Here is a 57,671-nt window from a genome sequence, read left to right on the forward strand (position 1 = left end):
TTTCTTTGTCGCTTTGGACAAAGAAATGACGTGCCGCCACGCACAGTGGCTAATAGCGATAAAGAGAAAATCCGACTCTCGCAGACCACTAACGCCGAAAGCACCAACCCGGCATTGACTCAGAACCACTAACCCCAGAACCGACCACCCAGCACCTCCCCAGGCTAACCCTCCCCCAAATCCCGGATCGAGTGCGAACGGAACTCACTTCCTCACCTCCATCCCCTTCTCCGTAATCAACGAATCAAACTGATCCAGCTGAGAAAACCGCACCGCCTTGACCTTCCCCAACTTGCTGGCATCGACAACCAGATGCCTTTCAACCGCGCTCTCCATCGCCGCCTGCTTGATCGCGACTTCGTGGAAGTTCCAGCACGTCACGCCACGCGTCTGATCCACCCCGCCAGCCGAAATAAACGCCTTGTTAATCCCCATCCGCCGTAACGTCTCGATACTTTCATCGCTGGAAAACGAATCCGATGAAGGCGCATAAACGCCGCCCAATAAAATCATTCGCACGTTGGTCTTGCGCCGCAAAATCTCGGCCACGTTCAGCGAATAACACAGCACGGTTAAATGCATGTCGGCCGGAATGAGCCGCGCCAACGTGGTCAGCGTTGTCCCGCAATCGATGAAAATGGTCTCGTTGTCCGCAAGCAACCGCGCAGCCACCGCCGATGCCTCCGCCTTGGCCTGCGCAAAATGATCCTGCTCTTCGTCAATCGTATAACCCGCGCCGTTCGGCACATCCGAGGCGCGAACGATATAACCGCCAAGGTAAGTGAACGTCCCCGGACTCGACGCTATGTCGCGGCGAACCGTCATCTCCGATACATCGAGCAAGGTCGCCGCATCGCGAAGACGCATCACACTTTGCTCACGCAAAGCATCGGCAAGAACACGCAAGCGATCGCTTTTGGTCATTCGCAGAGGACGGTGGACGCAAGCTGCACGTCGTGAATGTGGTTGTTAGATTTTGTTCGCCAGATGAAATGATTATAACAAGCGACCCCGCGAAAGGTGATCGGGGAAAACGCTTTGCATTTGCAGGGCTGATGAAGCAGGCGGCACGCTCAAGGACTAACCACGACTAGCCGGCGGCGCGCGCCCGGATCAGCGCGGCGGCCGATGTAATCGATGTCTGTTCTATCGCAACTTTGGCGATACCCGGCAGCGCGTCTTCCGCGAGTTGCGTCAGCGTACTTCCCGGTGGCATTTCAACGAACACCCGTGCGCCGAGTTCGCCCAGCACAATAGTGGAGTCGTGCCAGCGAACGGGGTATCGGAGATTCGTCGCGAGGTCGGTACGGATAGCCTCAGCCTGGCGCAAAGGCCGTGCGCCGCGATTGCTGATATAGGGAATCGTCGGCGCACGGAACGCGATCTTGTTTGCGGCTTCGGTGAGTTCGCGAGCGGCATCGTCGAGTAGCACGCAGTGGGACGGCACGCTGACCGCCAACCGCTCGGTTTTGCGCGCGCCGGCTTCCAGCGCGCGTTTAGAAACGTGGTCGAGATCGGCATCGGCACCTGCCACCACGATCTGTCGCGGCGCGTTCAAATTTGCTATGTAAGCGGCCTGCGTATGAGCATTTGCGATGACGGCATCCAGTTCGCGCTCGCTTAAGCCGGATATCGCCAACATCCCGTAGCCGTGCGGAAAAGCGCTCTCCATCAATTGCGCGCGAAGGTGAAGTAGCTGCAAGGCATCGCTGAAAGATAGAGCATTGCACGCAACCGCAGCGCCATACGCGCCGACCGATAAACCCGCCACCGCATCCGCCACGATGCCTTCATCCTGCAACGCTCGCACAGTCGCGACGCCCGCAACGAGCAAGCTGAGTTGCACGGCGACGGTTGAGCTCAAAGCATCGGCGTGATCGAGCGAGAGCACGTCCATATGCAGTACGTCGGACGCTTCTTCGATGGTTTCACCAATGCGCGCGTGCGGCATCGTGCCTCCAAGCGTGCGCAAAAATCCCGCGAATTGCGAGCCTTGGCCAGGGAAAAGGAACGCGATCATGCCGCTTGACTCGTCTGCCACGGATCGGCGGCGAGCTTCGGACCATCGGCGCAACGCAGCATCACGCGTGCGCCAGGATGCACGTATTCGGCCAGCGAGAACGCGCCGTCGCGCGTCTGGATTTGCATATCAATGCGTGTGCCGTGGTCGAGCGCGGCCTGGGAGAGCGCATCGAATAATGGCTTCGCTGCGGTGCGATCGAGTCGATCTGGCGCGCGGAGCAGCAGGTCAAGATCACTCGTTTGCGTGACCGTTGGACATCCGCTTGCGAGTTCAAAGCCGACGCTGCCAGTAGGTCCCCACGTGCAGCCGGTTGCATCGCAGATTGGGGCGACCGCTTGCAGCAATGCAAACGCGGGCAACTTTGCGCGCGTTGTTGAGGGCTTTGAGTTTACGAGAAGGGTTTCGGGTTCCAGGACCTGTTCAACATAACGCGGATCAAGCCATGAGCCGAAACGTTCGCTGCGTATCGTGCCGCGAATACCGACCGCGATCAGCGCGTTCACCGACACCGCCCGTCGAACCACCACGAACGGCGCTTGCTTCAGCGATGCTGCAACCCACGCCGGGGCATCGGAGAAATCCGGCGTACCCGGTGCGAGCCGCAACAGGTCATGGGGACTCACGACGCGTCCCATTGCTCCGCCATGCGCTTGCGGACTTCTATTGACGCCGCGCGAATCCGCTTGGCATCCGCCGACTGCAACCGCGATGAGAGATCACGCGGACCTTTGCGCGTATCCTCAATGGCAGCGATCAACGACCCACGCACGCGCTCGATATCTTCGTGCCCGGGCGTATCCGCATTGATTCGGGCGATAAGCTCATGCAGCAGCCCAAGCTTCGCGTAAGCGCTTATCTTGTACGACATCGGCAACACGCGGTCGCCGAGTTCATCGAGTCCTTCAACGCTACGGCGCGTGACCCGCGCGGCCGCTTCCTTGCCCATTGCATGCACGGCGATGCCGTCCGCGTCCAGCGCGATGATCCGGTTCGCCTGATAACCATGCGCGAGAAAAGCGCCGGACATCGCCGGGCCGACAATCAACGCGATCACAGGATGACCGGCGAGCCGCGCGCTTGCATATGCATCGACGCCGGCGGCGCACGCGAGATGCACGCCAAGCAGTTCTTCGCGGCGCCCATAAGCCTGACTCTTCACATCGACGATAGCCACGATCGGGCGCTTCACCGGAGCATCGCGGTCCGCCTCCATCGCGTTGCGCACGGCGCGCGCGAGCAGCCAGCCTTGTTCGAGGCCGACCACGTTATCGGTCGCACGCGGAAAGCGGTTATGCGGATCGGGAACGACGGTGATGAAACGCGCGCTTGTGTCGCCAAGCGGTGCGTCGGCGCTGCGGATCGGGCCTTCGTTGCCTTCGTTGCCTTCATTGCCCGAAGCCGAGCGCTCGTTCGACGCGTTCGACGTCAGGGCGTCGAACCAGATTTGCCCACGTGATGCGCTCATCAAACCTCTCCTTGCCAAAGCGTCCGCAACACAGCGGGATCGATTGCCGATGGGTCCACGCGCGCAAGCCGTTCAAGTTGTGCATCGACCTGTTCTGTTCGATGGCTCGCCGGCACGCCGCTTGCGAACGCGCCGAGCACGGCGTCGCGAACCTGATCGGTATCGTCTTCCACGAGGGTATCGACCAGGCCCACGGCCGCGCGTTGCTCGCCGCCGATCATCGACCAGATGAGGCGCCGGTCGTGTGAATCGAGTTCTTCCACTCCAGCTTCCTGTTCGATGACTTCAGGCCCGTTCATCCCGAGCCGTGCCTGCCGCGTCATGATCAACCGCGTGCACAACGCCGCTGCCAGCGACATCCCGCCGAAGCAGCCGACCATGCCGCCGATCACGCCGACCACCGGCACATGCCGCCGCAATGCGACGATTCCCGCGTGAATCTCCGCGATCACCGCGAGACCGAGATTCGCTTCCTGCAGCCTGACGCCACCCGTTTCGAACAGGATCACTGGCAGGATCTTGCGGCCTGCTTCGAACTCGCGCACGGCCATTTCAAGCGCTGCCGCGATCTTCGTACCCGACACCTCGCCGATGCTGCCGCCCTGAAACGCAGGCTCAATCGCCGCGATGACCGCCGCTTCACCGCCAAGCGTACCGCGCGCGATGACCGCGCCGTCATCGGCCTGACAGACCACATTCTGCATGGCGAGCCACGGCGATTCGAGCCGGTCGAACGGCCCGATCAACTCGCGGAAGGTGCCGGCATCGAGCAATGCGCGGGCACGTTCACGCGCGGTCAGTTCGATAAAACTATGCTGGGCGATGAAGGTTTCGTGAACGCTCATGACACGTCTCCTTCGCTCGCTTCCACCGCTTCGGCGAGCCGCAGCATGACAACGCCGGGCGTTGCGCCGAAGTCATTGAGTTCGAGCCGCGCGGCGCCGTCGTAGCGCGAGAAGAAGCGGTCTAGCACGCTTTTCCACACGTGTTCATAACCGTCCACGCTCGTGCGGATCACGACTTCCGCGTGTTGACTCTCCGACGGCGACAGGAGGATCTCCAGGTCGCCCGAGCCGACCACGCCCACGTGCGCGCGTTGCGGCACGGGGCGGGTGGCGGGATATTCGTAGCGCAAGTTTTCCATGGCGTATTCTCCGCGTCAGCCGACGCGCGGCAGGGTATCGAGGAAGAGGGTGGCAGCCAGCAAATCCGCCGCGCCTCCGGGAGATGCGTTCAATTCGGTTAGACGTTGATCGAGGCGGGCGAGCGCGGCGCGGCCTTGCGGTTGTGCTGCGCCGCCTGCTTGCAGCGCGTCGCGGGCGCCTCTTTGCGCGGCCTCAAGCGCGACCTGGCCGCCGCGATGCAGCAGGCAGGTATCGTCGAGCGTCGCGATGATGGCAAGCAGTGCATCGAGCCTCGCTTCATCTTCGGTTGCGCCGTTCTGACGCGATCGATTCAGCGCGGGCAAGCCGACATCGAGCACGTGCGGAAAACCTTCCGCAGCCTGACCGCGTGCGCCGGCCACGCCGAAGCGCTGGACCACACGCGCACCGTTGCTCAGCGCAGTGGGCGCTGGCGCGAAACGGTCGTCGAAGCGAGCAATGCCCGCCGCTTGCGCGCAAAGTTCGAAGGGCTCTCCCAAAGGGCTCATTGCTGCGGCTGCGCATAACAAGCCGACAATCCAGATCGCCCCGCGATGCGCATTGCTGCCGTTCGTTGCGCGCAGCATCGCCACTTCACCTTCACGTCCGATACGCGCAAGTTGTTCGCGCAGCCGTTGCGAAGGTTCTTGATCAACGGCTGCGCGAGCCAGCGCGAGAAAAGTCGGCCGCAACGAGCGCGCCGAACGCAGCATGGTGTCGAGGTCGAGATCACGATGCGCGCCGCTGCCACGCCGGTCCACGAGCGCGGGTTTCGGCGTGAGGCACGCCTCATCGATCAACGCGATGACTGCCAGATCCGCGAGGGTCGACGGAGCGCAGGCAACGTCGATGAATACGGGTTGAGTGCAGGCCATCGCGTTTCACCAGCTACGGAATTGTGCCGGCGGCTGGTACAGCCCGCCCGACCACGCGACCAGGTCGTCAATACTCCGTGCCGCCAGCAACGAGCGTTTCGCCTCGCCGCGCCGGATGCCCAGGTCTTCCGGGTACGCAACAATGCCACGCCGCCGCAATTCCGCCGTCTTGGCGGGGTCGGCGCGCATGCCGATGGGTGTGACCCCCGCCACGGCGCGCAACGCCGCGCGGCGCTCTTCCACGCCTTCGGCCGCGTGTAGATACGCGATTCCTTCTTCCGTCACGACATGGCTTACGTCGTCGCCGTAGATCATGACCGGGGCTATCGGCATGTTGCTTTGCTTGCCGACGGCGATTGCATCGAGGGCATCGACAATAGTCGGCTCACCGCCCTTCTTGAAGGTCTCGGCAGTTTGCACGACGAGCTTGTGCCCGCGCCCGATATCGCTGTTCGGTCCATCGTTTTTCATCAGCGACAACCACGCCGCGCTCGAATGACGGCGCCCGCGCGGATCGTGTCCCATGTTCGGCGCACCGCCGAATCCGGCAAGGCGGCCGAGCGTGACGGTCGATGAATTCGCGTCGGCATCCATCTGCAACGTCGAGCCTATAAAAAGATCCACGCCATATTGACCCGCAAGCTGGCACAACACGCGGTTTGATCGAAGGCTGCCGTCGCGGCCGGTGAAAAACACATCCGAGCGCGCTTCGATGTAATCCTCCATGCCCACTTCGCTGCCGAAGCAATGCACGCTTTCCACCCAGCCGCTCTCGATCGCCGGGATCAGCGTGGGATGCGGATTGAGCGCCCAGTGCGTGCAGATCTTGCCCTTCAGCCCATGCGCTGCGCCATAGGTCGGCAGCAGCAATTCGATCGCGGCGGTGTCGAAGCCAATGCCGTGGTTCAGTGCGGTTACGCCATAACGCTCGTAGATGCCGCGTATGGTCATCATCGCCATCAGGATCTGCAATTCGCCGATATGACGTGGATCGCGCGTGAACAGCGGTTCGACGGCAAACGGCCGGTCGGCCTGCACGACGACGTCGACCCACGAGCCGGGGATATCGACGCGCGGCAGTTCATCGACGATCTCGTTCACCTGCGCCACCACGATCCCATGACGGAACGCGGTCGCCTCAACAATGGTCGGCGTGTCCTCGGTGTTCGGACCTGTATACAAATTGCCGTGGCGATCGGCCTGCACCGCGCAGACCAGCGCGACTTGCGGCGTCAGGTCGATGAACATGCGCGCATACAGTTCTATATACGTATAGATCGCACCAATCTCGAGCTGCCCGTCTTCAAGCAACTGCGCGACGCGCAGGCTCTGCGGTCCCGCAAACGAGAAGTCCACTTTGCGCGCAATGCCGCGTTCGAACAGCGTCAGATGCTCGGGCCGGCTGATGCTGGAAATCAGCAGATGAACGTCATGCACACGCGCTGGATCAAGCTTCGCGAATGCGCGCGAAAGAAAGTCGGCCTGCTTCTGGTTGTTGCCTTCCAGCGCGACGCGATCACCAGATTGAATCAGTGTTTCCAGGGCGTCGACAATGCGTTCGGCCTTGAGTACACCGTTGTCGAGCCAGCCTTCGATAGCCTTCAGGCGCCGGGCCTTTTCCAGCGCACGCGTGTTCCACTGGCGCGGTGCTGGGGTGGTGTCGGCTTGTGCGGGAGGATTCATGTGGCCTCGTATTGAGCAGGATCAGCGGAACGAAATCAGCGCTCAGGCTGACCGCGCAGTGGAAGGACGGCGACGCTTCTTTGGCTGCGTGGCTTGAGCCTGCACTTGAGCGTCGTGGAGAAAACGATAAACCAGTTCGCCGGTCGCGAGCAGATGGCGTGCGACCAGCGTTTGCGCCGCTTCGATATCGCGGGCATGCAGTGCGTCAAGAATGGCTTCGTGCTCGGCGTCGGACTGTCCCTTGAACGTGGGCATGCCGAACTTGAGCCGCAGATAACGCTCGCCCCGCCGATGCATCGTACCAATCAACTCCATCAAATGGGGGCGCTCAGCGGGCGCGTACAGGCTCATGTGGAATTGCTCATTACGTACTACATACAGCGCCTGATCCTGTTCGCTGGCGGCGGCCTCGAGCAATCGGCGCGCTTCGGCCAGTGTTGCGTCTGTATGACGCTCGATCGCAATGCCGATCGCCAGACTTTCCAGCGACGCGCGGATCTCATAGATCTCGCGGGCCTCATCGGGCGATTGCAGGCTGACCGACGCACCACGGTTCTGCTCGATGGTGACCCAGCCCTCGGTGTCCAGCTGCCTGAACGCCTCGCGCACAGGAATGGCGCTGACGGAGAACTGCCTGGCAATAGCGTCCTGACGCAACGGTTCGCCCGGCAGAAGCGTGCCTTCCACGATAGCCGAGCGCAACGCGTCCGCTATATAACGCGACGTGCTCTGGCGTGGCTCGAATTGCGCCTCGCGAAAAAGGGGATTCAGCTCGTTTTTCATGCTTTTTTCTACCGAAGCTAGGTACAAGTGCGGAGTGGTCAACAGCTCATTTTCAAATATTATATATGAAAATGCACTTTTGGGGCCTGAAAAGCAGACCCGGTGCTCAAGCGCAGACGTCCGGACTCGCAAACAGAGCGCGTCGTTCATATCAGACTCATTCAGGTTTACACCTACCAGGAAGACAGTCATGCCAAGCACGCTGGAACGTTCGATAGGCGCCAACCGGCGCATCCGTACGCCACTGAACCGGACACAGATCGTAGGCTTCTGGGGTGCCTGGGCCGGATGGACGCTCGATGGCATGGACTCCTTCATCTATGCGTTGGTGCTGGCGCCTGCGCTGACTGAACTGCTGCCGAAGTCCGGCTATGCAGCCACGCCCGCGAATGTCGGGCTGGCAGGCTCCATCCTGTTCGCGCTGTTCCTTGTGGGTTGGGGGCTGTCGTTCATCTGGGGGCCGCTCGCTGACCGCTTTGGACGCACCAAGGTGCTTGCCGCCACTATTTTCACCTTCGCGATCTTTACCGGACTCGCGGCGACTTCACATACCGTCTGGGAGCTGGGTATCTATCGTTTTCTTGCGGGCGTGGGTATTGGCGGGGAGTGGGCGCTGGCCGGGACCTATGTGGCGGAAGCGTGGCCGGAGGATCGCCGCAAGATGGGCGCGGGGTATCTCCAGACGGGGTATTACGCGGGCTTCTTCATGGCCGCCGCACTCAACTATACGATCGGCGCGACCTTCGGCTGGCGCGCGATGTTCCTTGTCGGTATCGTGCCGGTGGTGGTGTCCATTGTGGTGTTGCTGCGCGTGAAGGAAACCGACAAGTGGCAGAAGGTCGAGGCAACCGTGGTCAAGAAGGCGGGTTCGCTGCGATCGATTTTCTCGGCGCAATATCGGCAGCGCACGATCGTTGCGACTGTGTTGCTGACTGTTGCGATTATTGGACTGTGGGCGGGCGCGGTGTATGAACCGTCGGCGGTTATTCAGCTTGCGACCAAAGCTGGAATGACGAAGGCGGATGCATCCAGGACGGCGTCGATTGCGACGGGTTTGTTGTCCATCGGAACGATCATCGGCTGTCTCGCGTTGCCGCCGATGGCCGAACGTATTGGGCGGAAACTCACGCTCGCGGTGTACTTCGTGGGCATGGCGGTGTCGATCGCACTGGCGTTTGGTTGGGCGTTTTATCTAGAGAATGGACTCGTGCCGTTCATCGCGCTGTTGGTCGTGCTTGGTTTTTTTGGCGGCAATTTCGCGTTGTTCAGTTTGTGGTTGCCGGAGCAGTTCGAGACTCGCGTTCGAGCGACGGCGTTTGCGTTCTGCACTTCGATAGGGCGCTTCTTTGGGGCTATTGTGAATTTTGGGATCGGCGCGATGGTGTTGCACATGAAGACGCTCGGCATGCCTATTGCGCTGACCGCTATCGCGTTTGTGATCGGGTTGGCGGTGATTCCGTTCGCGCCGGAAACGAAGGGGCAGGATTTACCAGGTTAGGGGCGCTCGCGCTGGTGGACGGGGAGGGGATGTTGGTCGGGGGTGGTGGTTTGGGGGGTAGTAGTCGGGGTCTATGCCGGGGTGCTGCTTTCAGCGTTAGTGGTCAGGGGTCTATGCCGGGTTGCTGCTTTCGGCGTTAGCGGCTTGCATGAGTCGGATTTTCTCTTTATCACTATTAGCCACTGTGCGTGGCGGCACGTCATTTCTTTGTCCAAAGCGACAAAGAAACGAAGCAAAGAAAACGCTTTAACCGCTCTACCCTAAGTGTCCACAGCGTGCAGTTTTGATTCATAGGTGCCCCAAAAGCACGGTGCTCGCCAGAGCCACGGATGTGTGAACCCCTCTTTCTCCGAACACCGATACCCACACGCTTCGCCACCAGTGATTGAACCTGCCCAAGGAGCACCCCGCGCTATCCGCGGACAACCTCCCTCCAAATGTGTACGCGCCTCGAACCACGTCGCCAACCCTGCTGGAAATGAGGTCGCGAAGATGCGGGCGGCCGTAACCGACGAAATAGCTGTACAGAACGCGCAGCCAATTCACAAAAACTGAAGCGGTAACCACAAACACGCATCAAGCTGTGACCTATGAATACGGTCGCACAGACCAAGTAGCTAACCTGTCAAAAAACCGCAGCCGTAAATATCTGTAAGGCCGTGCGGGTTCATTGGCAATTGTGCTTGCCCGAGAGCGTACGGGGCGAAGCGTGTTCGTGTCAGGATTCGCGAGAAGGAGGGGTTCACACATCCGTGGCTCTGGCGAGCACCGTGCTTTTGGGGCACCCATGAATGAAAACTGCACGCTGTGGACACTTAGGGTAGCGTGTTTGAAAGCGTTTTCTTTGCTTCGTTTCTTTGTCGCTTTGGACAAAGAAATGACGTGCCGCCACGCACAGTGGCTAATAGTGATAAAGAGAAAATCCGACTCTCGCAGACCACTAACACTGAAAGCACCAACCCGGCATTGACCCTCGACCACTAACACTGAAAGCACCAACCCAGCATAGACCCCGACCACTAACACTGAAAGCACCAACCCGACATTTCCCCAGGCAGTTCGATTCTTCGGCAGCGCAGGCTTGATGATGACGAAGAGCGGGATGAGCAGGCAGACGGTGCATCCATATCGCAACGCCAGCAAGGTTAGCTGCGGTGCATATCCGACTGCCATCTTCGCTATCGGGAATCCTCCCGACCAGAGCAGCACAAAAGCCATCTTGGCGGCGGAAGTCTTAATGCTTGCACGGCGTCGAAACATCGGCTTGCAGCATTGTTGCTGACTCGAGTGTTCTGCTATCCCGCGTAGCGTTTTCTTTTCTTATCGGTGCTTCAAGCGCCCGCCGAAGCAGGCGTCTGGTCGGGAAGGCAAATTTCCAAATGCCTGGCGCAGGCGCAAGCGACGCGAAACCCGCGATGTTTCCGTCGTCGCCCGCATGTTGCCGGCGGCGCAGAGGCGCACCATTGCCGCCGACCGTCAAAAGATAGCGGTTAACCGTGCTGCTGCTGGTTGCCTCCACCGCCGTGGCCGCCTTGCCCCCCACCGCCGTGGCCACCACCATTGTTCCCTCCGCCGCCATGACTCGGCGGTGGTCCCTGAGGGCGCCCACCGCCGCCGGGCTGCCCTGGAGGGCGGCCGCCAGCGCCATGACCGGGCGGTGGTCCGGGAGGACGCCCACCTGCACCTTGACCCGGCGGTGGTCCGGGAGGACGTCCACCCGCACCTTGACCCGGTGGTGGTCCAGGAGGACGGCCGCCGCCATGACCGGGCTGCGGTCCCGGCGGAGGACGTCCGCCATAACCCGGCGGGCGGCCGGGACCGCGCCCAGGAGGCGGATGATTCGCCCAGCGTGATTGCTGGTTATACCAAGGGCGGCCGCGATAATAACTGCCCCAGTACGAACCGATGGAAAACGTCACAATAGGCAAACCGATCGTGGTTCCGTAAGTCAGGATCGGGACATTGCCACCTTGGTACGGATAGCTGAGACGCCCCGCGTAGACCCAGCCGCGCAAGTTGGGCACCACCACGTCGCACCAGGTGTAGCCACTGACGCAACCCATGACCGTGACGGGCACGCCGCCCGGCAATTGAGTCACGATCGGATAGTCGCTCGCCGGCCCGGCGCGCATGTTGACCGGGCTATTCGTGTACGCCTGCTGCTGCGCGAACGTCACACCCGGCAACGCCAGCAACCCCGCAAATCCAATACAACCCCATTGAAGCAATTGTTTTCGCATATGGCCTCTCATCGTGGGAGTGCGACTTCCGATGCTTATCGGGACCGTCCCCTTAATAGCAGTATTCGATCCCGACATCCCGAAAGCCGGACGGATTAAGCAAGTATGGAGTTCACTCTTCATGGCGTCTATGCGGGTGAAACCTCCCGAAACAGAAATTTGGATAAACTTGAATCCGTCCCTGATGATCCGCAGCGCTTGGGGTCCGCCCAAGCGTCGCCGCGGCGAATCCACCGTTGACGCAGAATGGCGACGACACCTGGCATGAGGATTACGAGGATCGCGGCGCTCCCGCCCGAGATGGAGACGCTCGAAGCGGCGTCATGGTCGCAACCAACATCAACCAGGGACACCGCATGCTTGTTGGAATACGCGAGGCCACGGTCGAAGACGCGCAGGCTATCGCCACGATTCACGTGGACTCATGGCAGGCGGCTTATCGGGGAATCCTGCCCGAGGCCTACCTGGCGAATCTGGCCGTGGCGCAACGAAGCGAGGCATGGCGCAAGTCGATCATCGCCGGAAGGCCCCGGGTGCTGATCGCTCATGCCGATGCCGATGCCGACGACGCGATTCTCGGTTGGGTCGCATTCGGGGACTCACGGGATGGGGACAAGGATCATCGCTGGGCCGAAGTGGAGACGCTTTACATCGCGCCGGCTTTCTGGCGTAAAGGCGTCGGCAAGCGACTGATCGATGCTGCCCGGCACGCGCTGCAGTCCGCGGGATATACCGATGTCGCCCTGTGGGTCTTGCTGGACAATCGTCGCGCGCGCGCCTTCTATAAACGAAGCGGCTTTGTCTGCGATAACTCGAGCAGAGGCGTTCAACTCGGCGGCAAGTGGCTGACCGAGCTTCGATACTGTTGCGCGCTCGGCGGGACCTGAGTAACTGCTAACCGCTTCATCGCAGGGCGAGCGCGGGCGGCAGTTCCCTGACAAACAGGAAAACAGCGTGGCACGCGATAGCTGTCGCTCAAGCAAGCCCCTTCTCCGCGAGACGTTGGTAAAAAAGCAGATCAAGTTCCGGCGCTCGTCCCGCTATACCGGTCAGCAGCGCATGCACCTGGCCACGGTGATGCGTCTGGTGATTGAACCAATGCGCGAGTGCAGGCGCGAGAGGTTGCGTGATCGCGTCCGGCGTGGAGACGCGCCGGTACGTGATCGTGCCTTCCAGCGAAGCATCATCAAGCCCTGTTACGTGCCGCACGATCCGTGCATCCTCCCTCTCACGCGCATGGCGCAGCGACTCAAGTTCCTCGAAGAGGATCGCGTCGAGCCTGTCAGGTGAATTCCCCTCGCCGGTGAAACGAAACATCCATACGCGGTCGGTCACGAGCAAGTGATTGAGCGTCCCGTGTACCGATCTGAAAAACGCGCCCCGGTCCGCTCGATAATCGGCGTCGCTGAGGAGCGCGGCGGCATCGAAGAGTCGTGTGTTCGCCCAGGCGTTGTAGCGCGCGAATGTGTCGAAGTGCTGTTTGAACAGGCTCTGCATGTCGTCCTCCTTGCGGCTTTAAATCGTTCGTCCTGCATGGATATTAATATTGATAGAGTTGACGTCAATCTTGATTCAATTCATCAATGTGAGATCCCCATGGCATGGATGACGGCGGCCGAGGCCTTGAGCGTATTGAACGTCCGCGCGCAGACGCTGTATGCGAACGTGAGTCGCGGAAAAATCCGCGCAAAGTCCGATAAGACAGACCCTCGCCGCAGCCTTTATCACCGCGACGATGTATTGCGGATGGCGGAGCGCCGTAGCGGACAGCGCAAGGTCGAGAAGGTCGCAGCGCAGACAATCGACTGGGGTGATCCCGTTTTGCTTTCCGCTATCTCGACGGTATCGAATGGCAAGCTTTGGTATCGCGGGCGGGATGCCGTCGAGCTCGCGAACGCGGCGTCGTTTGAGGAAGTCACCGGGCTGTTATGGGAGACCGATGCGGTCTTGATCAAACCGTCGGTTACGCGCAAGGCCGCCGGCGCCGACGATCCTTTGACCGCGAGTCTCGTCGCTTTGGCCAGGCGTAGCGCGCGTGATTTGCCATCGAGTGGACGCACGCCTGCTGTGCTGCGAGACGAGGCCGCCAGCGTGCTTTCGACGCTTGCACAGGCCATCCTTGGCGGTACAGCTTCTTCGCGCGCAGGACGCACGTTAAGCGAGCGCATGGCCGTATCGTGGGGACGCAGCGAGGCGGAAGACGCAATTCGGCGCGCCCTCGTTTTACTCGCCGATCATGAACTGAATGCATCGACCTTCGCGGCGCGCGTCACCGTGTCCACCGGCGCGTCGTTATCGGCTGGCGTGTTGGCTGGCCTCGCTACGCTCACTGGACCGTTGCATGGAGGGGCATCGTCGTCGGTTCGCGCGCTGATCGAGTTGGCAGCCGATATCGGCCCTGAAGCGGCCGTGCATAACTGGCTGGCGCAAGGCCGCGCGTTTCCGGCGTTCGGGCATCCGCTATATGCCGATGGGGACCCAAGGGCGAGCGCTCTGCTGAGCACAGTAAGCGTGCCGCCGCTTTACGCGGAACTTGCCACATGCGTGGAGAGGGCGGTTGGCGAGCGGCCGAACGTTGACTTCGCGCTGGCGGTTCTTGCCGCTGCGTTCGATCTGCCGACGCATGCGCCGCTGTCGCTGTTCGCGCTTGCGCGCTGTGCTGGCTGGCTCGCGCACGCGCTGGAGCAAGCGCAAACGGGCCGCCTGATCCGGCCTCGCGCACGTTATGTCGGGTTACAACCGAAGCCCGCGGAGTGAGTCTGCCCGAGCGGCAGACTCATTAGTTCAAGCATCCAGGTCGATGGCGATTTTCCGAAATGTGCTGTGCTTGCAAGGAAGCGGTAAGCATCGACGATTTGCTCGAAGCCGAATGCTCATAGATCACCGGCTTGATGCCAGTCGTGGCGATTGCGCGCGGCATCGGCGAGATTCGCTGTCGATCCCGTGTGACCGCCCTCAATAGGCTTCCAGGTCGCTACCCGTGCCTGCGCTTACCGCTCGTTCTCCAGACCTCCGCTCGTCCTTTCGCGATTCACGCTGCCGTTTGTGTCAGTGCGTTCGGCCGTGCGCGCTTGGCCAGATCCAGTAACAATCGTTTCACCCGGTGTTGTTGCACGGCCACAAGATCGCTCTCATTCATCAGGACCCGGAGCCGGCTTTCCCAGTACTCCTGGTCCATGCCGTGGACGGGTCCAGCCGAACTGACGCGCACGACGGACCTGACCATGCGTTCGATATGGTCAAGCTGGTGATCGGCTAAACTTGCGGGCATCAAGTTGCCGGGATTAAGCGACGGTGCTTTCTTTAAAGCGCTCATTTGCTGATATCTCGTCTGCTTCGCTGAGCTGCCTCAGGAAGGGTGCTGCAATCAATTCGTCCGGACATCGCTGATCAGGCTGCTCATTCTGCCAATACCCATACCCATGGCGATGAACGAGCGGGGCGGTTTTGTTTCCCGCTCCCGCCGCCTTTTGATGGAAAAGCCTGCGCTTCCCGCTTGCAATGCCGTAAACAAGGCATTTGCCTCTCATGATGCGGAATGGACAGCGAAGTTATTAATCTGAAGATAGCGCACAGTTTTTGGCAGGCTTTACCCTATGTCTCAGTTCTCGAAATAAATTGATCATCGCGACCCGGGCAGGATGGATCGGCTGTTTGGAGGCACTAACAGGTAATGAAAATGGCTTCGTATACCCGCCGCGACGGGCTCGCTCAGGCTGCCGCGCCGGACGCTGGCATCGTCCGCAGCAGTTTCAGCACGTACGCCTCGGAGGTGGACCAGCAGCTCCTCGCCTGGCGCGACCGGGTGGGGCATGTCGTTGATGTCCTGCCTTCAAAGGCGCAGATCGCGGGCGGCTTTAACGGCCGTATCGACCGGTATGCAGTGGGCGATTTCATCTTCACGGATGCCGTCACCGACGCCATGTCGCTTGAACGCTCGGTTGCGAGAGTGTCCGCCGACGTTCGGCGGGACTATGTTTTCCACATATTCGTCCAGGGCGAGGTCGACGCGGTAGTGGGCATGCAGAAGAAACGCAGCGCCCCGAATCCGATTCAGGGAATAGTCGTTTTCGACATGGACCAGCCGTTTCGCACCGAGCGGTCTGCGTGCCAGGTGTTGACCATGTTCGTGCCGAGAGCGGTCGTGGAGGCCGCGATTCCAGACGCGGATTCGATTCATGGGCGCGCGGTCGAGCACGGCGCGCCGTTGACCCAACTGGTGACGAATCACGCGTTGGCGCTGAGCCGCGACCTGGCCGGAATGAACGCGGCGCAGGCGGCGCGGGAAATGGATGCCGGCGCGCAACTGCTGCTCGCGGCTTTCCGCAAGCAGGCAAGGCTGACCGGCGACGCCCGCGCGGCGGTGCAGGCGGCCATGATGAGCCAGGTGCGGCGGTATGTCGAAGCGAATCTCAACCAGCCTGATCTTTCGCCAACCAGCGTGGTGGATGCGTTGCACTTGAAGCGCGCCACGATCTACCGCTGGTTCGAGCATGAGGGCGGACTGGGCGCGTATATCCGCAATCGCCGTTTGCGCGAGGCGGCTGACGAGCTGGTCCGCTTCCCCCACCTTCAGGTTGTCGATATTGCCTACGGGCTGGGGTTCAACAGCGCGTCGGATTTTACGCGCGCGTTTCGCCGCGCCTACGGCATGAGCCCGCAAGATGCGCGCGCTCGCGCGCTCGAGTTGCAGCGGGCAAGCAAGCTGGACCTGATGTCGTCGTACGGGCCGGGCGGCAGATAGCGCGATAACCCCGCGATAACCCGGCGCGCCAGCCCAATCAGTCGGGCGCCGTTTCGGGGAAGCGCTGCAGGGCAAAAAGCGTGATGCAGATGGCGGCGATCAGATACCACGCGGGTATCATCGGATTGCCGGTCGCGGCGATCAGCCACGTGACGATAAGCGGCGAGAAGCCGCCGAAAATCGCCACGCCGAAGCTGTACATGATGGAAAGCGCGGCGGCGCGATGTTGCGGCGCAAAGGCCTCCAGCATCATCACCGTGCTCGCGCCAGCATTGCTGAGCGCGACCGCCACATACCCAAGGATGATCAGCAGCGCGGTGACATTGCCTACGCCCATTCTCAAGGCGAAGAAGGCCGGGTAAGTCAGCACAAGACAGATCACGAGCGCCAGGTACTGGATTGGCTTGCGGCGCTTTTGGCCGTCGGCGATCCGGGCCACCAGCGGGTTCGCCACCAGGATCACGAGACCGGACAGGCTGGCGGTCAGCAGGCTGATGGCCGGGGGCCGATGCAATGTACGCACCAGATAGCTCGGCATATAGAACACCGTGATGTAGATACCGATCGACGGCGCGGCCATCATCAATGTTCCGTAGAACAGCGGGCGGGCGTGCTTTGAGAACAGAGTCGCGAGCCGGGGGCGCTTGGGTACCTCCATGACAACTGAAGGCATGCTCCGGCGCAGATACCAGCCGACGGGGCCGATCAACCCACCGAGCACAAACGGAATCCGCCATCCCCATTCGTGCATGTCGGCCGGCGAGAGCAGCTCGGTGGTAGTTGCGCCGACCATCGCGGCGGCAAATGCGGCCGCGCCCTGGCTCGCGCCACGCCAACTGGTGAGATAACAGCGGCGGTTGCGCGGGACCGACTCCATCAGCACGGCCGACGCCGGCCCGATCTCGCCTCCTGCCGCGAGCCCCTGCATGAGTCGCGCGAGAACCATCAACACCGTTGCAGCCGGGCCAATGGAAGCAACCGTGGGCAGGCAGGCGATCAGCCATGTGCCGAGTGTCATGAATGCGAGCGACCAGGTCATGCCGGCTTTGCGGCCCCGGCTGTTGGCGATCTGCCCGATGATGATTGCCCCGAGCGGGCGCATGACGAAGCCCGCACCGAAGGTCGCAAGCGAGAGCAGCAGTGAGGACAGCGGGTTGTGCGACGGGAAGAAGAGCTTGCCGATGATGACGGCGGAGAAGCTGTAGACCGTGAAGTCGTACGCGACAAACGCGTTACCAATAATGGTAGCCAGGACGACGCGGGCGGGTTTTGCTTTTGGGGGGTGGGTCAGGTGGTCTGCTGCGGGGTGCATAGGCGCGGTCTTGGGGGCGGCGGTGCCGATACGCATAAGTTACGCACGCGTTGCGCATGAGTTGCTATCTTTGGCTTGGGCGATGCGGGGCAATGATAAGGCAACGCGACTATTTGTGCTTGAGGCCGCATCGGCGCTGACCCCGACCCAGCCTTCAACATCTCCCACCGACCGCCAGCGCCCAAAACCTATCCAACCCCTATGGCAACTGCTCGGCCAACGCGTCAAATTCACCCGGCCATTGGGCTCGCCACGCGTCGCGCGTCGCGCCATCGACCCATGCTCCGTCGATGCCGTTGAGCATGAAACCCTTCAAATCGCCGATGCCAAAGCCGAAATGGCTGAACATCAGTTCCCACGCTTCACTCGGATTCACCTTGTGCAGCGCTGGGTCGTCGGTATTTGGATGAATCTTCAAACCAAGCCCGGGCATGCGGCGGATCGGATGCAACTCCGCCCATTTCTCCGGCGGCAAAATGCGCAAGTAATAAGAGTTGCTAGGCACGACCGTGAACACCAGGCCAGACGCGGCATATTTGGCGGCCAGCGCGGGATTATCGACGATCGTATAACCATGATCGACACGATCCACCTTCAGCAACTCAACCGCAGTCTCCACATTGCGCCAAGGCATGCCGAACTCGCCCGCATGCGCGGTAGTCTTGAAGCCCGCGTCCCGGGCATTGCGATAAGCCTTCCAGAACAATTCCGGCGGCCGGTCATTTTCACGATAATCCACGCCAATGCCGGCGACTTCATCGGCGCGATGGGCTTTCATCCACTCGACCAGGGTCACCGCTTCGTCGGGATCGGCCTCCCGGTCGATACTCGGAATCAGCAGCGCGGACATTCCAAAGTCCCGCGATGCATCGCGGATCGCCGCGACAATGCCGGCCTGCGCATCGCCGTACGCAATCTTCGATACCCGTACCGTGCCGGTGGGATTCCAGAAGAATTCTGCGTGGCGCACGTTATGCGCGGCGGCGTCCTCCAGATATTCGTACGTGATGCGGTGCAGGTCATCGGCGTTGGTGAGCAGGTATTCATCAAGCGCGCGCAGCACGCGCAACACGCCAACCGGCTTCTCGCCGCGCGTATAAAACGCATCGATCTCCGTCCGCTCGATCGGCGCATGGCTTTTTTCTGCCAACGCGATAAACGTCTGGTGCCGAACCGCGCCCAGCAAATGGCAGTGCAGTTCGACCTTCGGGATTGCCTTGAAAAATGCCCGATGCGCAGGCGTGATCTTGATGCCGGTGCGTGAAGCGGGCACATTGCCAAATGTCTCGTTCATATTCCAGGTACTTGCGGGAGTGCAGGATTAATGGTGTTTAACAACGGTCCAGAAGTAATAACCAAGCGGAATCGCCAGCACGACAAGACCCCAGGGGACTTCTTTAAAGCGGCCTGCGAGCAGCTTCACGATCACGAAACACAACAAGCCGCCCGCAATCCCTGTGCCGAAACTGTTCGACATCAGCGTGAGCAGGACCATGGAAAGGACCGGGAAAGCGTCCGTGAAATCGTCGAAATGCGCGTGGCGGATCGTGCTGAACATCGACAGGCCGATCAGGATCAGCGCTGGCGCGGTGGCTTCCTTCGGAATCGCGAGCGCGACCGGTACGAACAGCAGCATCAACGCGAACATGCCTGCCGCAGCCAGCGATGAGAGGCCGCTGCGCCCGCCCGCTTCCACGCCCGCCGCCGATTCGACCAGCGCCGTGAGCGCAGGAATACCGAACACGGGGCCGAGCGTGGCCGCGATCGAATCGACGAGGAACGGACGGTTGATATTCGGCAGGTTGGCGTTTTCATCGAGCAGGTTCGCTTTGGCGCCGACCGCGAGCGTCGTACCCAGTGTCGAGAAAAATTCGGCTGCGAAGAACACGAACAAATAAGGAATGGCAGCAACGGTCAGCGCGCCCGGAATATCGAGCTTGAACGCAACGGGCATGATGTCGTGCGGCAACGAGATCATGGCTTGCGGCAGATGCGTGACGCCCAGCGGTACGCCCGCCGCCGCCGCGATCAGGATTGCCCAGAGAATGGCGCCGGGAACGCGCCGCCCCTGCAACACCACGGCTGCGGCCAAACCAATCAACGCGACAATCGTGCCGGGCCGTGAAAAATCGCCGAGGGCCAGCGCATTGGTCTTTGCGTTTGCGATCACCATACCCGCGTTACGGAAGCCAAGCACCGCGATAAAGAGCCCGATGGACGCGCCCAGACCGAGCTTGATCTGAGCCGGGATCAGCCGCACGACCAGACTGCGTGCGCCGACCAGCGTGAGGATCAGAAACAGCACGCCGGAGATAAACGCAATGCCGAGACCGGTTTGCCAGGCGACGTGTTCGGTCGCCGCCAGCGTCACGCCAAGGATCACCGACCCGCCAATCCCAGGCCCGACGATAAACGGCAGATTCGTATAAAGCCCCATGAAAATGGTGCTCAAAACAAAAACGATGATGGTCGATGTGGTCGCCGCACCCCGATCCATGCCGCCCGTTGCGAGCAGCGACGGGATCACGACGAGCAGATACGCCGCCGCGAGAAACGAGGTAATGCCTGCAAGCGTCTCGATGCGCACGCTGGTATTGCGGGCGCTCAATGCAAAGCGGCGATCCAGCCAGCCGCTCGATGTTTTTGATGCGGCGAGCTCGGGAGAAGCCATCGAAGATTCCTTGTTCACTATTATTTCCTTTACCTGTGCCGACTTGGTCGCGCTTTATACTGCGGCGCATTGTCCCCAAGCGGTGGCGCTCAATGTCCGATCGTTCGTCCCTCTTACCCGCGCTGACGTTGCGGCAAGTGCAGTACTTCGTTGCGCTCGCGCATGCGCGCAGCTTCACACAAGCGGCGCAATCGCTCTCGCTGACACAACCCGCCCTGACCGCCGCGATCCGGCAGATCGAGTTCCTGCTCGGCGGTCCATTGTTCGCGCGTTCCGCTCACCGCCTCACGCTGACCGCTGCCGGCGCCAGCATACTGCCGCTCGCCGAACGCCTGCTCAACCATGCGCGCGGTACGTTCGACGACATGGCCAGCACCTTCGCCGAGCAACTGCAGACGGTGCGCATCGCGATGATTCCATCGGTGGCGGGGCGTCTGCTGCCGGTGCTGAACGCGTTCCGCGAACAACAGCCGTCGCTGCGCTTCACGCTCACCGACCTGCCCAATAGCGCGCTGATCGACGCTGTGCGCGATGGCGTCGCGGACATCGGCATTGGCGTGCATGAGCCGGAAGCGAACCACGAGGCCCTGCGTTTCAAAGACGTCTTCGAAGACGAGATCGTCGTGGTCCTGCGGCGCGACGACCCGCTCGCCAAACGCAAGACCCTGCCGTGGGCGAAGCTTGTCGGCCGCGATCTCGCCGTGTTCGTGCGCGGCAGTGTGAGCGACGCGCTGCATCGCACGAGTGGCGATGAAAAGCTGCGTCTCTCGGTGGCGTACCGGATGGAATACTCCGAGCCGCTCTACGCGCTGGCGCGCAATGGACTCGCGATTGCAGTGCTGCCGAGCCTTTACACATTGCATCTGCACGATCCCGAGCTCGTGGCGCTGCGCCTCGACAAACCGCGCGTCACGCGTGCCATTGCGTTGATCTCGCTGGTGGGCGAAGATCGCGGCCCGCACGCGAAAGCGTGCTGGGACTATATTGCCGCGCACATTTGAAGCATGGGTCACAACGTCGGCTCAAGGTAGCGTAGCGATGCTGGCCCGCAACGCGGCATAAAACGCGTCGGCATCGACGTCGGTGATCCAGGTCGCGTTCGGCGTACGGCCGCTATGTCCGCTCCAGTCGACCACGGTCTCGCCCAGCGTCCATTGCCCGGTTGTTTCCACCACCACATTGACCAGCCGGCCCTTGAACAAGCTCGGGTCAACGAGATAACCCGCTGCCGTGGGGTCGTACATGGGTGCTTCTTCCACGCCGCGCCGGCCCTTCTGATACTTCACTTCCGCCGCCATGATGTCCGCGACAATCGCGCCGCAACGGTTGCCGATAGCGCGGATGGGTGCGATGCGGGCGGGCGTGATGGGCGCCTTCACGGCGACATCGCGTGGCAGCACGACGATCGGCACGCCGCTCGCGAAGACAATGCTCGCCGCTTCCGGATCGACGTAGACGTTGAATTCGGCGGCCGGCGTGATGTTGCCGCGCTCGAAGAATGCGCCGCCCATCAGCACGATTTCGCGCAAGCCTTCGCGGATTTCGGGCGCTTCGGTGAGCGCAGTCGCCAGATTCGTCAGCGGTCCGATCGCGCAGATCGTCACGCTGTGGGGCGCGGCCGCTTTCAACGTTTCGATGAGATACGCCACCGCGTGTTGCGGCGCGACCGGCCCCAGCGGTTCGTGCAATTCCACGCCTTCAAGGCCGGTCTTGCCATGTACGTTCGCCGCGGTAATCAGCGGGTGCATCAGCGGACGCGGGCATCCCGCGTACACCGGCAAGGTCTTCGTCTGACCTGCCCAGTCACGCACGATGCGCGCGTTGCGCTCGGTCAGGTTCAGCGGCACGTTGCCCGCAACGGCGGTCAGTGCGCGCACGTCGAGCCGGTCGCGCGCACCGAGTGCGAAGAGGATGGCGATGGCATCGTCCTGACCCGGATCGCAGTCGATGATCACCGTGCGCCGCTCGTTGGCAGCCTGCGCGAGCGGGTTGAACAACGCACCGGCAGTCAGCGCGACCGATGCCTTGAGGAACGTGCGACGGGGGACGTTAAAAGTTTGGCTCATGGTCAGAATACGTGGCGCATGCCGATGGTCGCGACCAGTTGGCGCGTGGTGGTTGACTGCGCGAACGCGAAGATCTGCGCATGCTGCGCGTCGCCGGCGGCTAGCTGACCAATCACCGTCAACGCTACGTCGGTACGCTTCGAAAGAAAATAGTCTGCCTGCAAGTTCACCTGATGCCACTGCGGTTTCTGGTTGATGACGTCATACTTGCCGTCCGTGTAACCGTAGGCCGCGCCGAGGAACAGCGCCGGGGTCATGGTGTACACCACGTTCACGCCGAAGTTCTGCAAGTGCAGGTGGGAGTTGTCGAGGTAATCGTAGTGGACATCGGTGAAGAGTGCGGCGAATTGTGCTCGACCGATGGTGTAGAAACCGCCGGTGCCGGCAATGCGCTGTTTGCTCGCGAACACGGACGGGTTGGTCGCGCTCTTATCGAAGATCAGGATGGGTGATGCGTAGTCGTTGGAGATCGCGCCGTCCTGATTCGTGGGGCTGTACGGGTGGTTGTACTGCGCGTAGACCGCGCTCCACTTCAGCGGGCCGTTCTCGTAACCGACCCCGAAGCTGTACGCGTTGTTGTCGCCGAAGCCGGTCGAATTGCTGAAGCCATAGATGGCGGTGGCCTTCAGCCCACGATAATTCGGGCTCACGTACTTGACCGAATTCTGGACGCGGATGTCGTTATAACCGTTGTCGTTATCGCCGATATTCACGCCGTTGCTCGCGATGATCACCGGGCCGATGTAATCGTGGATCGTGTCGTACTGGCGGCCGAGGGTCAGCGTGCCGTAGGTTTTATCGGCGAGACCGACATACGCCAGCCGGCCGAATTCGCGGCCGTTCTGGGAGGCCGCGCCGCTCATGATGTTGAAACCGTTCTCAAGCTGGAACACCGCGCTCAAGCCACCGCCCAGGTCTTCCCGTCCTTTCAGGCCCCAGCGAGGATTCTGGTTCGTGCCGCTGAGCGCCTCATAAGCGTTGTGACCGCCCTGGTTGGTCGCGAAGCCGACACCTCCTGAAATCAGGCCGTAAAGGGTGACACTGCTCTGTGCATACGACGACACCGTGAAGGCGCCCAGCACCGCGAGAGGAGCAAGCTTGAGTAGTTTCATGATGGTCCGGTGGCGAGTAAATGTTCTTGTCGCGCTCGTTTTTCGTTGCATGGCGCGTTGTAAGTGCATCGGACTGTACAAAGCCGAAAACCATAAAAATAATTGTGATTTCTTATCAACCCATCAAATGGATTTATACAAGGGGCTTCAGGTGTGGAGAATGTGCGCGGGTTGAAGACCCGCTGACAGGCGCGTCCGACCGTTCAGGCGATGCCTTGCTCCAGCGTCGGCACGGTGCGTAAGCGCGCCACGTCCCGGCCTGGCGGCGCGCCGAACAGGCGGCTGTATTCGCGGCTGAACTGCGACGGGCTGTCGTAGCCCACCTCGAATCCGACCGCAGCGACGTCTCCCGATTCCGCCAGCAGCCGTGCACGCGCCTCCTGCAGGCGTATGCGCTTCTGATATTGAAGCGGGCTCATCGAAGTAACTGCGCGGAAGTGCCGGTGAAACGACGAAACGCTCATGCCGACGAGCCCGGCGAGCGCTTCAGTCGCGAGCGTCTCGGCGTAGTGGCCGCGAATCCAGCGGATGGCATAACTGATTTGCGATAAACGGCTGTCGGCGAGACCGATCTGCCGCACCATCGCACCCTGTTCGCCCGCTAGCAGCCGCCAGAGAATTTCGCGTTCGAGCATGGGCGCGAGCACGGGGATATCCTCAGGACGATCCAGCAGGCGAAGCAGGCGCACGATCGGATCGAGCAACTCCGGCGATGCATGGCTGATCGCCAGACCCAAAGGCTCGGCGACGCTCCTGTCGCCGGTCGCAGTCTCGAGCAGCAGGGTGGCGATGTTCGCCGGCTTCAGCACCAGCCCCATCGCGAGAAAAGGCTCGCGCTCGCTCGCCTTGACTACATGACCGGTAATCGGCAAATCGACGGACACTACCAGGTACTGCCCCGCGCGGTATTCGAATACCTTGTCGTTAAGCACTGTGCGTTTGGTGCCTTGGGCGATCACGGCAAGCGTGGGTTCGTACACATGGTAGATCGGCTCGGTGGTTGTGTCGGAAGCCATGACGGCGACGCCCGGGAGCGCTTCGACCATCATGTCGGCGCGGGCGTGGCGGGTGATCAGCGTGCGAAGTTCGGCGAGATGGTCCATCTCGCCACGGTAAGCGGCAGACGCGCCAACTGCAAGCACGGCAAGCAACGCACGCATGATCCGCTCAATATTGGCAGGATTGTGCAAGAGCTTGCGAGCATTGGTCTATCGCCGGGAAGGCGCGCGGTGGTTTTATTGACGTCAAGCCAACCCGTCAATTTTCAGGAGAAACATCATGTCGCTGGATTCGTACGTCACCCTCGGCCGCTCCGGCCTTCGCGTCAGTCCGTTTTGTCTCGGCACCATGACTTTCGGCGAAGACTGGGGCTGGGGATCGAGCCCCGCTGAAGCAGAAACCATCCTTGCGGAGTATCTCGACCGGGGCGGCAATTTCATCGATACCGCCAACATCTACACGGTGGGCCATTCCGAAAAGATCATCGGTGACTTCTTTGCGCGGCAAAAAGGCCGAAGGGATCGCACGGTCATTGCCACGAAGTTCTTCGGCAATCTGCATCGCGGAGATCCGAACGGTGGCGGGGCCGGGCGCAAGGCAATCGTCGAGCAATGCGAGGAATCGCTGCGCCGGTTGCAGACGGATTACATCGACCTGTACTGGATGCACAACTGGGACCGCACCGCGCCCATTGAAGAGACGATGCGCGCAATGGACGATCTCGTCAGCGCCGGCAAGGTGCGTTATCTGGGGTTCTCCGACGCGCCCGCCTGGAAGGTCGCGCAGGCGCAGATCATTGCGCAGTTCCGCGGGTGGACGCCGTTGATCGCGATGCAGATCGAATACTCCCTTTTGCAACGGACCGTGGAGGGAGAACTGACGCCGATGGCGCAAGAGCTTGGCATCGGCGTGATGCCTTGGAGTCCTCTCAAGAACGGCTGGCTGTCGGGCAAATACAGCCGTGAGAATGTGAGTACCGTTGCGTCGGATCGCGGGTCTCTGGTCGGTTTGCCGGGCGAGAAGGATTTTCTGGTTATCGATGCGCTGATGGCCGTTGCCAAGGAAGTGAACGCTACTCCGGCGGCGGTTGCGCTTGCGTGGGTACAAAACCGTCCGGGCGTGACATCGACAATCCTTGGTGCACGCCGGATTGACCAGCTTCGGGCGAATCTCGCCGCGCTCGACCTCAAGCTGACCGACGCGCAGATCGCGACCCTCGACGAGGTATCGAAGCCCGTGCTCAACTTCCCCGCCGATCTCAACAGGGATCTTTCGCCGAGCTTTGCATTTGCAGGCGCAACGGTCGACGGTCAGCGGACGACGGTCTTGCCCTTACTGTCCGAAAACGCGCCTCGATATTGAAGGTGCGCGATGAAGGTACGCGATGAAGGTACGCGAGTAAGGGCGCCGGGGACTTGTGGTTTCAAACCTCGGCGCAGTAGATAGCCTTCCTTAAACAACGGTGAGCGACGATTTCCGAGGGCGATTCAATTTCGCAGACGCTGTCTGCGAAATCTTGCTTAGCGCGCAGCAATTTAACCCGGCGGCAAGTCAGGCAGCGTGCCGCCTTCCGAGTGCGTGCGCAGCGTCGTCATGGTTCTCTCGGCCAGTACCGCATCGCGCTTGGCCAGCAAATGACCGCGCAGGATCGACGCCATGCGCTTGCCGTCGCGCGCTTCCAGCGCCTCGATCATCGCTTCGTGATCGCGGATCGCGCTGTCCCACTTCACCGTCTGGAAGTTGGACCGGAACCGTAATGCCTGCAGTCGCCGGTTCACCGATACATAGGTCTGCCGCAGCGCCGAATTACGCGCGGCGTCGTTGATCTTGTCGTGAATGGCCTGATTGCGGCTGTAATACCCCGACAGGTCGTTCTGTTCCCGGCACGCCAGCATGGCGTAATGCAGCGCCTTGATTATGCTCAGTTCGGTGGACGTTATCCGCTCGCACGCGAGTTCGCCCGAGAACGCTTCCAGCCCGCTCATCAGTTCGAAAGTTTCGCGAATCTCCGCCTCGCTCATCTGCGACACCGACGCGCCCCGGTTCGGCAGGATGTCGATCAGTCCTTCGGACGCCAGCACCTTCAGCGCCTCACGCAACGGCGTGCGTGAAATGCCCAGCGTCTCGCACAACGTGCGTTCGTTGAGCTTCACGCCCGGCGCGAGCAAGCCCTCGACGATGAAATTGCGCAGATGCTCAACCACCGTGTCGTGCAGCCGTTGCCGCTCGACCTTGGGGAGCGTGGTCGCGATCTGCGCAATCTGTGCAATTTGCAAATCCGCCAAATGTTCATTTTGCATTCAATACCTCTACCCATTCTGTTGGCGCGATTTTACCGTACGACGCCGGCAAATTTGGAGGGACGGGTTTTCACCTAATAAAAACAAGCATTTATCGCTTCCGATCGTCGCGACGGTGCGATAAAGTATTTTGCATGCAAAATTCAAAGGACGCATCATGTTAAAGCTGGATTTCCATCCCGCCGGTCGCCATTTCCTGCAAATTCCCGGCCCCAGCCCGGTCCCGGACCGCATTCTACGGGCAATGAGTTACCCGACGATCGATCATCGCGGGCCGGAATTCGGTGCGTTGGGCCTGAAGGTCCTGGACGGCATCAAGGCCATCTTCAAGACCGCGCAACCGGTCGTGATCTATCCGTCCTCGGGCACGGGCGCATGGGAAGCGGCGCTTTGCAACACGCTCAGCCCCGGCGACACCGTGCTGATGTTCGAGACCGGCCACTTCGCGACGCTCTGGAAAAAGATGGCCGAAAACCTCGGACTGAAACCGGAATTCCTGGGGCTGCCCGGCATCGAGGGATGGCGGCGCGGCGTGCAGGCGGACATGATCGAAGCGCGTTTGCGCGAAGACTCGCAGCACACGATCAAGGCGGTTTGCGTCGTGCATAACGAAACCTCGACGGGCGTTACATCGGACATTGCAGCCGTGCGGCGCGCGATCGATGCGGCGGGTCATCCGGCGCTGTTTCTCGTCGATACCATCTCGGGCCTCGCGTCCGCGGATTATCGGCATGACGAATGGGGTGTGGACGTCACCGTGTCGGGGTCGCAAAAAGGCTTGATGCTGCCGCCCGGGATCAGCTTCAACGCGGTTTCGCAGAAGGCGATCAAGGCAAGCAAGGACGCCAGGTTGCCGCGCGCGTTCTGGGCGTGGGACGAGATCATCGAGATGAACAAGAGCGGGTACTGGCCGTACACGCCGAACACCAATTTGTTGTACGGCTTGTCCGAAGCGCTCGAGATGCTCGGTGACGAAGGACTCGACCAGGTCTTTGCCCGGCATCAAAGACTCGCTGCCGCTTGCCGTGCCGCGGTCAACGCATGGGGACTCGAGATCCAGTGCGCCGACCCGGCCGTTTATTCACCGGTGCTGACAGGCGTGATGACGCCCGAAGGAGTCGACGCGGACGCGATCCGCAAGACGATCTACGAGCACTTCGATATGTCGCTCGGCACGGGCCTCGGCAAGCTGAAGGGCCGCATGTTCCGCATCGGGCATCTGGGTGATTGCAACGACCTCACGCTGATGGCCACGCTCGCAGGCTGTGAAATGGGCCTCAAGTTGTCCGGCGTGAAGCTTGCGGGCAGCGGCGTCCTGGCGGCAATGGACCACCTGACGAGCCACACCGCAGCACCGGCATTGAAGGCGGCGGCGTGACATCTTCAGGTAAGCATGAGTAATCCTTACTAAATCAACCGCGCGTAGACGCCGATGCTGACTAAATCCTCCGAAGCACTCGTCCAGCCGATCCACTTGATGCCGGCCTCGGCGAGCGCCACGCTGTCGCCGCTGGCCATGCGCCTGCGCCAGGAGTTGAAGGGCGATGTGCTGTTCGACCGGGCGGCGCGCGGACGCTACGCGACGGATGCATCGATCTATCAGATCATGCCGCTGGGCGCAGTCGTGCCGAAAGACCAGGCCGACTTGCTGCTCGCTTTGGAGATTGCACGCAACGCACGGGTTCCCGTGCTCGCACGCGGTGCCGGAACGAGCCAGTGCGGGCAAACGATTGGCGAAGCGCTGGTTATCGATACAAGCAAGTGGCTCAACAATATCGTCCACTTCGACCGTGAGGCGCGCACCGTAACGGTGGAGCCGGGCGTGGTGCTCGACCATCTGAACGCGTGGCTGAAACCGCACGGCTTGTGGTTTCCCGTCGATGTATCGACCAGCGCGCAATGCACGATCGGCGGCATGGCGGGCAACAACTCGTGCGGCTCGCGGTCGATGGAATACGGGATCATGGTGCACAACGTGGCGTCTATTGACGCCGTGCTGGCCGATGGTCATCAAGCTACGTTCGCGGCATTGCGTGCAATGTCATCCGACTCCCGCACGCGTTCGCTGGTCGAAGGCGTGCAGCGCATAGCGCAACGCGAACGCGATGAAATCCGCGAGCAGGTGCCGAAGGTATTGCGGCGCGTGGCGGGCTACAACATCGATCTCTTCGATTGCCAGAGCCCCTTGCCCTTCAGCGCCGACGGCGAGCCGAATCTCGCGCAGTTACTGGTGGGCTCCGAAGGCACGCTTGCGTTCAGCCGGCAACTCACGCTGAAACTGTGGCCGTTGCCCGAGCACAAGACGCTTGGTGTCGTGAACTTTCCCACGTTCTACGACGCAATGGACATGACGCAGCACATCGTCAAGCTGGGACCGGTCGCGGTGGAACTGGTCGACCGCACGATGATCGACCTGTCGATGTCCAATCCGGCGTTCCGTCCGGTGATCGAACGTGCACTGGTCGGCCAGCCGCAAGCCGTGTTACTGGTCGAATTCGCCGGTGCGGACAAGGCCGTGCAACTCGCGAAGCTTGCGCAACTCGTGGAACTGGTGGGCGATCTGGGCTTGCCGGGCTCGGTGGTCGAGATGCCCGACGCCACGCAACAAAAGGCCCTGTGGGAAGTACGCAAGGCCGGCCTGAACATCATGATGAGCATGAAGGGCGACGGCAAGCCGGTCTCGTTCATCGAAGATTGCGCGGTGCCGCTCGAACATCTCGCGCAGTACACCACGCGCCTCACCGAGGTTTTCCACAAGCACGACACCGAAGGCACCTGGTACGCGCACGCGAGCGTCGGGACGCTACATGTGCGGCCGATTCTTGATATGCGTCGCACCGGCGCGCAGAAGATGCGGGCGATTGCAGAGGAAGCATCGGCTTTGGTGCGCGAATACAAGGGCGCTTATTCAGGCGAACACGGCGACGGTTTGTGCCGCGGCGAATGGGTCGCGTGGCAATACGGACCGCGTCTCAACGAGGCATTCCGCGAGATCAAGACGCTCTTCGATCCCGAGAATCGCATGAGCCCGGATCGCATCGTAAATCCGCCGAAGATGGACGACGCGACGAACTTTCGTTTCACGCCGACGTACCGCGAACGTGAGATCGCGACGCAACTCGATTGGTCGCAATGGAACGTGACACGCGATCCGTTGACGGGTGTCGAGACCGGGCGGGGAACGGGCGACGATCGCACCGGCGGGCTCGCGAAGGCTGTCGAGATGTGCAACAACAACGGCCATTGCCGCAAGTTCGATGCAGGCACGATGTGCCCGAGCTATCGCATCACCAAGGACGAACAGCATGTCACGCGGGGCCGCGCGAACACGCTGCGGCTCGCAATCAGCGGGCAACTCGGTGAGGGCGGCCTTGCAAGCCAGGACGTGAAGGATGTGCTGGACCTGTGCGTATCGTGCAAGGGCTGCAAGCGTGATTGCCCGACGGGCGTTGACATGGCGAAGATCAAGATTGAAGCGCGCGCGGCGTGGACGTCGGCGAATGGACTGCGCATGCGTGACCGGCTGGTCGCCTTCCTGCCGCGTTATGCGCCGTATGCGAGCCGCATGCCGTCGTTGTTCGGATCGGTCGAGCGCTTGCCGCGTTTCGCCGGCTGGTTGAAGACGCGCCTTGGGCTTGCGCCGCAACGCTCGTTTCCGCATTTCACGAAGTCGTTTTTATCGACGGCGGTGCAACCCTTGCCACCCGCGCAGGGCGACAAGGAAGTGCTGCTTTTCGTCGATACCTTCAACAACTATATGGAACCCGACAACGCCCGTGCCGCGAAGCGTGTGCTCGAGGCGGCGGGCTACACGGTTCATCTGAACGTGAAGGCGGGAGAGCGGCCGCTGTGTTGCGGGCGCACGTTCCTGTCGGCTGGACGAGTCGACGAAGCGAAGGCTGAAGCGCGCCGCACGCTGGACACATTGCGGCCTTATATAGAACGCGGAGTGCCGGTTGTTGGCCTTGAACCATCGTGCCTGCTTTCTTTCCGCGATGAATTCCTCGACTACGGTTATGGCGATGAAGCGCGCAAGCTCTCGCAGTCATCGTTCTTGTTCGAGGAGTTCCTGGTCCGCGAGAAAGAGGCCGGACGCCTGCGGCTTTCGCTCAAACCCCTCGCTCAGCCGAAGGCACTGGTTCACGGTCACTGCCATCAGAAGGCCTTTGATGTGTTTCGTCCCGTGCAGGCTGTGCTCGGCTGGATTCCTCAGCTAGAGGTCTCGGTAGTCGAATCGTCGTGTTGCGGCATGGCCGGGAGTTTTGGTTACGAAGCGGAGCACTACGAAGCATCGAAGGCGATGGCGGAGTTGTCGCTGCTGCCGGCTGTGCGGAAGGCACGAAAGGCACAGGACGCGGTGATAGTCGCCGACGGCACCAGTTGCCGTCATCAGATAGCGGACGGCACGGATGCAAAGGCGCTGCATGTCGCGCAGGTATTGGCCGCTGCGCTCAGGGAATATTGACCCGCACGGGTTCACATAAACAGCGGACGGCGTCACGTTCCGCGACACTGGAGACCAGTATGGCACGACCGCGCAAACCCAGGATTCGGCAGATCGCTTTAACGTCCATTCAGTAAAGCCTTATCGAAGTTCCGGATGCAGTTCGCTTCGGGCGCCCATGAGCGCCGGGATGAAGCACGCACTACTCAAGGAGACGATGATGTTCCGTCGAGCTACGACGCGCGTTCTGTTGCTGCTGTGCGCAATGTATTTCATCACCTATGTCGACCGTGTCAACGTCAGTACCGCCGCCTCGCAGTTCGGCGCGGAACTGCACTTGTCGCATGTCGAGATCGGCTTTGTTTTTTCTGCATTTGCTTATCCGTATCTCGTGTTCCAGATTATTGGCGGATGGGTGGGGGACCGCTTCGGGCCGCGTCGGACGCTTGCCGTCTGCGCCGTGATCTGGGCGGGCGCCACGATCATGACCGGGCTGGCCGGCGGGTTTGTATCGCTGATCATTGCGCGCTTGTTGCTCGGACTGGGCGAGGGCGCCACGTTTCCTACCGCGACCCGCGCCATGTCGAACTGGATGCCCGCTGACAAACGCGGCTTCGCGCAAGGGACCACGCATGCCGCCTCGCGTATTGGCAATGCGGTGGCGCCGCCATTGATCGTCTGGTTGATGATCGCGACGAGCTGGCGCGGTGCTTTTATTGTGACGGGGATCATCAGTTTTCTGTGGGCGATTGTCTGGATCTTCTATTTCCGCGACAACCCCCGTGACCACAAGCGCATTACCGCCGATGAGTGCGCCACGCTGTCCTCGTTCTCCGGAGTCAAGCAGCGAGTACCGGTGCCATGGCGTGCGCTGCTGGGACGGATGGCGCCGGTTACCGCCGTGTACTTTTGCTACGGCTGGGTGTTGTGGCTTTTCCTCGGCTGGATTCCGCAGTACTTTCTCCACAACTATCACATGGAGTTGGGGAAGTCGGCGCTGTTCGCATCGGGCGTTTTCTTTGCCGGCGTGCTTGGCGACTGGCTCGGAGGCTCGGTCACGGACCGCATTCTGCGACGCAGCGGCAACCTGCGCATGGCTCGCAATGTGATGGTCGGCGTCTGCATGCTCCTGACGCTGCTGTCGCTCGCGCCCATCATGCTGGTGTCCAACATGTCGATCACGTTGGCCGCGGTTTGCCTGAGCGGCGGGTTCTTCTTCAACGAGATGACGATCGGACCCATGTGGGCCGTGCCGATGGACATCGCGCCGAAGCACGCCGGCACCGCGAGCGGCATCATGAATTCGGGTTCTGCGCTGGCCGCGATTATCAGTCCGGTGGTCGGCGGTTTCCTGATCGACAGGACCGGAAACTGGAACCTGCCTTTCACGGTTTCCATGATCCTCATGGGTCTCGGCATTGTGCTCTCGTTCACCATGCGGCCGGATCGGGTGCTGGACGTTGATGTTGCGGGCGCAGAAGGAAAGGAAGGCGCTGAGCCGGCGAGGAAATTTGTCTAGAAGCGCGCGCGGGCCGGACGCGGTTATTTTCTTTTTCCAGGAGACGATGTGGCTGAACCATCCATCTTGATCGAACGCGAGGCGGGCATCGCGACGGTTGTCATCGACCGGCCCGCGAAGCTCAACGCAATGACCAAGCCGCTCTGGCAGTCACTGGGCGAAACCATTGATGCGCTCTCCGCCGACGACACCATCCGCTGCATCATCCTTCGCGGCGCCGGCGAGAAAGCCTTCTCGCCGGGCAATGACATAGCCGAGTTCCGCACCGATCGCTCCAACGTCGAACAAGCCCGCACTTATGGGGCGATCATGCATCTCACGTTGAGAGCGCTGGGTGCATGCAGGCATCCGATTGTCGCGATGATTCACGGCATCTGCGTGGGGGGCGGACTCGAGATTGCGGCCATGTGCGATCTGCGTATCTGCGGAGAATCCAGCCGCTTTGGCGTGCCGATCAAGAACCTCGGCCTGGTGATGGCGCATGCGGAACTCGATGCCCTCGTACAACTCGCGGGTCCCGCCGTCGCGCTCGAAATCCTGCTGGAAGGGCGCATCTTTGGGGCGCAGGAGGCATTAGCCAAGGGGTTGGTTACGCGGGTCGTAACTGACGATCAGGTCACCGCCGAAACGCTTGCGACGGCGGTCCGGATTGCGGAGGGTGCGCCTTTGGTCGCGCGCTGGCACAAGCAGTTCGTGAAGCGTGCGATGAACCCGGCGCCGCTCACATCCGAGGAACGTGATGAAGGTTTCGCGTGCTTTGGCACGGAGGACTTTCGCACGGGTTATCAAGCTTTCCTCGACAAGGTCAAACCGGAATTCAAGGGGCGTTGAAATGCTCGACACAGAAACAGGCAGCAAAGGCCCGCTTAGCGGGATGCGCGTCATCGAACTGGCTCACATCATGTCCGGACCTATCTGCGGAATGATGCTCGCTGACATGGGCGCCGATGTCATCAAGGTCGAGAAGGTTCCCGGCGGCGACGACTGCCGCCGTTTCGCTCCCATCCTGGAAGGCGGGGAGTCGGCGTCGTTCATGATCGTGAACCGCAATAAACGCGGCGTCGCGATCAACCTGAAGACCGACGGCGGCCGTGAAGTACTGCGAAAAATGCTCGCCACCGCCGACGTAGTCACGGAGAACTACCGTCGCGGCACGATGGAAAAACTAGGCATGGGTTATGAAGCGCTCAAGGCGGAGAATCCCGGTTTGATCTATTGCGCCATCTCGGGTTTCGGCCGCAGCGGTCCCATGGCCGACAAGGGCGGTTTCGATCTGATCGCGCAGGGGATGAGCGGTCTCATGAGCATGACCGGCGAACCCGGTCAGGCACCGATCAAAGCGGGCTCGCCGGTCACCGATATCAACGCAGGCATTCTCGCCGCGCTCGGAATCTGCGCGGCCTACGCCGGCAAGCAAAAGACCGGGCTGGGCCAGATGGTCGACACCTCGCTATTCGAAGCCGGTTTGCAGCAGATGTACTGGGCCTTCGCCAACTACTTCGCCGACGGCACGGTGTTGCCCAAGGCGGGCTCGGCGAATCCGACCAGCGCACCGTATCAGGCGTTCCGAACCCGCGACGGCTGGGTGAATATCGGCGCAGCGAATCAGAGTAATTATGAGCGGCTGGTTGGCGCGCTGGATATTCCGGGGCTTGACGAAGATGAACGTTTCAGGAGCAACGCAGGGCGTTTGAAACATCGGGGAGTACTGGTCGACATTCTGACAGCGCGGCTCGTCGAGCGGACGACGAACGAATGGCTCGCGGCTTTCGATGCAATCGGCCTGCCGTCGGGGCCGGTGCTCGGCGTGCCCGAAGTGGTGGCGCATGAACAAGCGCTGGCGCGCGGAATGATTGTCGAGACGACGCATCCGGTAGCGGGGCGCATGCGCGGTCTGGGCCTGCCGATCCATTTCTCTGACGGGCGTACCGAGTCGCCCTTGGCCGCACCGCTGCTGGGGCAACATACAGTGGAAGTACTGCAGGAATATGGTTTCTCACAAGAACGTATTCATGCGCTAAAACAGGAAGGTGCCATTCTCGTCAGCGATGTAACGGTCTGAGTCCATGTTTTCAAAGGCTGAGACGTCCGGCGTGCCGGACGTCTCGCAGCTAAATCCGCTTGGACCGGACTTCACTCATAACGCTAAGCACATTCCCGTTCTAGAGAAATGCCTTAACCCGCCAGCAAGATGATTTAATCCGTCATCGTCCGAAAACACCGCGTCGCATTTGATCAATATCGTGAGCAAAAGCATCGCCTGACGCCCAGTCATCCGGTGATAAGCTACGCGATGTTCAGACAACTCGGTTCTCGCATCGGGTTCGCTCGACTCAGCGTTATCGCACGACGCTTGCGCGGGGACGCCGCGTTTCCTTCGGATCATGAATCACTATGCCTGCAACCATTGCCCAAAGCAGAGCGGTGCCGCTGCGCAGCATCACGCAAATCCTCGCCGCCATGTTTTGCTTTGCAGTGGTCGATGCCCTGGCAAAGTCGGTCAGCCTGAAATACCCCGCTAACGAGATCACGTTCTTTCGGATGATCTTCGGCTTGTTGCCCGCGTTCGCGATGTGCATGCAAGGCAAACCCTTGAGCGAGCGGCTAAGGACACTGGATTTTCGCGCGCAGACACTCCGCGCGATTACCTTGCTTTGCGCACTCGGACTGTTCTTTGCGGGGTTGCCTTACGTGCCTTTGAGCGAAGCGGTTGCTATCGTCTATTCGGAGACGATCTTCGTGATCGTGCTGGCGCCCTTGCTTCTCAAGGAAACGCTAAGACGTCGTGATGCCGGTGCGGCCGCGATCGGTTTTATCGGCGTGCTTTTAGTCGTGCGTCCAAGCAGCGATCAGACAAGTTGGCTCGGCCCCGTGCTCCTTGTAGCCAGCGCGATTTTCGGGGCGTTGTCGATTCTGCAAATCAAACGTATCCGCGCATCGAACGATTCGAGTGTCACCGTGCTTTACTTCACCTTCATTGGTGCGGTCGTCAGCGGGCTTTCGCTCTTTTTCGCGTGGCAAACGCCGACGCTGGATTTCGTGGCCGTAATGGGCTTGCTCGGCGTCCTGGCCGGCACTGGGCAACTGCTGTTGACCATGGCGTTCCGACAAGTCGATGCAAGCGCGCTCGCACCGTATAACTACACCAGCATTGTCTGGGCAGCGATCTTTGGGTATGCGGTCTGGGGAGAGACAGTCGGCATGGTGTCGCTGATCGGTATCTTGCTGATTGTCGGAAGCTCGATACTGGTTGCTATCAGGAGTAAGCAGGCCGATGGTCCGCTGGTTTAATCAAGCGAACCGAAGGCCGTCTTAATCAATCGACAACCTCAACGCAAACGCCAGCAAGGCAATCGAGAACGTCCAGCGTTGCACGACTTGAGCGCGTGGATGGCTGCGCAGCCAGCGCGATAACCGTATGGCGGAAAACGCGAGCGTTGTGTCGAAAATCGCGCCGACAGCAACCAGCACCACGCCCAACTCAAGAACCTGCGCCCAGACCGCGCCCGCTTCCGGATGGACGAATTGCGGCAGCAGGACCGAACAGAACAGCAGCGCTTTGGGATTGAGCAGATTGCCCAGCACGCCCTTCGACAAGGCGGCGCGCAAGGTTGGGCGCGTCTTCGATCTCGCGCGGCTGTCGTCGAGACCGAACGCCGGCGAGCGAAAAATCTGGATCGCCACGTACGCCAGATACAACGCTCCCGCAATACGCACACCGTCGTATAGCCACGGCGCGCTACGCAGCAACGCCGCGACGCCAAGCGCCGACAACGTAACGTGCAGACTGCGGGCAATCGCCAGACCGGCAGCGGTCGACAGTCCGTGCCTCAAGCCATGCGATGAACTCCCCTGCAGGATGAGCGCCATATCCGGACCAGGAAGCGCATACACGACCGCGAGGGCCCCGATAAAGACGAGCAGCAATTGCAGCGAGACCATGATCCAACCTCCATTTCGAAGGTTTGATATTGCCGCTGATCGATGAGCGTTTTCTGGCGTAGTTGTGTCTGTTTTGAGGCGCGCTTAGGGGAAAACGCCAAGCGTCCAGTCTTGATGTCAGACAGTCGCCTCCGGAATCTCCCCCGCGCTTCTATAAACCGGCAAGCCGAGTTCTTCAGCCAGGCGGACATCGGCATCGGCGCCCTGGGACGCGCCGTCGATTCGATACACCGCGTGACATTGCCTTATCAGGCGATTCGCGACCGGGTATAAGAACGTTTCGCTGATCGGATCGCCCACCGCTTTGGAGCCTGCCGCAGCCGCTAGCGGAAGCGCTGCCCACTCGCCGATCATGGGCATATGTCCGCGCCGGTAGACCTGCAACGCAGCCTCTTCAAGCCGATGAAGATTGCCGGCAATCAACGCGGCATTCCCTTTTGTGCCGCTGCGATACGGTCCCGCGATGAGTATCAGTCGAGGTCTCACCACGCGCTCCTTTCAAGCACCGGGTTTAATGCAGCGAATTGCAGCAGCATGATGGTTTTCGCATCGACGATCTCGCCGCGACGCACCGCATCCAGCGCATCGTCGAGCGTCAATTCGATCACTTCAAGATCCTCGCCCTCCGCCTCCACGCCGCCGCCGTGTCCCACGCGCGTCGAAGCGTCGTACTCGGCGATGAAGAAATGCAGCTTCTCCGTGACCGAACCGGGGCTCATGTACGCTTCAAAAACCTTCTGCACATTGTCCACCCGATACCCGGTTTCCTCTTCCGCTTCGGCGCGGATCCGCTCCTCAGGCGAGGCGTTGTCGAGCAACCCGGCGGCCGCCTCGATCATCATGCCGTCGTGGCCATTGACGAACGCGGGCAACCTGAACTGCCGGGTCAGCACGACGGTTCGCCGGTCGCGGTTGAACAACAGGATCGTCGCCCCGTTGCCCCGGTCGTAGGTCTCGCGGCTTTGACGCTGCCACGCCCCGTCGCGGCGCTGGAAGTCGAACGTCGTCTTCTTCAGCACGTACCAGTCGTTGGACAGAACCGTTGTGTCGACAATGCGAACCCTGTCTTTTGTAGCCACCATCTTGTCAGCTCCACATCGCGCAAAAGGAGCAGTCATGGTATCGTGCAGATTCGTGCAATATCAAGATATTTCGTGTAAACGCCATGCTGACATCTCAACGCAAGAAAGCGATCCTCAAGACCCTGGCGCGTGATGGACAAGTGCTCGCCAAACAACTCAGCGAGACGTTCGGGGTATCGGAGGACACGGTGCGGCGCGACCTGCGCGAGTTGGCCGCCGAGGGATTGCTGCAACGCGTTCACGGCGGCGCGCTGCCCGCTTCTACGGCCGTGGCGCCGTTCGCCGAGCGCCGGGGCCTGGAGTCGGCGGCCAAGCGCGCGATCGCCACAGCGGCGGCGGCCATGATCGAAACCGGGCAGGTGGTGATCATCGATGGCGGCACGACTTCCGCCGAACTCATCCGCCAGATCCCGCAGGATTTATCGGCCACGGTGGTGACGCATAGCCCGAGTGTCGCTGTCGGGCTGGTCGATCATCCGTTGATCGAGGTGATTGTCATCGGCGGCCGGCTTTTCAAGCATTCAATCGTGACGGTCGGCGCCGCCGCCGTTGAAGCGATGTCGCATATCCAGGCCGATATCTATTTCATGGGCGTGACCGGCGTGCATCCGACTGCGGGCTTGAGCACCGGCAATTTCGAGGAAGCGTTTGTAAAGCGCGCGCTTGCCGCTCACGCGGCGGAAACGGTTGTGCTGGCTTCATCCGACAAGATCAACGCTGCGTCGCAGTATGTGATCGGCGGCATCACGCTGGCTCAGACGATCATTGTCGAGCGGGAAACAGAGCTTGCACTGACCCAGCCGCTAGAGGACGCAGGTATGACGATAGTGCGGGCTTGATCGGGAACAAGCAGAGAACAAGGGGTCCTGTCGCATTTAGCGTTCTCACTCGTTCCGACTAGAACTGCCCGCTTGCAAGCATGGCGTCCAGGCACGCTTGCGGGCCGCCCACGACAATACGGGCAGTGCACGCCAGCATCAGATTCATGTTCAAGCCGAAGTCTTCGACCAGGAAACCATTTGCGCAATACGCGGCGGATTCGTCCGTCTTTACCGATACGCGCTCGAGCAGCGATCGGTCGTCGTCGATATACGCCCATATCGGCTTGCCGAGCGCAGCAGCAAAACCGACTTCGAACGCGGTTCCGCTGTCCGGCTCGCCCGCTCCGCGAAAGTCGTTGAGGTTGGCGAGGATGATGTCGGCGGAACGAATGGCGTCCATGTTTGCGCGGCAGATCCACTGCGCTTTTGCGCGGGGCTCAAGCTCGTCGGGAACCTGTCCGTCGAGCGGATAGAGACCGATCATCCCGCGGCCCTGGCAGAGCGCTTTCAGATGCTGGCCGTGACTGAGCGCGTCGCTGCGGAAAACGTCGAAGCCCGCGAGGTAGACGCGCGGGGTGGCCGCGGCGCGCTCGATGGGTAAAGGGGCGGGTGCAAAATGCCCTTCGCGCACTTTGCGTCGAACCCGGTTCAATTGCTTATGAACCGACGCCACCAGTTTTCCGGTGCGCATCGCAATTTCCTCGACGCTTAAGCCCTGGTCGACCAGTTCGATTAAAGTCAGTTGCTTCTTGGTTGGCCCGCGCATTGCTCTCCTCATATACCGCTTTCGGCAGACATTCCCCGACACGGGCGTAAGTAGAATAGCGAACGCGGGTCAAGTCAAGAACCCCGTTGTGTGCGCTCAAAACATAGGATACGACAGTGCCCGGAAAGTCTGCGACCTCGACGCAATCCGCTGTCGGTTGACGCCCTTTAGAGGGATAGCGAGGTCGAGCGTCGTGATTCAGGTAGCCGCCTTCCATGATCCAGCTCCCTGTCAAACCGTCCAGGTCCGGACAAAGGACACATCACGTTGCTGATACATTTGTGGCCGATGGCGGTGATGGAGATCCTGTTATTCTGTTTTTATCGCGCTGTGGCTACGCATGAGGGTGTGATGCACCCGTGACCACCAGCGCCGCTTTCGCGGGCTGGAATTTGCCGTCTTACTTCGTTGGGCACGTTTGGTGGAAACCTGCCTAACCCGTAGTGCGCCGATAAAGCCTCTCAATGCCGCGCACTATCAGCCCAAGGCGGCCTCGGGGCGAACTTCCTGTTGATTTCCCCCGGAAACTGACCCACTTTTAGTCTAAGCGGGTCTGTTTTGCGTGGCCATCAACAGCCGGGATATGAAGCTCCCGCGCGTCCGGATGGCTAGCAGTTGGCAATCACGGCACATTCACGAATCCCGATCAGCGACGAAGCCACGACAAGGCGTGTCCGTTGTCGGCTTATGATGGAATCTACGCTTTCCCAGCGTGCTGTCGGTATGGAAGGCATCGGGACACTCCGCCTTCAATTTTTCGATCGTCATGTCAATATGCTCAATGCCGATCTTTGATGCGTTAATCAATTCTGTTCGATGAGGATAGCTGATCATTATGGTCTCTCACTTACCGGGAAGGTTTGCTACGCAATGGAACTTGTCAAAGGTTGTTCGCTGCAAGTGCCAGTGCGCATTGACTGGATACATCGTATAGGCAGTCATTTAGGGAAAATTGCGTCGCGGCCATCGAACGCATACGGTGGACTTCGTGCCTGTATTCCGACTGTCGGGTCACCGACGCACCGCGGTACAAGGCGGTTCGACTACTTAGACCGCGCGAAGACCAGGCGGCGAACTGCGGATGGAATAGCAAGGCCTTGGGGCATGGGTCGTCAGTACTACCAGTCGCCGAAAGGCTGCGGATAGCCATAGACGACCGGCGCAGGCGCAAGGACAGGCGGCGGTGCGTACATTGGCGCGGTCGCAAAGCCGACCGCCTGTGTGATTTGATTTCCCTTGGACGCCATGCATTGCGAATAAGCGGCGTCGTAGCGGGCTTGCAGACTGGCCGAGGTGGCTTGAGCCCCGTTGGCGCCCGCAGCGCTGCCAAGCAGCAAGCCAGCGCCAGCGCCAATCGCCGCGCCGATACCGGCATCGCCCGCTGCCGCGCCGAATAGCGCGCCTGCCGCCGCGCCGCCTACGGTGCCGATCGCCCCGCTGCGTAGACCGTCGTTGGCCGCCGCCGATGGTTGCGAGGCATTGTCAGAGCGGAACGCATAATCCCTGCACGCGTAATCTTCCTGCTGGAATTTGCTCAGCGGCTCTCCTTTCGGCGGCAACGCGACCACGGTCGGGCCGGTGGGAGGAATGACGGCGCACCCGGCCAAGGTGAGGGCGATCAAGCATAGAGGTGTTGCCGCGCTCGCGAGTCGTAGACGTTTCATGATGTCGATATCCAATAGTGAGTACATGGATGACACTGTGACGTCGAAGAATTAGCGTTGAATTACCTCACGGCGAGTGAGGATCCTCTTGCCAGGCCCAATGACGGGTCTTCTGCCATTGCCGTCGGTCGCTCGGCGACGGCAGAGCGACCGCTGTGGTGGACGCCAATTCGATGGGGCGGAGCTAGACAGTGCCTGGCTACTCGAGACACCGGATAGGCCGGCCTTGCTGGTTCTCAAGCGCGGCGAGATTCATTGCGAGCAGTATTGGCTGACCGGGGACCGGATGTGCAGTGGATCTCATGGCCGGTCGCGACGCGCTTCATTTCCATGCTCGAAATCGAACCTGGAAAGCATCTCGGAGACCGCCGCTGTCGCAGAAGCCAAACCCCGTCGGGCACCCCGTTCGTCAATTTTCACGTCGAACGGGAATGCTAGCCGTATGGCGACGGTGGCAGGTGCGGCGTGTCGAGAATGGATCCCGAGCCGCCTAGCCGCCCGCCCCGATTACCGTCGGACGGCCGTTGTGCAAACCAATGATTTGCAGCGGCATATGGGAATGGTTGTGATCGTCCATTACGTAAGTACCGCCCAGCAAAGACGGCATCCGGGTGGTCTTCAGCGCCTCCTCGATATCGGCCGGCTTGTCCGACCCGGCACGGCGTATTGCATCGACGATCAGATAAGTTGCTTCGTAAGCGTAGAACGGCAACTGATTCGGTACCAACCCATATTTGGATTCATAGGCATGGACAAAATCCTGCACTCCCGGCGTTTCGATGGCCGGGGAAAACATTGAAACACTGGCGGCATTGTCGAGCCCACCCGAGGCGATGAAACCGGGGGATACCGCCTTGGCGACGGCCGAAAAGTCGATGCGCCCGGTCAACGGCACCTTCCAGCCGGACTTTTCGTAAGCCTGGAAGAACGGCGCGGTGGAAGCGTTGAGAATCGGCACCACGTGATCGGGGTTGATCTCCTTGAGCTGTTGCAGCACGGGTTCGAAATTCGTGGTGCCGCGCGCCACGGTGATGCTGGTCACAACCTGTATTCCCAGCTCGCTTGCCGCCCGGGAAAAGCTCTGCGAATTCGCGTTATTGAAATAGCTATCGTCGCTGATGATCGCAACACGCTTCGCGCCCTGTCTTTTCAACCAGCCCATCATGCCGCGAGCAATATCGAGTTCGGACGGAATGGTCTTGAACACATAAGGATTACCACCGACGCCCGACGCTTCCACGAAGTCCTGCAGCGACGAGATCTCGATCACGAGCGGAACCTTCTCTTCCTGCGCCACCGGCATGATGGCATGCGTAACGGCGGTCAACAGCGCACCGATCATCACCGACACATGCTCCTGTTCGATCAACCGATGCACGGCCTTGATGCCGGTCGCGGGATCGGATGCATTGTCGCCATAGAACGCCTCGACGGGACGTCCGAGTACGCCGCCGGCTTCGTTGATCCGCTCAAGCGCCAATTCGATACCATACTGCTCGGTCTGGCCGCGCGCCGCGTCCGAGCCGCTAAGCATCGTCGTTACACCAATGCGCACGGGGTTTTCGGCAAGAGCAGGAGCAGCGGCAAGCATTGCCGCGACCAGGAGGACCGTGAATTGTGTACGTTTCATGATTGCCCAGGTGTCGATGGATGCATTGAATATAACTGCATTACGAGTTTAACGAATGACCGGCCCGCTCGTGCGGAACCGGCGTTGGAATGCCCGTCCCGAAGCAGACATACGGACAAAGACAGGGAGCGACCCAGACCGTTACCGGTCACTCGCATCAGCGCGGGGAGGCCCCCTGTCGTTGCCTTAAAGCGGCTGGAGTCGGAACCGTCCCGGTGAAGGATCATTCAAGGATGGGTGGGCGGCAGGAATTCGCGTGAAAGCCGCCGTTGCGGGGTGGTCGTAGTTGTATCGGGCGGTCGCTCGTGTGATCGGATATCGATGCGTGCTGCCCGCAAAGCCGGTCATGTTGAAGAGGCGCGTTAACGTCATATTTAATATTGCATAAATGCCTTTCATCGACAAAACTAAAGGCAGGCTGACTTTGTCGGGGGCAGATCGATGCTGCCAGGCAACTTGTTTGTCCAGACGCCTGCAAAAGGCAATGATCATTGCTTCCAGCGCGACGTCGTATGCGCATTGCGTACGATGTTCGCTTCGTTCGTGGTGGCAGGTGGCGTTTCCACCGCGCAGGCCGCGTGCGCTCCCGACGGGCAAGGCGGCGTTACCAATACCGGCGGGACCTGTACGGTCGTCCCTCCCGTCAACCGGATCACCGCAACGGGTAATGGGACGACTACGGCGGCTGGCGTCACGCTATCCGTGCCGTATGGCGTCGCGGTGACGGCTTCGGGAGGAGCGTCCGTCAGCCTCGGTCAGGATGACGTCGCTGGGCCGTCGATTATTTCGGCTCCCAACGGCGGTGGCCTCGTCGGCCTGTTTGCGACCGGGGTGTCCAGCCAGATCACAGCGGATGGTCTCAACATCGGCCTTCCTTCGGGGGGCGGGAACGTCGCAGCGAGAGCAACCGCCGGTGGCCACATTACATTCCTGAATAGCGCCACTATCGCCTTTTCGCCAGGCGGCGGTGGTGGCACGGGCTTGCTAGCCGACGGCGCGGGCAGCCAGATTACAGGCGCCAACGTCACCGTGACGGGGGCGGGCGGTGGCGGAGATTTCGTCGCCCACAGCAACAACGGTGGAGATATCGCGCTGACGGGCGGCGCACTCAGCCTGGTGTCTCCTGGCGGCGGTGTCGTCGGCGTGCTGTCGGAAAACGGCAGCACGTTCACGGGCAATGGTGTCGCGATCAGCGTGTCCGGCTCGGGCGGAAATGTCGCGGTGAAGTCCGCCAGCAATAGCGATATCGCGTTGACCGGCGGTTCCGTCACATTGAACGGGACGAGTGGCGAAACCGGCTTGATGGCGCAGGGCGCAACGATCACGGCGGTGAACGTACCGATCAACGTGACGGCCAACCAGTCATCGGCCGCTACCGTACAAGGCGGTGGCACGCTCGCAATCACTGGCGGTCCGGTGACGGCGTCGGGTAGTGGAACGTTCGGACTGCTAGTCAATGGCGCGGCCAGTGCCACCAATACGCTTGAACTCAACGGTACGACGCTCAGCTCCACGGCCGACTCGCTGCACGTGAACGGTGCCAACGCGAACATTGCGGTGACCGGATCGACTATCACCGACAACAACGGCGTCCTGCTCAGTACCACTGGGTCTGCGTCGGCAACGACTTTCGACGCGGGCGCCTCGACCCTGAGCGGCGCGGTTACCACCGGTTCCGGCACGACGTCCGCCGTCACGCTGCACGACGGTACCGAGTGGACGGTCACGGGCAATTCCAACGCGACCAGCCTCGCCAACAATGCGAGCAGCATCCTGTTCGCGGCGCCGGCTGGCGACCCCACCCAGGCCACAAGTTACAGGACCGTGACTGTGGAAAGCTATACGGGCTCGGCAGGCGCTATCACGATCAACAGCTATCTGGGTGCCGACGGTTCTCCGTCAGACAAGCTGGTCGTGAACGGGGGCGCCGCCACCGGGACGACGGATCTCACGGTCCGCAACGCCACCGGCCCCGGTGCCGAGACGCAGGCCAACGGCATCCAGGTCGTGCAGACACTCAACGGCGGCATGACCGCGTCGGGTGCTTTCGCATTGACCGACAGGTTGCGCGCCGGCGCCTTCGACTACTTCCTGTTCCATGGCGGCGTCGGCGGCAGCAGTCCCAATGACTGGTTCCTCCGCTCAAGCTTTGTCGCCCCGGAGCCGGAGACGCCGGGACAACCCGGAACGCCCTCGCCGCCGACACAACCAGGAACACCTTCGCCGCCAACACAACCAGGAACGCCCGGAACACCGTCACCACCGGGACAGCCCGGGACGCCGGGAACGCCTTCGCCACCCACGCAACCGGGAGTGCCGCAAACACCTTCGTCGCCGGAAGAAGCCTTTCCGGTCAACCCACCCCCCAATCAGCTATCCCCAGGCGCCACCTATCCGATCATCGGACCGGAGTTGGCCACGTATGGCGTGGTACAACCGGTTGCCCGGCAGATGGGGCTTACCATGCTGGGCACGCTGCACGAGCGTATCGGCGACACATTGACGGCAGACAATGCCGGCGCCGGCAGCGAGGGCTGGGGTCATTCCGCCTGGGGCCGTTTCTTCGGCCAGCAGATCGACAACCGCTACGAGGCCTTCGCCGATCCCCGGGCGAGCGGTCAGTTGATCGGCGTGCAGGCCGGAATCGACGTCTGGCGCGGCAGTTTCATTCCCGGCCATCGCGACGTCGCCGGCGTCTACTTTGCGTACGGCAACAGCAATCTCGACGTGGATGGACTCGTCACCAACGCGACGGCAACCGCCTATGTGCCAGGCCGCACCGGCAAGCTGAATCTCGACGCGTATTCCGGCGGGGCCTACTGGACGCATTACGGGCCCGGCGGCTGGTATCTCGACGCGGTGCTGCAAGGTACGTCCTACCAGGGCGAGGCCACGACGCAGTCCGCCAGGCTGCCCACCACCGGCAATGGCTTCCTGACATCGCTGGAGGCGGGCTATCCCGTGCCGCTGCCGTTCGGACCGCGTTTCGTGCTGGAGCCGCAGATCCAGGTCATCTGGCAACGCGTCAGCTTCAGCGACGAGAATGACGGGCTGGGCCCGGTCGATCTCGGCTTGACCACGGGCACCACGGGCCGGCTCGGCCTGCGCGGCCAGTGGACCATCGATCGCGACAACGGCGAGGTCTGGCAGCCCTATGGGCGCGTCAATCTCTGGCACGACTGGGGCGGGGCCGCAACGACGCTGTTCGGCGCTGATCGGGTATCGCTACTGGAAGAAGCCACGCGGCTGGAACTCGCGGCTGGCATCACGGCGAAAATCAACCTTCGCCTGAGCCTCTATGCTCAGGCTGGTTATCAGTTCGCCGTCGGCGGAAGCGACGGTGGCCGGCGTCAGGGCGTTCAGGGTGATATCGGACTCCGATACAGCTGGTGATGGCCTTCCGGATGGCCGCACACTGCGACCGCATCATCAAGGGGTTCGTGCCGGATGGCCGGATGGTCGGGACTTCGAATCGAGCTTTTATACGCCCGGCTCGAAGTCTCTCGACCGGACCACTGGCGCGCATGGCTCGCTTGGCCGCGTCGAGCGACGCCGCCAAGGCTCGCTTCTAGTCGTGGCATTCCATCAGCGACAGTCTGCTGAACTCTGTCGGCAACCTCAGGCATCCGCATTGGCAATATCGCGACCGGGCGGCGATGCTCCCGGTCCACGCACCGGCAGACGGATGCGTCGCATTCGCGAAGATCAGTTCGACTTCACTGAACTGCGCCTCGAAGACAGGACTGCGGCGGCTGTACAACGGTTGCCATCTTCAGATCGCTTATTGCAGGCTCGCGCCTCGTGACAACGCGCTCGTGATCACCACCCCGGCGGATTTTGCAAAAGGGCCCTTTGGCGGCTGGCAGCGGCCTGTCCCGGCTTAAAGCCTCCGCCAGCCTTCCGGCGCACCTCGCACTCCATGCAGTGAGTGCATCCAGACGATAACAACAATGCACTGGAATTATTACAAGCTTACCGTCAAATTGAAGACGCAAGCACCGTCTTGTAAGTCAGCAGGACGAATCGACAAGCCTTTGCGTGGAGATGGTGAGGCTGTCGATTCCGGCACAAAGCCACCAATCAAGTAGAAAGCGATACTCAAAAAAGCGGAGACAATATGAGGAAGTTGAGCAAGTGGCGTTATGCCTTGCTGCCGGTCGCGTTGGCTTGTCAGCAAGCCCATGCGCAATCGAGCGTCACGTTGTATGGCGTTGTCGATGAAAGCGTCCGCTACATGACGAACGCCAACAAAGCGGGTGATTCAAGCGTGGCACTTGGCAATGGCGGTCTGACGCAGAGCCGCTGGGGCCTGAAGGGTGTCGAGGATCTGGGGGACGGTTGGTCGACCTTCTTCAAGCTTGAAAATCGATTCGACATCAATAACGGTCAAAGCGATCCCACGTTGCCGTATTTCAACGAGGCACAGGTCGGAATACGTTCGAGTACATATGGTCAGGTCATCGTAGGTCGTCAGTACAACGTGATGATCGAAGGGATTACGATTGGCGGATACGGCAGCAATCCGTGGGTTCCGTATGACTTCAGCTTCCAGCCCGAGGTGACAATGACCGGCGGGATCTGGACGAGCAATCAGGTCCAGTACCAGTTTCATGCTCACGACCTCATGGTCTCGACGGCCTATGCGTTCGGTGGTGTTGCGGGTCACATGTCGTACGGCAGCGAGATGGGCGTGGCCGCCGCCTACGCGCCGGCGGGCGGTCCGGTCTCGCTGGGTGGCGCCTATAAGGAATCGAAAGACTCCGTCAACGGCAGCGATTCGAAGTCATGGACCTTCGGAGGATCGTACACATGGGACAAGACGCGATTTGCGCTGGGGTACATCGTTGATCAGAACGATGCCGGCTTCTCCAATTTCGCTAACGGGCCGTTCACGGCTGCCGCGCTGACAGCGCTCAAGTACACCGACTTTTCAAAGCGTCGGATGATCATGGGAGGCGTGACGCAGCAGGTGGGTAACGCGTGGCACTTTGCGGCGAACGTCTGGCGTACGCTGCAGGATGGCAAGACCCAATCGAAGGACGGGTCAGCGTGGCAGTATCAGCTGGTGGCCGACTACAACTTGTCCAAGCGTACTGACGTGTACGTGGAAGCAGATTACTCGCAATACCGGGGAGACCTGATCGGCGCGCAATTGCAAGGTGTCAACGGCGTCGGGCTGGCTCAGAAGGGTACGCAGGTGGGCGCGATGGCAGGTCTGCGTCACCAGTTCTAACGTTACTGCTGTTACTGCTGCCCGGCTCAAAACTGCGGCGCCCGGCATTTTGCCGGGCGCCGCAGTTTTTGATCCGGCATTCCAGAAACAACGTTCCCGGAATTAAAAGCGTTTTCAACCGATCGCAGATTGTTGCAGACGCTTATGCGAGCGTTGCGGATTGAGCAGCATGAATCCTGCTGCGCCTACCACGACCAACAGCACGCCGGTGGCGGCAAAGCCCAACTCATATCCTCGATTGTTCGCCACCACGCCGAGCACCTTGCCCATCGCCGCAGGGGCAATCAACCCCGCCAACGTTGCAATTGAATTCGTGATCGCCAGCATCGCGCCGCGCCGTGAGTCCGGCGTGACTTCGGCTACCAGCAGCGGGCCGAACGTGAACGCCTGGAGGGCCAGCGCGCTCGCCAGTGCCATCAGCGCCACTTTTGCGAACGGCGGGGCATCGACATACAGCATGCAGTACGCCATTCCACTCACAACGCATGCGCTGCTGACCAGCGCGCCACGCGCCAGCCGCGACGACACGCCGCGTGCGAGCATCCGATGCGACAACATGGCCAGCGCGAGCCCGATGGGAATTTGTGCCGCCACTTGTAGCGCGAAGAGCCAGCCCGCCTCGGTGGCGCTGAACCCGAGCGCCACCCGAAAATAGCTGGGTACCCAGGTCACGCCGATCGCTATCACCGAATAGCCGACAAGCCCCTGCAGCAGCACGCCGATCACGGTCCGGTCGGTGAGAAGGCGCCTATAACTCACACTCGAGCGGACCGGCGACCAGCCGGCGCGCAGCGCATTCCCGAGCGGCTGGCGGCGGTGCGCGTCGCCGCTTTTTCCCACGCCCAGCCAAAGGATCGTCCACATGACGCCGACCACGCCCAGCGATAGAAAAGCCGCGTGCCAATACCAGCGTTGAGCGATAAAGGTGAGCACCGGCCCCGCCAGGATGATGCCGGTCGTGGCGCCTTGCTGGACGATGGTGGTCGGCAGGGCGCGTTCATGATCCTCGAACCAGGTGTACACAACGTGAAGCGCGAGCGGCGACGCCGGCCCTTCTCCCGCACCAAGCAGGATTCGACAGGCCAGCAGCACGGCGAAGCTGGTTGGCCACGCAAGCGGCAATTGCGCGATCACCCACACCAAGGCAAGGCCGGCCATCAGCCATTTCACGTTGAGGCGGTCGGCAACCAGCCCGACGCTGATTCCCGACAACGCGAAAAGCAGGAAAAACGCGCTTCCGACAATTCCAAACTGCGCATGCGTCAGTTGCATGTCTCGCATGAGTGGTAGCGCGACGAGGCCCAGCACTGCCTTGTCGGCGAAATTGATCGCCATGAAAAGAAAGAGCGACGCTACGATCACCCAGCGCCGACGGTTGGTTGTTGCCACGGGTGCAGAGCGGTCCAACACGAATCCGGAATCTTTTGCTTCAAACATTGAATGCTCCTGAGAATGCCCTGACAGGGGGTAACGAACTCGTCGTTCCCCGACGCGTTACCGATAACGATGACAGCACGTGGACACGGTGGCGGACAAGGCGGGTTTTGGAGCGGTGCGCAATGAGGTGGTTTTCAATAACGTCTCCTGTGTGCGGCTCTGTATTGAGCTTATCGAAGCGGTCCTGGCCGCACGTTTGCGCCCATTTGAGGTGGTATAACGCAATAGTTCAAGTGCAATATCTTTATCGGGAAGTTGCAAACAATGCATGAAATCAATTCTCGCCGGCTCTCTCACGTGGTTGCGCTGGCTGAGGAAGGAAGTTTCGCCCGCGCTGCCAGCCGCGTTCATTTGAGCCAGCCCGCGCTGAGCCGCAGCATCCAGGCGCTTGAGGACGAACTCGGCATGAAGCTCTTCGATCGTGCCGCGCGCGGAGTCGCGCTGACGGCTGCCGGCCGCCTTCTGGTCGAGCGCGCCCGGCGTGTCCTGTTCGAAACACGGTGCATGTTTCGTGATGTCGAGTTGCTCAAGGCACACGAACTCGGCGAGGTGAAGATAGGCTTGGGGCCCTACGCGGCTGTCGTGCTGTTGCCAGACCTGCTGGTTGAGTTTTCACGGCGCTTTCCCAAGATCAAGGTGCTGATCGAGTTGAGCGAAGGCGATGAACTCATGCAGAAGCTTCGCGCGGAACGGGTCGATTTCGTGGTGACGGACCGGCGCGTTCCGCCCGTCGCGCCGGACCTGGCGTTGCACCGGTTGCCGCGTCATGAAGGCGGCTGGTTTGCCCGGCCGGATCATCCACTGCTCGTGCGCGGCCCGGTGGCGCTCTCCGCGCTGCGTGAGTTTCCGCTCGTTTCCGTGTCGCTGCCTGGGTTTATGAAAGACGCGCTGCATCGCCTGCTCAAGTATCGCGCGCACGAGGAAATTCCGTTGCAGGTCGAGTGCAATGACGTCGCCGTGCTCAAGGAGGTCGTGGCCAGAACAGATGCTGTGCTGTTCGCGACGGCCTCGGCCGTCCGGCGCGACCTGGAGGCCCAGCGCCTCGCGCGCATTTCGCTCACCCATCCGCCGAAACTGAGCCTTGACTTCGCCCTTGTATCCCTGGCTGAACGGACCCATTCGCCGGCAGCCAGCGCGGCGTTGGCGTTGACCGAAAAGGTCATGGACGACGCCAATACGGCCGCGCGCGGATTGATGTAACCGCGCCGCGCGCAGGCATAGGGCTTTCCCTTGGGCGGGTTGACAAAGCGCCGGCGTTCACCGAGGATCCGGAATCCAGATTCCGTTTTATGCAACGTCGCTCACCAGGCCCCATGACCCGACCCCAGGCACGCAGTCGCACAGCAGTTGAATCCGCCCTCGCGGTGCCGCGGCAGGCGCGCAGCCAGATCGGGCTGGAGAAGATGTTACAGGCTGGCCGCGAACTGATTGAGGCGAGTGGCAACCTGGACGATCTGTCCATCACGGATATCGTTGAACGCTCGGGCACCTCTATTGGCGCGTTCTATCGGCGCTTTGACAGCAAGGACATGTTTTTCGACGTGGTGCTCGACCGCGCAATGACCGAAGGTCGCAACCGTGTTCGCGACATGGTCGCCAGCGGGCCCGAATGGGGCTCGGGCGACGCACGGGCGGTCGCGGACGCGATTGTCGAGATGTACGTGCAGTCGTTTCGCCGCAACCGCGGACTATTCCATGCGTCGCTGTTACGCGTGTCGCGACCGAGAGCGACGTGGGACGTCGTCAAGGAAGCAAACCGCGACGTGCTGGCGTTGATCGTGCCGCCGCTTGTCGCTGCGATCGTGAAAGAACGCGATGCAAAAAAAGCGGATGCAAGTTCGATCGAGTTCGAGGTACAAGCCGCGCTTCAACTGATCCTGGGGATGCTGGTCAACATCGTCCTGAACGACCCGGGCCCGTTGTCGCTGGCGAGCCGCCGTCTCGCGCCCTGGCTCAAGACACAGTTTTGCCGTTGCCTGATTTTGACCACTCCCTGATTTTTTCATCAAAAACGGAATAAGAATTCCTATTCCGATGTTATTTTTAGACTGCCGCAAGGAGACATCCATGACCTCATGTTGCGCTGGCATATCGCGCCAACCCGCTTTTGACGCGCCACACGTTGGCGAGCCGCTTGATGTCGCGTTCGACGCCGGCGTGAACCTCGCCTTCGCGATCGCCGCGCCGACCGTGCCGCCGCGCCTGACGGAACATTCGCAGCGCATGGCTCAGCGTATCTACCGCGTGGCGGAGCGTGTGTACTGTGCTGTCGGCTATGCGATTGCGAACATCATCTTCGTGGTCGGCGACGACGGCATCGTGGTTATCGATACAACCGAAGCGGTATCGGCGGCAAAGCGTATTTATGAGGACTTCTGCGCAATCGATCCGCGCCACGCGCAATTGCCGGTGAAGGCGGTGGTGTATACCCACAACCACACGGACCATACGGGCGGCGTGCGTGCGTTCGCCGATGAGGCGCAACTCGCGGCGGGAAGCGTCGAGATCATCGCGCACAGCTCGCTGATGGAAACGGTCATCAACAACGCGAACCTGGTCGCGCCTATCCTGGCCGCGCGCTCGGCGTACAGCTTCGGCACGCTGCTGCCCGCAGGCGCGACCGGCAAGGTCAATGCAGGAATCGGGCCGGTACTGATTGCCGAACCGGCGAGTTTTCTCGCGCCCACGCGCGTGTTCGACGATACCCTGGACATCGTGCTCGCCGGGGTGCGTTTCGAGTTCCGCTATGCGCCATCGGAGGCCGATGACGAGATCGTGATGTGGCTGCCCGAGCTCGGCGTCCTGCTGTCGGCAGAGGTGATCCAGGGCGAGTGTCTTGCGAACGTGCATACGCTGCGCGGCACGCGCTATCGCGATCCGGTGCGCTGGTATCGCACGATCGACATGATGCGCGACTTCCATGCGGTGCATATGGTGCCGGCGCATGGCCGTCCGGTGTCGGGCAAAGCGGCCGTGGCGGATGTATTGTCCGTGTATCGCGACGCGATCCAGTTCATCCACGACCAGGCGATCCGCCATATGAATCGCGGCATGACGCAGGACGAACTCGCGGAGACCATTCCATCGCTGCCGCCGCATTTGGCCGAGCACGCGTGGCTGGGCGAGTACTACGGCACGGTCAAGCATTCCGTGCGCCAGGTGTACACCGGACAACTGGGGTGGTTCGACGGCGATCCCGCTTCTCTCGATCCATTGCCGCGTGGAGAGCGGGCTCGTCGCACGGTCGCCATGATGAACGGTTCCGAAGCCGTGCGCGCGGCCGCCTGGGTGGCTATCGGTGACGGTGACTGGCGCTGGGCTGCCGAGCTTGCCACGTTACTCGTGCGACTCGATATAACGGATAACGACGCACGTACGATCAAGGCTGAGGCGTTTCGCCAGTTGGGGTATCGCACCGAGAACACGAATTGGCGCAACTGGTACTTGAGCGCGGCGCGCGAGCTGGAACATGCTTATGACGACCTGCCGTTCGCGGGCGGCGGGGGACTCGCGTCAATGGACGTGATGCGCGCGCAACCGCTTGGCAACGTGTTACAGCGCCTCTGCGTCTGCGTCGATCCCGCGCTGTCTGCCGATGTACACATGATCCTCGTGCTGCGGCTGACGGACCGGGACGCCACGTTTGCGCTCGAATTGCGCAAGGGGGTGCTTCAGGTTCACGAGCGCCCATGGCCCAATGCTCACCTCCAGCTTGCACTCGATACCGCCACGTTCTACACGATGCTGCGCGACATCGCGGGCCAGGTGCCGGAACTGCTTGAAGCAGGAACCGCTGCGCTCGAGCGCGGAAACATCGATCAACTGAATGCGTTTGTCAGCTGCTTCGATCGGCCATCGCGACGCTTGCCCGCGCTCGCGGCACGTTAGACATCGAGGAGAAGTACGATGAGAAGCAGAATGGAAAGAACCTGGTTGAAAGCCTATCCACCCGGCGTTCCCACGGATATCGACCCGGCGCGATACCGTTCGCTACCGGACCTGCTCGACGAGAGCTTCGAGGCGTTTGCGTCGCGGCAAGCGTTTGCCTGCATGGGCCGGACGCTCACGTATGCGGAACTCGACGTGCAGTCGCGAAATCTCGGCGCGTGGCTGCAATCGAAAGGGCTCGCCCGGGGCGCGCGGGTCGCGATCATGATGCCGAATGTGCTGCAATATCCGGTGGCAATGGCGGCTATCCTGCGCGCCGGTTATGTGATCGTGAACGTCAATCCGCTCTATACGCCGCGCGAACTCGAACATCAACTGGCCGACAGCGGGGCCGAGGCGATTGTCCTGCTCGAACCATTCGATGCAGTCCTGCAGGCGGTCCAACGCAACACGCGGGTGTTGCATGTCGTGGTGACGTCGATTGGCGAGATGATGGGCGTGTCAATGGCAGCATCAGACTCGCTCACGTCCGACGGCCAGGCGCCTACCCCGCGCACCGGTTTCTGGGACGCGTTGGCGCAAGGCGCCCGCAGCCCGTTTGCGCGTGCCGATCTCAAGCCCGACGACCTGGCTGTGCTGCAATACACCGGCGGCACGACGGGCGTTTCCAAAGGGGCGATGTTGCTGCATAGGAACCTGATTGCCAACGTGCTTCAGAGCGAAGCGTGGCGCGAGCCGTTGACGCGGGAGCGTCCCAATGCCGATCCGATTGTCACCGTGGTCGCCTTGCCGCTGTATCACATCTTCGGGCTGACGGTATGCGCGTTCCTGACCATGCGGGCCGGCGGACTCGGTGTCCTCATTCCGAATCCACGCGATATTCCCGCCATGATAAAGGCGCTGCAGGGTTACGCGATCAACTCGTTCCCGGCCGTCAACACGCTCTACAACGCGCTGTTGAACGACCCGGGGTTCGCCACGCTCGATCTGTCCCGGCTACTGCTTGCGAACGGCGGCGGCATGGCAATCCAGCAAGGGGTCGCGGCGCGCTGGTTTGAGAGGACGGGCAAGCCGATCATTGAAGGCTATGGACTGTCCGAGACTTCGCCGTGCGCGACAAGCAACCCGTCCAACGGTACTGCGTTCAGCGGTTCCGTGGGCGTGCCGCTGCCTTCGACTTTCATCGCGATTCGCGACGACGACGGGCGTGATGTTGCCAACGGTGAGCCCGGCGAAATTTGCATTTTCGGACCGCAGGTGATGGCCGGCTATTGGAACCGCCCCGATGAAACCGCCAGCGTCATGACGCCCGACGGCTACTTCAAATCCGGCGACATCGGCATCATGGATGAACGCGGCTTCGTAAGGATTGTCGACCGCAAGAAGGACATGGTCATTGTGTCCGGCTTCAACGTGTATCCGAACGAAATCGAGGACGTGGTCGCCTCGCATCCTGGCGTGTTCGAGGTCGCGGCGATCGGTGTGCGCGACGAACATTCGGGCGAGGCGGTGAAGCTTTTCGTCGTGCGTCGTGATCCGGATCTCTCTGAGGGCGACATCCTGGCATTTTGCCGGGAGCGGCTGACTGGTTACAAGAGACCGAAGGCCGTCGAGTTTTGCGATGATCTCCCCAAGAGCAATGTAGGAAAGATCTTGAGGCGCAAGCTTCGCGACAGGGAAGGTTAGGAAACGGGTGTCATCGGCTGAGTCTGAATCAGATCGGACTCAGCCGGAAGCGGACCGTCGAGCACGGGTCAGCGAGTGTTGTAATCAAATTTCAAAACGCGATGGTGCTGGCCCCGGCACATAAAAAGATTCCCATCGCCTCATCGATGCTGCGAACCAGTCGCAGCCGCACCAACATCTTCTTCGTTTGCCGATCCTTCACCAGGGACAACGGCGCCCTCGCTTGAATTCGAGGCTTTCTCCGTCGGCAGTGGACTTCATTGGCACAGTGGCCGCTTTAGTGCCAATCAGGCGAAATGGCCGCAAGCAGCGCCCGTCCCATGCACCGCTCGCAATCGCCTGACATAAGCCAAGTATAGAATACCGGCTTATTCGGCTAAAGCGCTCGGATGGGCGCCCACGCCGTGACGAGCAAACTTGACCCGGTAGTCGCGCATAAAACGAAACGATCCATGGATACGAAAATAGCGCCGTTTAGCTTGCCTCGCTGGCGATTTACGACCTGGTTATGTTATTCCGGGCCCGACGTACCAGATGACATCCGGGTCGCGCTGATCGGAAGCCTGTTCGGCACGCTGCCTATTTTCGCCGGTGGCGTCCTTAATACCATCGCTGTCTCGGTCGCGATCGCCCTGCGCGAACCCTCGGCGGCATTTATCGCCTGGGTGGTGATCGAAGTCGTCCTGTGCAGCGCACGCCTGATCTTGTTGGTCGCGGCGCACCGTGCAGCGAGGCGCGGACAGCCGACCTTCACCGATGTCTATCTGCTCCTCGGCGTTCTTTGGGGTGCAAGCGTGGGTTACGGCGCATTTATCAGCATCCTGAGCACGGACTGGATCGCCGCCACGCTCTCCTGCTTGTCCGCTGCCGCGATGGTCGGGGGCATCTGCTTCCGGAATTTCGGCGCGCCCCGACTGGTCGGGATCATGATTCTTTTGTCCCTTGGCCCGTGCTGTATTGCAGCGGCGATGTCCAGAGAGCTCATCCTGAGCCTGACGCTGATTCAGATTCCGTTCTACCTCGTCGCAATGAGCATTGCCGCATTTCGCCTCAACGGATTGCTTGTCTCGACCATGAAAGCGGAGCGGGAGAATGATCACCGTGCGCGCCACGACGCGCTGACCAGCCTGCCGAATCGCGCCGGGTTGATCCATGCGTCGCAGACCCGATACAAAACGGCGTCGGACAGTACCGTAAAAACCGCCGTTCTTTATATCGACCTGGATGGCTTCAAACCCGTCAACGACCGGTACGGCCACGAGGCGGGAGATCTGCTGCTGGTGATGATCGGGGGCCGTCTCAATGCATTGAAGGGACCGGAGGACATGGTGTTTCGCATTGGCGGTGACGAATTTGTCGTCACGTTCAGCGCGTCGAACTATGAGGAAGCGGCTGCATTCGCGGATCGCCTGATCAGCGAAATGTCTGCACCGTTTGCACTGACTGCGCATGTCTCGGTCAATGTGGGCGCGAGCATTGGCGTGGCATTGATTCCGGACCACGGCACCGACGTGCTGACGGCGCTCAATGCCGCCGACAAGGCGCTCAACGTCGCGAAGGCAATGGGAAAGTCGCGCTGGAGCCTTGCGTCCTAGACGGGGACTTCACGCCTTCTCTCACGTATCGGTTTCAGGGCAGACAAATCGATCGGGCCGCCCAGGTTGTCGTATTGCCGCTTGCAACGGATGTTCAAAGTAAGCTACTTAATACTTAGGCATCCTTTCTTCAGTATGTCCCGCCATTGCTGCAGTCGATCCGCACGCGACACCCTGGATTTATAGGCGGCCACAACCTATAACACCGTTCATCGTGCTGGTTAATACATCGCGTCTAAGTCCGGCATGGCTGGAAAACTCCCGTCATTCCCGTTCTTATGATGATTCTTCCTGCTTCATGACCCGCAAATCCTGAAGCAGGGGAAACCCCGGTCATTCAAACCGAGCCGCTAATAAGCCGCTAACAAGCCGGTAATCGTCGTTATCGACGCCGCTGCCTTAAGGTATTGCGAGGTTGACCGTCTCACGTGAGACGGTGTATCGGACGTAGGCGAGGTCCCGTTTGTGACGGTGAAGCCTTGGCGAAAGCACACCGCCCATGAGCATCGACCTTCGCGGTAACTCGATTCGTTCGGTGGACCGTCTCGCGCCACCCTTTTGCTCCAAGGAGAAATTCATGGACACGCCCATGGCTGTTTTGAAGCGGGCTTATCAGGCGTTCGGGCGCAACGACATCGAGGCAGTCCTCGAGTGCATCGCGCCGACGGTCGACTGGCGAGTCGTCGGACCCGCCTCGTTACCTTTTCCAACGCAATGCCGTACCCGGCAGGAGGTCGGGCAGTTCTTCAAGGAGCTGGCTGCGGACGGCGAGATCACGGTGTTCGAACCCCGGGAATTTATCGACGCGAACGAGCATATTGTCGTTCTCGGGTTTGTCCGGGTAATGCTTAGCGAAACCGGCAAGCCATTCGAGTCGGAGTGGGTTCACATCTGCACGGTCAAGGACGGGTTGTTGACGCGCTGGATTGAGTTCTTCGATACGGCCGCGCGTTTGACAGCGTAGCGGCAGCGATTGCTTCGGCCTCGGGCGCGGCGCACGCCAGCGTGGTGCCGCACCGCACATGATTCGACCCAGCGAGCATAGCCCGCC

General features: G+C 61.0%; 47 protein-coding genes. 21 read left to right on the top strand and 26 right to left on the bottom strand.

What is annotated here, in order from left to right; translation table 11 throughout:
* Positions 1–204: 204 nt before the first annotated feature.
* The 9 genes from HB376_RS35385 to HB376_RS35425 all read right to left on the bottom strand — a co-directional run bounded on the left by HB376_RS35385 (position 205) and on the right by HB376_RS35425 (position 7,971).
* On the bottom strand, positions 205–924 hold the full coding sequence (locus HB376_RS35385) for a DeoR family transcriptional regulator (protein WP_213768352.1): 720 nt from the start codon (positions 922–924) through the stop codon (positions 205–207).
* 166 nt (positions 925–1,090) lie between these two features.
* Positions 1,091–2,020 carry a malonate decarboxylase subunit epsilon gene (gene mdcH / locus HB376_RS35390; RefSeq protein ID WP_213768353.1) on the bottom strand — a complete coding sequence of 310 codons (930 nt, stop codon included), beginning with the start codon at positions 2,018–2,020 and terminating at the stop codon, positions 1,091–1,093.
* Positions 2,017–2,658, bottom strand: coding sequence for a malonate decarboxylase holo-ACP synthase (locus tag HB376_RS35395; RefSeq protein ID WP_213768354.1), 642 nt, complete (start codon positions 2,656–2,658; stop codon positions 2,017–2,019). Before HB376_RS35395 ends, mdcH begins: the two co-directional genes overlap by 4 nt.
* Positions 2,643–3,488: a biotin-independent malonate decarboxylase subunit gamma gene (mdcE, locus tag HB376_RS35400; RefSeq protein ID WP_213768355.1), complete on the bottom strand. Its 846-nt coding sequence runs from the start codon at positions 3,486–3,488 to the stop codon at positions 2,643–2,645. The genes HB376_RS35395 and mdcE overlap by 16 nt, the downstream gene beginning before the upstream one ends.
* Positions 3,488–4,333 (bottom strand): biotin-independent malonate decarboxylase subunit beta, encoded by an 846-nt coding sequence (locus HB376_RS35405; RefSeq protein ID WP_213768356.1) that lies wholly within the window; start codon positions 4,331–4,333, stop codon positions 3,488–3,490. Before HB376_RS35405 ends, mdcE begins: the two co-directional genes overlap by 1 nt.
* Positions 4,330–4,632 (bottom strand): malonate decarboxylase subunit delta, encoded by a 303-nt coding sequence (locus tag HB376_RS35410; protein WP_213768357.1) that lies wholly within the window; start codon positions 4,630–4,632, stop codon positions 4,330–4,332. The genes HB376_RS35405 and HB376_RS35410 overlap by 4 nt, the downstream gene beginning before the upstream one ends.
* A 15-nt stretch (positions 4,633–4,647) precedes the next feature.
* Entirely contained in the window at positions 4,648–5,505 is an 858-nt protein-coding gene (locus HB376_RS35415) for a triphosphoribosyl-dephospho-CoA synthase (RefSeq protein ID WP_213768358.1), read from the bottom strand.
* 6 nt (positions 5,506–5,511) lie between these two features.
* Positions 5,512–7,188: a malonate decarboxylase subunit alpha gene (gene mdcA / locus HB376_RS35420; protein ID WP_213768359.1), complete on the bottom strand. Its 1,677-nt coding sequence runs from the start codon at positions 7,186–7,188 to the stop codon at positions 5,512–5,514.
* 42 nt (positions 7,189–7,230) lie between these two features.
* A complete protein-coding gene (locus tag HB376_RS35425; protein ID WP_213768360.1) occupies positions 7,231–7,971 on the bottom strand; it encodes a GntR family transcriptional regulator in 741 nt (246 codons plus the stop codon).
* Positions 7,972–8,161: 190 nt separating this feature from the next.
* On the opposite strand from HB376_RS35425, the gene HB376_RS35430 reads away from it, so the two are divergent.
* Positions 8,162–9,469 (top strand): MFS transporter, encoded by a 1,308-nt coding sequence (locus tag HB376_RS35430; RefSeq protein WP_213768361.1) that lies wholly within the window; start codon positions 8,162–8,164, stop codon positions 9,467–9,469.
* A gap of 1,490 nt (positions 9,470–10,959) precedes the next feature.
* Here HB376_RS35430 and HB376_RS35435 read toward each other — a convergent pair.
* The gene (locus HB376_RS35435) at positions 10,960–11,709 is read right to left on the bottom strand and encodes an SH3 domain-containing protein (RefSeq protein ID WP_213768362.1); all 750 of its coding nucleotides are present in this window, start codon (positions 11,707–11,709) and stop codon (positions 10,960–10,962) included.
* A 323-nt stretch (positions 11,710–12,032) separates the two neighbouring features.
* Here HB376_RS35435 and HB376_RS35440 point away from each other — a divergent pair, with 323 nt between their 5' ends.
* Entirely contained in the window at positions 12,033–12,596 is a 564-nt protein-coding gene (locus tag HB376_RS35440) for a GNAT family N-acetyltransferase (protein ID WP_213768363.1), read from the top strand.
* Between the two features lie 88 nt (positions 12,597–12,684).
* Here HB376_RS35440 and HB376_RS35445 read toward each other — a convergent pair whose 3' ends face one another.
* Positions 12,685–13,206, bottom strand: coding sequence for a DinB family protein (locus HB376_RS35445; protein ID WP_213768364.1), 522 nt, complete (start codon positions 13,204–13,206; stop codon positions 12,685–12,687).
* A 99-nt stretch (positions 13,207–13,305) separates the two neighbouring features.
* Between HB376_RS35445 and HB376_RS35450 the strand changes: the two genes are divergently transcribed.
* Positions 13,306–14,466 (top strand): citrate/2-methylcitrate synthase, encoded by a 1,161-nt coding sequence (locus tag HB376_RS35450; RefSeq protein WP_213768365.1) that lies wholly within the window; start codon positions 13,306–13,308, stop codon positions 14,464–14,466.
* 274 nt (positions 14,467–14,740) lie between these two features.
* Here the strand turns inward: HB376_RS35450 and HB376_RS35455 are convergent, their stop codons facing one another.
* Positions 14,741–15,025 (bottom strand): hypothetical protein, encoded by a 285-nt coding sequence (locus HB376_RS35455; RefSeq protein WP_255631748.1) that lies wholly within the window; start codon positions 15,023–15,025, stop codon positions 14,741–14,743.
* Positions 15,026–15,388: 363 nt separating this feature from the next.
* Here HB376_RS35455 and HB376_RS35460 point away from each other — a divergent pair, with 363 nt between their 5' ends.
* The gene (locus tag HB376_RS35460) at positions 15,389–16,453 is read left to right on the top strand and encodes an AraC family transcriptional regulator (RefSeq protein WP_255631749.1); all 1,065 of its coding nucleotides are present in this window, start codon (positions 15,389–15,391) and stop codon (positions 16,451–16,453) included.
* 37 nt (positions 16,454–16,490) lie between these two features.
* Here the strand turns inward: HB376_RS35460 and HB376_RS35465 are convergent, their stop codons facing one another.
* The 3 genes from HB376_RS35465 to HB376_RS35475 all read right to left on the bottom strand — a co-directional run bounded on the left by HB376_RS35465 (position 16,491) and on the right by HB376_RS35475 (position 20,436).
* The gene (locus HB376_RS35465) at positions 16,491–17,801 is read right to left on the bottom strand and encodes an MFS transporter (protein ID WP_255631751.1); all 1,311 of its coding nucleotides are present in this window, start codon (positions 17,799–17,801) and stop codon (positions 16,491–16,493) included.
* Between the two features lie 163 nt (positions 17,802–17,964).
* Positions 17,965–19,059 (bottom strand): adenosine deaminase, encoded by a 1,095-nt coding sequence (locus HB376_RS35470; RefSeq protein ID WP_213768367.1) that lies wholly within the window; start codon positions 19,057–19,059, stop codon positions 17,965–17,967.
* A gap of 27 nt (positions 19,060–19,086) precedes the next feature.
* Positions 19,087–20,436 carry an NCS2 family permease gene (locus HB376_RS35475; protein ID WP_213768368.1) on the bottom strand — a complete coding sequence of 450 codons (1,350 nt, stop codon included), beginning with the start codon at positions 20,434–20,436 and terminating at the stop codon, positions 19,087–19,089.
* Between the two features lie 92 nt (positions 20,437–20,528).
* On the opposite strand from HB376_RS35475, the gene HB376_RS35480 reads away from it, so the two are divergent.
* Positions 20,529–21,437: a LysR family transcriptional regulator gene (locus HB376_RS35480; protein WP_213768369.1), complete on the top strand. Its 909-nt coding sequence runs from the start codon at positions 20,529–20,531 to the stop codon at positions 21,435–21,437.
* 21 nt (positions 21,438–21,458) lie between these two features.
* Here the strand turns inward: HB376_RS35480 and HB376_RS35485 are convergent, their stop codons facing one another.
* From HB376_RS35485 to HB376_RS35495, 3 genes are all read right to left on the bottom strand, one after another.
* Entirely contained in the window at positions 21,459–22,502 is a 1,044-nt protein-coding gene (locus HB376_RS35485; RefSeq protein WP_213768370.1) for a nucleoside hydrolase, read from the bottom strand.
* A 2-nt stretch (positions 22,503–22,504) separates the two neighbouring features.
* Positions 22,505–23,617, bottom strand: coding sequence for a porin (locus HB376_RS35490; protein ID WP_213768397.1), 1,113 nt, complete (start codon positions 23,615–23,617; stop codon positions 22,505–22,507).
* A gap of 200 nt (positions 23,618–23,817) precedes the next feature.
* Entirely contained in the window at positions 23,818–24,774 is a 957-nt protein-coding gene (locus HB376_RS35495; protein WP_255631753.1) for an AraC family transcriptional regulator, read from the bottom strand.
* Positions 24,775–24,892: 118 nt separating this feature from the next.
* Here HB376_RS35495 and HB376_RS35500 point away from each other — a divergent pair, with 118 nt between their 5' ends.
* Positions 24,893–25,975 (top strand): aldo/keto reductase, encoded by a 1,083-nt coding sequence (locus HB376_RS35500; protein ID WP_213768371.1) that lies wholly within the window; start codon positions 24,893–24,895, stop codon positions 25,973–25,975.
* A gap of 173 nt (positions 25,976–26,148) precedes the next feature.
* Here HB376_RS35500 and HB376_RS35505 read toward each other — a convergent pair whose 3' ends face one another.
* Entirely contained in the window at positions 26,149–26,913 is a 765-nt protein-coding gene (locus HB376_RS35505; protein WP_213768372.1) for a GntR family transcriptional regulator, read from the bottom strand.
* A gap of 157 nt (positions 26,914–27,070) precedes the next feature.
* Between HB376_RS35505 and HB376_RS35510 the strand changes: the two genes are divergently transcribed.
* The 6 genes from HB376_RS35510 to HB376_RS35535 all read left to right on the top strand — a co-directional run bounded on the left by HB376_RS35510 (position 27,071) and on the right by HB376_RS35535 (position 36,167).
* A complete protein-coding gene (locus HB376_RS35510) occupies positions 27,071–28,291 on the top strand; it encodes an aminotransferase class V-fold PLP-dependent enzyme (RefSeq protein ID WP_213768373.1) in 1,221 nt (406 codons plus the stop codon).
* Positions 28,292–28,345: 54 nt separating this feature from the next.
* Complete coding sequence (locus tag HB376_RS35515; protein ID WP_213768374.1) at positions 28,346–31,378, top strand: FAD-binding and (Fe-S)-binding domain-containing protein; 3,033 nt, start codon at positions 28,346–28,348, stop codon at positions 31,376–31,378.
* Positions 31,379–31,574: 196 nt separating this feature from the next.
* Entirely contained in the window at positions 31,575–32,876 is a 1,302-nt protein-coding gene (locus HB376_RS35520; protein WP_213768399.1) for an MFS transporter, read from the top strand.
* Positions 32,877–32,924: 48 nt separating this feature from the next.
* Complete coding sequence (locus tag HB376_RS35525; protein ID WP_213768375.1) at positions 32,925–33,707, top strand: enoyl-CoA hydratase-related protein; 783 nt, start codon at positions 32,925–32,927, stop codon at positions 33,705–33,707.
* A gap of 1 nt (position 33,708) precedes the next feature.
* Complete coding sequence (locus HB376_RS35530; RefSeq protein WP_255631754.1) at positions 33,709–34,938, top strand: CoA transferase; 1,230 nt, start codon at positions 33,709–33,711, stop codon at positions 34,936–34,938.
* A 332-nt stretch (positions 34,939–35,270) separates the two neighbouring features.
* Entirely contained in the window at positions 35,271–36,167 is an 897-nt protein-coding gene (locus tag HB376_RS35535; RefSeq protein ID WP_213768376.1) for a DMT family transporter, read from the top strand.
* Between the two features lie 21 nt (positions 36,168–36,188).
* Here HB376_RS35535 and HB376_RS35540 read toward each other — a convergent pair whose 3' ends face one another.
* The 3 genes from HB376_RS35540 to HB376_RS35550 all read right to left on the bottom strand — a co-directional run bounded on the left by HB376_RS35540 (position 36,189) and on the right by HB376_RS35550 (position 37,900).
* Positions 36,189–36,818 carry a LysE family translocator gene (locus HB376_RS35540; RefSeq protein ID WP_213768377.1) on the bottom strand — a complete coding sequence of 210 codons (630 nt, stop codon included), beginning with the start codon at positions 36,816–36,818 and terminating at the stop codon, positions 36,189–36,191.
* Positions 36,819–36,935: 117 nt separating this feature from the next.
* Positions 36,936–37,304, bottom strand: a complete 369-nt coding sequence (locus HB376_RS35545) for a DUF4406 domain-containing protein (protein WP_213768378.1) — start codon at positions 37,302–37,304, stop codon at positions 36,936–36,938.
* Positions 37,301–37,900, bottom strand: a complete 600-nt coding sequence (locus HB376_RS35550) for an NUDIX domain-containing protein (protein WP_213768379.1) — start codon at positions 37,898–37,900, stop codon at positions 37,301–37,303. Before HB376_RS35550 ends, HB376_RS35545 begins: the two co-directional genes overlap by 4 nt.
* 83 nt (positions 37,901–37,983) lie before the next feature.
* Between HB376_RS35550 and HB376_RS35555 the strand changes: the two genes are divergently transcribed.
* Positions 37,984–38,739 (top strand): DeoR/GlpR family DNA-binding transcription regulator, encoded by a 756-nt coding sequence (locus HB376_RS35555; RefSeq protein ID WP_213768380.1) that lies wholly within the window; start codon positions 37,984–37,986, stop codon positions 38,737–38,739.
* Positions 38,740–38,797: 58 nt separating this feature from the next.
* On the opposite strand, the gene HB376_RS35560 is transcribed toward HB376_RS35555, so the two are convergent.
* From HB376_RS35560 to HB376_RS35570, 3 genes are all read right to left on the bottom strand, one after another.
* A complete protein-coding gene (locus HB376_RS35560; protein WP_255631755.1) occupies positions 38,798–39,487 on the bottom strand; it encodes a nucleoside 2-deoxyribosyltransferase in 690 nt (229 codons plus the stop codon).
* A 1,118-nt stretch (positions 39,488–40,605) separates the two neighbouring features.
* Entirely contained in the window at positions 40,606–41,151 is a 546-nt protein-coding gene (locus HB376_RS35565; protein ID WP_213768381.1) for a glycine zipper family protein, read from the bottom strand.
* Positions 41,152–41,641: 490 nt separating this feature from the next.
* Positions 41,642–42,781 (bottom strand): ABC transporter substrate-binding protein, encoded by a 1,140-nt coding sequence (locus tag HB376_RS35570; protein ID WP_213768382.1) that lies wholly within the window; start codon positions 42,779–42,781, stop codon positions 41,642–41,644.
* A gap of 441 nt (positions 42,782–43,222) precedes the next feature.
* Between HB376_RS35570 and HB376_RS35575 the strand changes: the two genes are divergently transcribed.
* Together HB376_RS35575 and HB376_RS35580 are read left to right on the top strand one after the other, a co-directional pair.
* Entirely contained in the window at positions 43,223–46,174 is a 2,952-nt protein-coding gene (locus HB376_RS35575) for an autotransporter outer membrane beta-barrel domain-containing protein (protein ID WP_255631756.1), read from the top strand.
* A gap of 724 nt (positions 46,175–46,898) precedes the next feature.
* Entirely contained in the window at positions 46,899–48,014 is a 1,116-nt protein-coding gene (locus tag HB376_RS35580; RefSeq protein ID WP_213768383.1) for a porin, read from the top strand.
* A gap of 114 nt (positions 48,015–48,128) precedes the next feature.
* On the opposite strand, the gene HB376_RS35585 is transcribed toward HB376_RS35580, so the two are convergent.
* A complete protein-coding gene (locus tag HB376_RS35585) occupies positions 48,129–49,451 on the bottom strand; it encodes an MFS transporter (RefSeq protein ID WP_213768384.1) in 1,323 nt (440 codons plus the stop codon).
* 264 nt (positions 49,452–49,715) lie between these two features.
* Here HB376_RS35585 and HB376_RS35590 point away from each other — a divergent pair, with 264 nt between their 5' ends.
* From HB376_RS35590 to HB376_RS35615, 6 genes are all read left to right on the top strand, one after another.
* Complete coding sequence (locus HB376_RS35590) at positions 49,716–50,651, top strand: LysR family transcriptional regulator (RefSeq protein ID WP_218627471.1); 936 nt, start codon at positions 49,716–49,718, stop codon at positions 50,649–50,651.
* 113 nt (positions 50,652–50,764) lie between these two features.
* A complete protein-coding gene (locus tag HB376_RS35595; protein WP_213768385.1) occupies positions 50,765–51,448 on the top strand; it encodes a TetR/AcrR family transcriptional regulator in 684 nt (227 codons plus the stop codon).
* Between the two features lie 70 nt (positions 51,449–51,518).
* Positions 51,519–53,339 carry an alkyl sulfatase dimerization domain-containing protein gene (locus tag HB376_RS35600; RefSeq protein ID WP_213768386.1) on the top strand — a complete coding sequence of 607 codons (1,821 nt, stop codon included), beginning with the start codon at positions 51,519–51,521 and terminating at the stop codon, positions 53,337–53,339.
* 30 nt (positions 53,340–53,369) lie between these two features.
* Positions 53,370–55,025 (top strand): long-chain-fatty-acid--CoA ligase, encoded by a 1,656-nt coding sequence (locus HB376_RS35605; RefSeq protein WP_213768387.1) that lies wholly within the window; start codon positions 53,370–53,372, stop codon positions 55,023–55,025.
* A 452-nt stretch (positions 55,026–55,477) separates the two neighbouring features.
* On the top strand, positions 55,478–56,620 hold the full coding sequence (locus tag HB376_RS35610; protein WP_213768388.1) for a GGDEF domain-containing protein: 1,143 nt from the start codon (positions 55,478–55,480) through the stop codon (positions 56,618–56,620).
* A gap of 577 nt (positions 56,621–57,197) precedes the next feature.
* Positions 57,198–57,584, top strand: a complete 387-nt coding sequence (locus tag HB376_RS35615) for a nuclear transport factor 2 family protein (RefSeq protein ID WP_213768389.1) — start codon at positions 57,198–57,200, stop codon at positions 57,582–57,584.
* Positions 57,585–57,671 lie beyond the last annotated feature (87 nt).

It is taken from the genome of Caballeronia sp. dw_19 (genome assembly GCF_018449515.1).
In the GTDB taxonomy this organism is placed as follows: domain Bacteria; phylum Pseudomonadota; class Gammaproteobacteria; order Burkholderiales; family Burkholderiaceae; genus Caballeronia.

Excerpts from the sequence above, each read along its gene's own strand:
- HB376_RS35595 (WP_213768385.1), top strand. The coding sequence starts at position 50,765 with ATGACCCGACCCCAGGCACGCAGTCGCACAGCAGTTGAATCCGCCCTC.
- HB376_RS35585 (WP_213768384.1), bottom strand. The coding sequence starts at position 49,451 with ATGTTTGAAGCAAAAGATTCCGGATTCGTGTTGGACCGCTCTGCACCC.
- HB376_RS35470 (WP_213768367.1), bottom strand. The coding sequence starts at position 19,059 with ATGAACGAGACATTTGGCAATGTGCCCGCTTCACGCACCGGCATCAAG.
- HB376_RS35475 (WP_213768368.1), bottom strand. The coding sequence starts at position 20,436 with ATGGCTTCTCCCGAGCTCGCCGCATCAAAAACATCGAGCGGCTGGCTG.
- HB376_RS35560 (WP_255631755.1), bottom strand. The coding sequence starts at position 39,487 with ATGCGCGGGCCAACCAAGAAGCAACTGACTTTAATCGAACTGGTCGAC.
- HB376_RS35565 (WP_213768381.1), bottom strand. The coding sequence starts at position 41,151 with ATGAAACGTCTACGACTCGCGAGCGCGGCAACACCTCTATGCTTGATC.
- HB376_RS35465 (WP_255631751.1), bottom strand. The coding sequence starts at position 17,801 with ATGCGTATCGGCACCGCCGCCCCCAAGACCGCGCCTATGCACCCCGCA.
- HB376_RS35410 (WP_213768357.1), bottom strand. The coding sequence starts at position 4,632 with ATGGAAAACTTGCGCTACGAATATCCCGCCACCCGCCCCGTGCCGCAA.
- HB376_RS35455 (WP_255631748.1), bottom strand. The coding sequence starts at position 15,025 with ATGAGCGCTTTAAAGAAAGCACCGTCGCTTAATCCCGGCAACTTGATG.
- HB376_RS35440 (WP_213768363.1), top strand. The coding sequence starts at position 12,033 with ATGGTCGCAACCAACATCAACCAGGGACACCGCATGCTTGTTGGAATA.
- mdcE (WP_213768355.1), bottom strand. The coding sequence starts at position 3,488 with ATGAGCGCATCACGTGGGCAAATCTGGTTCGACGCCCTGACGTCGAAC.
- HB376_RS35435 (WP_213768362.1), bottom strand. The coding sequence starts at position 11,709 with ATGCGAAAACAATTGCTTCAATGGGGTTGTATTGGATTTGCGGGGTTG.
- HB376_RS35405 (WP_213768356.1), bottom strand. The coding sequence starts at position 4,333 with ATGAGCGTTCACGAAACCTTCATCGCCCAGCATAGTTTTATCGAACTG.
- HB376_RS35510 (WP_213768373.1), top strand. The coding sequence starts at position 27,071 with ATGTTAAAGCTGGATTTCCATCCCGCCGGTCGCCATTTCCTGCAAATT.
- HB376_RS35600 (WP_213768386.1), top strand. The coding sequence starts at position 51,519 with ATGACCTCATGTTGCGCTGGCATATCGCGCCAACCCGCTTTTGACGCG.
- HB376_RS35430 (WP_213768361.1), top strand. The coding sequence starts at position 8,162 with ATGCCAAGCACGCTGGAACGTTCGATAGGCGCCAACCGGCGCATCCGT.
- mdcA (WP_213768359.1), bottom strand. The coding sequence starts at position 7,188 with ATGAATCCTCCCGCACAAGCCGACACCACCCCAGCACCGCGCCAGTGG.
- HB376_RS35385 (WP_213768352.1), bottom strand. The coding sequence starts at position 924 with ATGACCAAAAGCGATCGCTTGCGTGTTCTTGCCGATGCTTTGCGTGAG.
- HB376_RS35395 (WP_213768354.1), bottom strand. The coding sequence starts at position 2,658 with ATGGGACGCGTCGTGAGTCCCCATGACCTGTTGCGGCTCGCACCGGGT.
- HB376_RS35615 (WP_213768389.1), top strand. The coding sequence starts at position 57,198 with ATGGACACGCCCATGGCTGTTTTGAAGCGGGCTTATCAGGCGTTCGGG.
- HB376_RS35520 (WP_213768399.1), top strand. The coding sequence starts at position 31,575 with ATGATGTTCCGTCGAGCTACGACGCGCGTTCTGTTGCTGCTGTGCGCA.
- HB376_RS35605 (WP_213768387.1), top strand. The coding sequence starts at position 53,370 with ATGGAAAGAACCTGGTTGAAAGCCTATCCACCCGGCGTTCCCACGGAT.
- HB376_RS35535 (WP_213768376.1), top strand. The coding sequence starts at position 35,271 with ATGCCTGCAACCATTGCCCAAAGCAGAGCGGTGCCGCTGCGCAGCATC.
- HB376_RS35575 (WP_255631756.1), top strand. The coding sequence starts at position 43,223 with ATGCTGCCAGGCAACTTGTTTGTCCAGACGCCTGCAAAAGGCAATGAT.
- mdcH (WP_213768353.1), bottom strand. The coding sequence starts at position 2,020 with ATGATCGCGTTCCTTTTCCCTGGCCAAGGCTCGCAATTCGCGGGATTT.
- HB376_RS35450 (WP_213768365.1), top strand. The coding sequence starts at position 13,306 with ATGGCATGGATGACGGCGGCCGAGGCCTTGAGCGTATTGAACGTCCGC.
- HB376_RS35425 (WP_213768360.1), bottom strand. The coding sequence starts at position 7,971 with ATGAAAAACGAGCTGAATCCCCTTTTTCGCGAGGCGCAATTCGAGCCA.
- HB376_RS35550 (WP_213768379.1), bottom strand. The coding sequence starts at position 37,900 with ATGGTGGCTACAAAAGACAGGGTTCGCATTGTCGACACAACGGTTCTG.
- HB376_RS35570 (WP_213768382.1), bottom strand. The coding sequence starts at position 42,781 with ATGAAACGTACACAATTCACGGTCCTCCTGGTCGCGGCAATGCTTGCC.
- HB376_RS35500 (WP_213768371.1), top strand. The coding sequence starts at position 24,893 with ATGTCGCTGGATTCGTACGTCACCCTCGGCCGCTCCGGCCTTCGCGTC.
- HB376_RS35485 (WP_213768370.1), bottom strand. The coding sequence starts at position 22,502 with ATGAGCCAAACTTTTAACGTCCCCCGTCGCACGTTCCTCAAGGCATCG.
- HB376_RS35445 (WP_213768364.1), bottom strand. The coding sequence starts at position 13,206 with ATGCAGAGCCTGTTCAAACAGCACTTCGACACATTCGCGCGCTACAAC.
- HB376_RS35415 (WP_213768358.1), bottom strand. The coding sequence starts at position 5,505 with ATGGCCTGCACTCAACCCGTATTCATCGACGTTGCCTGCGCTCCGTCG.
- HB376_RS35515 (WP_213768374.1), top strand. The coding sequence starts at position 28,346 with ATGCTGACTAAATCCTCCGAAGCACTCGTCCAGCCGATCCACTTGATG.
- HB376_RS35540 (WP_213768377.1), bottom strand. The coding sequence starts at position 36,818 with ATGGTCTCGCTGCAATTGCTGCTCGTCTTTATCGGGGCCCTCGCGGTC.
- HB376_RS35460 (WP_255631749.1), top strand. The coding sequence starts at position 15,389 with ATGGCTTCGTATACCCGCCGCGACGGGCTCGCTCAGGCTGCCGCGCCG.
- HB376_RS35555 (WP_213768380.1), top strand. The coding sequence starts at position 37,984 with ATGCTGACATCTCAACGCAAGAAAGCGATCCTCAAGACCCTGGCGCGT.
- HB376_RS35580 (WP_213768383.1), top strand. The coding sequence starts at position 46,899 with ATGAGGAAGTTGAGCAAGTGGCGTTATGCCTTGCTGCCGGTCGCGTTG.
- HB376_RS35530 (WP_255631754.1), top strand. The coding sequence starts at position 33,709 with ATGCTCGACACAGAAACAGGCAGCAAAGGCCCGCTTAGCGGGATGCGC.
- HB376_RS35590 (WP_218627471.1), top strand. The coding sequence starts at position 49,716 with ATGCATGAAATCAATTCTCGCCGGCTCTCTCACGTGGTTGCGCTGGCT.
- HB376_RS35480 (WP_213768369.1), top strand. The coding sequence starts at position 20,529 with ATGTCCGATCGTTCGTCCCTCTTACCCGCGCTGACGTTGCGGCAAGTG.
- HB376_RS35610 (WP_213768388.1), top strand. The coding sequence starts at position 55,478 with ATGGATACGAAAATAGCGCCGTTTAGCTTGCCTCGCTGGCGATTTACG.
- HB376_RS35505 (WP_213768372.1), bottom strand. The coding sequence starts at position 26,913 with ATGCAAAATGAACATTTGGCGGATTTGCAAATTGCACAGATTGCGCAG.
- HB376_RS35495 (WP_255631753.1), bottom strand. The coding sequence starts at position 24,774 with ATGCGTGCGTTGCTTGCCGTGCTTGCAGTTGGCGCGTCTGCCGCTTAC.